Source organism: Bradyrhizobium sp. IAR9 (assembly GCF_013408065.1).
Classification (GTDB): Bacteria; Pseudomonadota; Alphaproteobacteria; order Rhizobiales; family Xanthobacteraceae; genus Bradyrhizobium.
Window position 1 is genome coordinate 1 of record NZ_JACBZW010000026.1, and the last position, 45,082, is coordinate 45,082.

Annotated in this window: 42 protein-coding genes and 1 tRNA gene; 14 read left to right on the plus strand and 29 right to left on the minus strand. The window is 64.3% G+C overall.

Going from position 1 to position 45,082, the window contains the following annotated elements:
* The first annotated feature begins 267 nt into the window (after nucleotides 1–267).
* Complete coding sequence (locus GGD67_RS38475) at nucleotides 268–1,608, plus strand: adenylate/guanylate cyclase domain-containing protein (RefSeq protein WP_179740171.1); 1,341 nt, start codon at nucleotides 268–270, stop codon at nucleotides 1,606–1,608.
* A gap of 353 nt (nucleotides 1,609–1,961) precedes the next feature.
* Here GGD67_RS38475 and GGD67_RS38480 read toward each other — a convergent pair whose 3' ends face one another.
* The 8 genes from GGD67_RS38480 to GGD67_RS38515 form a co-directional block, all read right to left on the minus strand.
* Nucleotides 1,962–2,798 (minus strand): hypothetical protein, encoded by an 837-nt coding sequence (locus tag GGD67_RS38480; protein WP_179740173.1) that lies wholly within the window; start codon nucleotides 2,796–2,798, stop codon nucleotides 1,962–1,964.
* Nucleotides 2,799–3,046: 248 nt separating this feature from the next.
* Nucleotides 3,047–3,124, minus strand: a tRNA-Pro gene (locus GGD67_RS38485).
* 109 nt (nucleotides 3,125–3,233) lie between these two features.
* On the minus strand, nucleotides 3,234–3,818 hold the full coding sequence (locus GGD67_RS38490) for a MerR family transcriptional regulator (RefSeq protein WP_179740174.1): 585 nt from the start codon (nucleotides 3,816–3,818) through the stop codon (nucleotides 3,234–3,236).
* A 24-nt stretch (nucleotides 3,819–3,842) separates the two neighbouring features.
* Complete coding sequence (locus GGD67_RS38495) at nucleotides 3,843–4,184, minus strand: integration host factor subunit alpha (RefSeq protein ID WP_026202294.1); 342 nt, start codon at nucleotides 4,182–4,184, stop codon at nucleotides 3,843–3,845.
* A 134-nt stretch (nucleotides 4,185–4,318) separates the two neighbouring features.
* Nucleotides 4,319–5,299, minus strand: a complete 981-nt coding sequence (locus GGD67_RS38500; protein WP_179740176.1) for a beta-ketoacyl-ACP synthase III — start codon at nucleotides 5,297–5,299, stop codon at nucleotides 4,319–4,321.
* Nucleotides 5,296–6,357 carry a phosphate acyltransferase PlsX gene (plsX, locus tag GGD67_RS38505; RefSeq protein ID WP_018320055.1) on the minus strand — a complete coding sequence of 354 codons (1,062 nt, stop codon included), beginning with the start codon at nucleotides 6,355–6,357 and terminating at the stop codon, nucleotides 5,296–5,298. Before plsX ends, GGD67_RS38500 begins: the two co-directional genes overlap by 4 nt.
* Before the next feature lie 299 nt (nucleotides 6,358–6,656).
* Nucleotides 6,657–7,226, minus strand: a complete 570-nt coding sequence (locus tag GGD67_RS38510; protein ID WP_179740178.1) for a DUF177 domain-containing protein — start codon at nucleotides 7,224–7,226, stop codon at nucleotides 6,657–6,659.
* Nucleotides 7,223–7,786, minus strand: coding sequence for a ubiquinol-cytochrome C chaperone family protein (locus GGD67_RS38515; RefSeq protein ID WP_179740180.1), 564 nt, complete (start codon nucleotides 7,784–7,786; stop codon nucleotides 7,223–7,225). The genes GGD67_RS38510 and GGD67_RS38515 overlap by 4 nt, the downstream gene beginning before the upstream one ends.
* Before the next feature lie 98 nt (nucleotides 7,787–7,884).
* Between GGD67_RS38515 and GGD67_RS38520 the strand changes: the two genes are divergently transcribed.
* Both GGD67_RS38520 and GGD67_RS38525 read left to right on the plus strand, forming a co-directional pair.
* Nucleotides 7,885–8,370: an outer membrane protein assembly factor BamE gene (locus tag GGD67_RS38520; protein WP_177237153.1), complete on the plus strand. Its 486-nt coding sequence runs from the start codon at nucleotides 7,885–7,887 to the stop codon at nucleotides 8,368–8,370.
* 216 nt (nucleotides 8,371–8,586) lie between these two features.
* Nucleotides 8,587–9,585, plus strand: a complete 999-nt coding sequence (locus tag GGD67_RS38525; RefSeq protein WP_018320051.1) for a tripartite tricarboxylate transporter substrate binding protein — start codon at nucleotides 8,587–8,589, stop codon at nucleotides 9,583–9,585.
* 166 nt (nucleotides 9,586–9,751) lie between these two features.
* Here the strand turns inward: GGD67_RS38525 and GGD67_RS38530 are convergent, their stop codons facing one another.
* The 12 genes from GGD67_RS38530 to GGD67_RS38585 all read right to left on the minus strand — a co-directional run bounded on the left by GGD67_RS38530 (nucleotide 9,752) and on the right by GGD67_RS38585 (nucleotide 20,520).
* Nucleotides 9,752–11,872: a sodium-translocating pyrophosphatase gene (locus tag GGD67_RS38530; protein WP_018320050.1), complete on the minus strand. Its 2,121-nt coding sequence runs from the start codon at nucleotides 11,870–11,872 to the stop codon at nucleotides 9,752–9,754.
* 234 nt (nucleotides 11,873–12,106) lie between these two features.
* Complete coding sequence (gene thiL, locus GGD67_RS38535; RefSeq protein WP_312009980.1) at nucleotides 12,107–13,108, minus strand: thiamine-phosphate kinase; 1,002 nt, start codon at nucleotides 13,106–13,108, stop codon at nucleotides 12,107–12,109.
* A 182-nt stretch (nucleotides 13,109–13,290) separates the two neighbouring features.
* On the minus strand, nucleotides 13,291–13,788 hold the full coding sequence (gene nusB, locus GGD67_RS38540) for a transcription antitermination factor NusB (protein ID WP_018320048.1): 498 nt from the start codon (nucleotides 13,786–13,788) through the stop codon (nucleotides 13,291–13,293).
* Nucleotides 13,789–13,791: 3 nt separating this feature from the next.
* On the minus strand, nucleotides 13,792–14,283 hold the full coding sequence (gene ribH / locus GGD67_RS38545) for a 6,7-dimethyl-8-ribityllumazine synthase (RefSeq protein ID WP_092257480.1): 492 nt from the start codon (nucleotides 14,281–14,283) through the stop codon (nucleotides 13,792–13,794).
* A 164-nt stretch (nucleotides 14,284–14,447) separates the two neighbouring features.
* Nucleotides 14,448–15,071 carry a riboflavin synthase gene (locus GGD67_RS38550; protein WP_018320046.1) on the minus strand — a complete coding sequence of 208 codons (624 nt, stop codon included), beginning with the start codon at nucleotides 15,069–15,071 and terminating at the stop codon, nucleotides 14,448–14,450.
* Entirely contained in the window at nucleotides 15,071–16,219 is a 1,149-nt protein-coding gene (gene ribD, locus GGD67_RS38555) for a bifunctional diaminohydroxyphosphoribosylaminopyrimidine deaminase/5-amino-6-(5-phosphoribosylamino)uracil reductase RibD (protein WP_179740184.1), read from the minus strand. The genes GGD67_RS38550 and ribD overlap by 1 nt, the downstream gene beginning before the upstream one ends.
* Entirely contained in the window at nucleotides 16,216–16,698 is a 483-nt protein-coding gene (nrdR, locus tag GGD67_RS38560) for a transcriptional regulator NrdR (protein ID WP_011087793.1), read from the minus strand. The genes ribD and nrdR overlap by 4 nt, the downstream gene beginning before the upstream one ends.
* Before the next feature lie 15 nt (nucleotides 16,699–16,713).
* Nucleotides 16,714–18,012 carry a serine hydroxymethyltransferase gene (glyA, locus tag GGD67_RS38565; protein ID WP_018320044.1) on the minus strand — a complete coding sequence of 433 codons (1,299 nt, stop codon included), beginning with the start codon at nucleotides 18,010–18,012 and terminating at the stop codon, nucleotides 16,714–16,716.
* 261 nt (nucleotides 18,013–18,273) lie between these two features.
* The gene (locus GGD67_RS38570; RefSeq protein ID WP_018320042.1) at nucleotides 18,274–18,495 is read right to left on the minus strand and encodes a hypothetical protein; all 222 of its coding nucleotides are present in this window, start codon (nucleotides 18,493–18,495) and stop codon (nucleotides 18,274–18,276) included.
* Nucleotides 18,496–18,550: 55 nt separating this feature from the next.
* Nucleotides 18,551–18,787: a hypothetical protein gene (locus GGD67_RS38575; protein ID WP_018320041.1), complete on the minus strand. Its 237-nt coding sequence runs from the start codon at nucleotides 18,785–18,787 to the stop codon at nucleotides 18,551–18,553.
* A 198-nt stretch (nucleotides 18,788–18,985) separates the two neighbouring features.
* A complete protein-coding gene (gene ldtR / locus GGD67_RS38580; protein ID WP_179740186.1) occupies nucleotides 18,986–19,504 on the minus strand; it encodes a transcriptional regulator LdtR in 519 nt (172 codons plus the stop codon).
* Nucleotides 19,505–20,019: 515 nt separating this feature from the next.
* Nucleotides 20,020–20,520 (minus strand): DUF6163 family protein, encoded by a 501-nt coding sequence (locus GGD67_RS38585; RefSeq protein WP_018320039.1) that lies wholly within the window; start codon nucleotides 20,518–20,520, stop codon nucleotides 20,020–20,022.
* 151 nt (nucleotides 20,521–20,671) lie between these two features.
* On the opposite strand from GGD67_RS38585, the gene hemB reads away from it, so the two are divergent.
* From hemB to GGD67_RS38600, 3 genes are all read left to right on the plus strand, one after another.
* On the plus strand, nucleotides 20,672–21,733 hold the full coding sequence (gene hemB / locus GGD67_RS38590) for a porphobilinogen synthase (protein WP_179740188.1): 1,062 nt from the start codon (nucleotides 20,672–20,674) through the stop codon (nucleotides 21,731–21,733).
* A gap of 262 nt (nucleotides 21,734–21,995) precedes the next feature.
* The gene (locus tag GGD67_RS38595; protein ID WP_179740190.1) at nucleotides 21,996–22,538 is read left to right on the plus strand and encodes an RDD family protein; all 543 of its coding nucleotides are present in this window, start codon (nucleotides 21,996–21,998) and stop codon (nucleotides 22,536–22,538) included.
* A 122-nt stretch (nucleotides 22,539–22,660) separates the two neighbouring features.
* Nucleotides 22,661–23,437: an arginyltransferase gene (locus GGD67_RS38600; protein WP_018320036.1), complete on the plus strand. Its 777-nt coding sequence runs from the start codon at nucleotides 22,661–22,663 to the stop codon at nucleotides 23,435–23,437.
* 36 nt (nucleotides 23,438–23,473) lie between these two features.
* Here the strand turns inward: GGD67_RS38600 and GGD67_RS38605 are convergent, their stop codons facing one another.
* From GGD67_RS38605 to GGD67_RS38625, 5 genes are all read right to left on the minus strand, one after another.
* Complete coding sequence (locus GGD67_RS38605; protein ID WP_179740192.1) at nucleotides 23,474–24,955, minus strand: Dyp-type peroxidase domain-containing protein; 1,482 nt, start codon at nucleotides 24,953–24,955, stop codon at nucleotides 23,474–23,476.
* Nucleotides 24,952–26,760 carry a hypothetical protein gene (locus GGD67_RS38610; protein ID WP_179740194.1) on the minus strand — a complete coding sequence of 603 codons (1,809 nt, stop codon included), beginning with the start codon at nucleotides 26,758–26,760 and terminating at the stop codon, nucleotides 24,952–24,954. Before GGD67_RS38610 ends, GGD67_RS38605 begins: the two co-directional genes overlap by 4 nt.
* 21 nt (nucleotides 26,761–26,781) lie before the next feature.
* A complete protein-coding gene (locus tag GGD67_RS38615; RefSeq protein ID WP_246784463.1) occupies nucleotides 26,782–27,912 on the minus strand; it encodes a cytochrome P450 in 1,131 nt (376 codons plus the stop codon).
* A gap of 149 nt (nucleotides 27,913–28,061) precedes the next feature.
* Complete coding sequence (locus GGD67_RS38620; RefSeq protein WP_210286791.1) at nucleotides 28,062–31,085, minus strand: adenylate/guanylate cyclase domain-containing protein; 3,024 nt, start codon at nucleotides 31,083–31,085, stop codon at nucleotides 28,062–28,064.
* A gap of 665 nt (nucleotides 31,086–31,750) precedes the next feature.
* The gene (locus GGD67_RS38625) at nucleotides 31,751–33,103 is read right to left on the minus strand and encodes an Nramp family divalent metal transporter (RefSeq protein WP_179740197.1); all 1,353 of its coding nucleotides are present in this window, start codon (nucleotides 33,101–33,103) and stop codon (nucleotides 31,751–31,753) included.
* A gap of 167 nt (nucleotides 33,104–33,270) precedes the next feature.
* Here GGD67_RS38625 and GGD67_RS38630 point away from each other — a divergent pair, with 167 nt between their 5' ends.
* Nucleotides 33,271–34,515, plus strand: coding sequence for an MFS transporter (locus GGD67_RS38630; protein ID WP_179740199.1), 1,245 nt, complete (start codon nucleotides 33,271–33,273; stop codon nucleotides 34,513–34,515).
* Here GGD67_RS38630 and GGD67_RS38635 read toward each other — a convergent pair.
* A complete protein-coding gene (locus GGD67_RS38635; RefSeq protein ID WP_179740201.1) occupies nucleotides 34,512–35,771 on the minus strand; it encodes an adenylate/guanylate cyclase domain-containing protein in 1,260 nt (419 codons plus the stop codon). The genes GGD67_RS38630 and GGD67_RS38635 overlap by 4 nt on opposite strands.
* A gap of 163 nt (nucleotides 35,772–35,934) precedes the next feature.
* Between GGD67_RS38635 and GGD67_RS38640 the strand changes: the two genes are divergently transcribed.
* Complete coding sequence (locus GGD67_RS38640; protein WP_018320028.1) at nucleotides 35,935–37,089, plus strand: MFS transporter; 1,155 nt, start codon at nucleotides 35,935–35,937, stop codon at nucleotides 37,087–37,089.
* 31 nt (nucleotides 37,090–37,120) lie between these two features.
* Nucleotides 37,121–37,312 carry a hypothetical protein gene (locus tag GGD67_RS38645; RefSeq protein ID WP_179740203.1) on the plus strand — a complete coding sequence of 64 codons (192 nt, stop codon included), beginning with the start codon at nucleotides 37,121–37,123 and terminating at the stop codon, nucleotides 37,310–37,312.
* Between the two features lie 6 nt (nucleotides 37,313–37,318).
* Here GGD67_RS38645 and GGD67_RS38650 read toward each other — a convergent pair whose 3' ends face one another.
* Both GGD67_RS38650 and dmeF read right to left on the minus strand, forming a co-directional pair.
* Nucleotides 37,319–38,149 carry an N-acyl homoserine lactonase family protein gene (locus GGD67_RS38650; protein ID WP_179740205.1) on the minus strand — a complete coding sequence of 277 codons (831 nt, stop codon included), beginning with the start codon at nucleotides 38,147–38,149 and terminating at the stop codon, nucleotides 37,319–37,321.
* An 81-nt stretch (nucleotides 38,150–38,230) separates the two neighbouring features.
* A complete protein-coding gene (gene dmeF / locus GGD67_RS38655; protein WP_179740213.1) occupies nucleotides 38,231–39,205 on the minus strand; it encodes a CDF family Co(II)/Ni(II) efflux transporter DmeF in 975 nt (324 codons plus the stop codon).
* Nucleotides 39,206–39,402: 197 nt separating this feature from the next.
* Here dmeF and GGD67_RS38660 point away from each other — a divergent pair, with 197 nt between their 5' ends.
* From GGD67_RS38660 to GGD67_RS38675, 4 genes are all read left to right on the plus strand, one after another.
* Complete coding sequence (locus GGD67_RS38660) at nucleotides 39,403–40,221, plus strand: chromate resistance protein ChrB domain-containing protein (RefSeq protein WP_179740215.1); 819 nt, start codon at nucleotides 39,403–39,405, stop codon at nucleotides 40,219–40,221.
* The gene (chrA, locus tag GGD67_RS38665; protein WP_179740217.1) at nucleotides 40,221–41,606 is read left to right on the plus strand and encodes a chromate efflux transporter; all 1,386 of its coding nucleotides are present in this window, start codon (nucleotides 40,221–40,223) and stop codon (nucleotides 41,604–41,606) included. The genes GGD67_RS38660 and chrA overlap by 1 nt, the downstream gene beginning before the upstream one ends.
* A gap of 489 nt (nucleotides 41,607–42,095) precedes the next feature.
* Nucleotides 42,096–42,473 (plus strand): PRC-barrel domain-containing protein, encoded by a 378-nt coding sequence (locus GGD67_RS38670; RefSeq protein WP_018320022.1) that lies wholly within the window; start codon nucleotides 42,096–42,098, stop codon nucleotides 42,471–42,473.
* A gap of 368 nt (nucleotides 42,474–42,841) precedes the next feature.
* Nucleotides 42,842–43,129 carry a hypothetical protein gene (locus GGD67_RS38675; RefSeq protein ID WP_179740219.1) on the plus strand — a complete coding sequence of 96 codons (288 nt, stop codon included), beginning with the start codon at nucleotides 42,842–42,844 and terminating at the stop codon, nucleotides 43,127–43,129.
* 144 nt (nucleotides 43,130–43,273) lie between these two features.
* Here the strand turns inward: GGD67_RS38675 and GGD67_RS38680 are convergent, their stop codons facing one another.
* Nucleotides 43,274–44,251 (minus strand): ABC transporter substrate-binding protein, encoded by a 978-nt coding sequence (locus GGD67_RS38680; protein WP_092257537.1) that lies wholly within the window; start codon nucleotides 44,249–44,251, stop codon nucleotides 43,274–43,276.
* Between the two features lie 301 nt (nucleotides 44,252–44,552).
* On the opposite strand from GGD67_RS38680, the gene GGD67_RS38685 reads away from it, so the two are divergent.
* Nucleotides 44,553–44,969 (plus strand): RidA family protein, encoded by a 417-nt coding sequence (locus GGD67_RS38685; RefSeq protein WP_179740221.1) that lies wholly within the window; start codon nucleotides 44,553–44,555, stop codon nucleotides 44,967–44,969.
* Nucleotides 44,970–45,082 lie beyond the last annotated feature (113 nt).

The window sequence follows — 45,082 nt, forward strand, 5'->3', positions numbered from 1 at the left end:
CGTGAACCGCGCAAACAGGCCGAACACATGGCCGCTCCGACCAACGCCGCAAAGTGAAGATTCTCCTTGCCAACCAGGAGCCGTCCACACATGGCCCATAGCTGACCAACCTCGGCATGGTGCGTGATGGCAGCTTCTGACCCTAAGCGGCCTTCGCGGCCGTGGCCTACGGGTAGGCGGCAGTCAAGCCCGTCAAAAGTCCCACTAGCCTGACGCGGAATGTGATACGACACTCGCGCAGCGTGGTTTGTCGCGCAGTAGGCCAACATGGCTGACATCCCGACCACTCACTACGTCAAAAGTGATGACGTCCATATTGCCTATCAGGTGATTGGCGACGGTCCACGCGACCTGCTGTTCGTCCCCGGTTTTGTCTCCAATGTTGAAGCGCTTTGGCAATCGCCGGGCCGCGCCTATTTTTTCCGCAGGCTTGCAACGTTTGCGCGAGTCATCATTTTCGACAAGCGCGGCACCGGAATGTCTGATCGCGGTTCCCAGGTCTTCACACTTGAACAGCGGATGCACGATGTGCAGGCGGTGCTGGACCAAGTCGGTTCCCAGCGGGCCACCTTGTTTGGCGTATCCGAGGGCGGTCCGATGTCGCTGCTCTATGCCGCGACGTATCCCGAACGCACGTCCGCTCTGGTTCTTTGTGGCACTTATGCGCGACGCGCGTGGGCTCCTGACTACACATTCGGATGGACTGATGCGCAGTGGAGCACTTTCCTCGATGACATTGAGCACCACTGGGGCACGACAGATGCAATGAGTTTGCTGATGTGGGCGCCCAGCCTTGCGGGCGATACGCAGGCACTTGAGCAAGTCGCCGCCTACTTCAGGGCCTCAGCAAGCCCAGGCGCGGCATCCGCGATCATGCGCATGAACCGGGAGATTGATGTCAGAAATATCCTCCCCGTCACGCGTGTACCGACCTTAATTTTGCATCGCACCGATGAGCGCGTCATCGACGTGAAGCATGCGCGCTACATGGCGCAGATGATTCCTTCCGCCAAACTGATTGAGCTCAGTGGTCAGGACCATGTGGTCTGGGTAGGCAGTCAGGACGCAATCCTTGATGAGGTCGAAGAATTCGTCACTGGGCATCGGCAGGCAGCCCAGCCAGATAGAGTGCTTGCGACTGTGCTGTTTGTCGACATTGCGGGATCGACGGAACGCGCCGCCATGCTCGGCGACGGCGCCTGGCACGTACTGCTCGACGCGTTCTATTCCAAAGCGCGGGGCGTGCTCGGCCAGTATCGCGGGCGCGAAATCAACACCGCCGGCGACGGTTTCCTTGCCACGTTCGACGGACCTGCGCGCGCCGTACGCTGCGCCAGCGCAATCCGCGATGCGGTGCGCTCGCTCGATCTGAAGGTCCGTTGCGGTTTGCATACCGGTGAGTGCGAATTCGTCGCGCACGATATCGTTGGCATTGCCGTGCATATTGGCGCGCGCGTGGCGGCGCTAGCTGCGCCGGGTGAAGTTCTGGTCTCACAGACGGTTCGCGACCTCGTAGCAGGCTCCGGATTGACGTTTGAAGAGCGCGGCCGTCACACTCTCAAAGGCGTGCCTGACGAATGGCGTCTGTTCCGTGCGGTGATTACCTAGCCCGCTTTCACCCCGCCATGTGGTCAGAGCACCGAAGGACCGCTTTTGGCCCTTCAGCGACATTGGAAGATTGCGGCTTCTCCGCCGCTGTTCGGGCTTAAGCGGACATTAGCGGCGGCCAGCCGCTTAATGAGTACACGGACTAGTCATCGAGCTTTTCGGACGTGATCGCGCCGGTCTTGGCGTCGGCGTGAAATTCCATTCTCTGGCAGCAGCAAGCATCCATGAACGCCAAGAACGTGGCATAGTCCCCCCAGTTGCGATTCCATCCCATGCTATCGCTTCGAGTTTTAGTGTCGCAATACACGCTGGAAGAAGTCCCTGATATTCTCTTCCGATTCTTCGCCCGCGAACTATGCCGGAGGTAGCGGCTCGAGCTCTTCCTTGCCGTAATAGCCAATCACGCGGTAGGAGACGACTTTGCCCGATGACCGCGATACAACAACATCCACAAAATAGATTGCTTGATAAGGATTTTCTTCGTCCCCGATCATTTGCATTTTTAGATGGCTCATCTCGTCAGTGAAAAACACTGCATGCGGCTTTTCATCTATTTCCTCTATCAAAGCACGGTCTGGAGTTGTTTTGGCTTCCGACTTCACGGAGTCTCTGTCCAACCTTTTCCAAACCATAGGTACGCGCTGCAAAACCTCCGCCTTCGGATTCTGAAGTAGCGTCTTTTCGAGCGCAGCGGTTTCAATAATCGATGACGCTTCCTGAGCTGTGACAGTCAACAATTGAACGGTAACCGGACCGTTGATCACATTGAATGTCTGCGATCCGCCGTGACTTGCGATCGGTTTCACTATGTTCGTTGCATCGTCGCAGTCTTTAATGGAGATATTGTCGGCTGCTGTCGCCTCTCGCTTCTTAGCAAAAAGGTCGATCAGAGACTTAAGATGCTTGCCGAACTTTTCGATCAGCTCGACCTTGTCGATCAGTGGTGCCAGCAAGGGGCCGGCCATTGCCACGGTTGAGACGAGGTCGGGTACTAAGTTGATGTCGATACTGCCGGGTTTGACAACCGACACCAGAAGGCGCGCCTCTGAGTTCTTAGTGGCTAACTCGTTCTCAACAGCATACGTTTGGTACTGCCGCGCAATTGCAGCCAGCGCCCCCGTGAGCTCAGAAATTTCAATCGGCTCTTCAGGCTCTAAGTAGAACTGAAGGCTCGGCTCGGCGAGCACCATTGACCACCACCCCAACCCTGCTCGGTTATATTGAACCGACGAGTTTGAGCTTTGGCTATCGGATTAGTTGAATTTCTCTAAGTGCGTTGCCCTAATGGGCAAAGGGTTTCTTTAGGACGCGTCCTAAATGCTGCTCCCCTATGCACGACTGAAGAACAGCGCCAGAACGATTATTGTAAACTGCCTGTAAAGCGGCGGCTCTTTGATAACCGGCCGGCCCACGGGACCATTGAAATATTTGAAGAATTTGGTCGGAGCGAGAGGATTTGAACCTCCGACCCCTAGTCTCCCAGACTAGTGCGCTAACCGGGCTGCGCCACGCTCCGAACGTCGTTCCATTAGCTAGGATCGGCGCGATGCGCAAGGCGAGGCCGCAGCATTTTGCCGTCCCGGCCACAGTCCCCGGAACTGGCAGCAAGCCGGCGAAGCCCGCCCCTAGCCGTCCTTCAGTGCCTGATCCAGCATCTCGCGGCAGGCGACGAGGTCGGCGAGGACGCGCCCTAACCGTTCCCGGTCGATGGCGCTGGGGCCGGCCGGGGCCGCGGCAGCCGTGCCGCCCTTGCGGAAGGTGGTGAGGATTTCCTCGTCGTCGACCTCGGTGAAGCGGAAGTCGATGCCCTCCTCCTCATCACCCTGGTAGTCGTCATCGTCGGTGTCGGTGACGCCATTGATGGGCGCCTCCTCGTCGTCGGGCTCCATCAAGCTGGCGCCGATGGCGTCCTCGATGGCGCCGAACGAGACCGCGGCGGCGCTGTCGGCAAGGCCCTGCACCGATTTGACGCCGTGCTCCTTCAGGATCCGCTGCACCCCGCGGATGGTGTAGCCCTCCCCGTAGAGCAGACGGCGGATGCCCTTGAGCAGGTCGACGTCGTCGGGGCGGTAATAGCGGCGGCCGCCGCTGCGCTTCATCGGCTTGATCTGGGAGAATCGGGTCTCCCAGAACCGCAGCACGTGCTGCGGAATGTCGAGCTCCTGCGCTACTTCGCTGATGGTTCGGAACGCATCCGGCGCCTTGTCCAAATGCCAAATCCTTTGCGAGAGGCGTTATGCCTCTTGTGGAGCCTTGCTGGCGTCACCGTTGGCGCGGTGCTGGCCGTTGATCCGCTGCTTCAGGATCGCCGACGGCTTGAACACCATGACGCGGCGCGGCGAGATGGGCACCTCGGTGCCGGTCTTAGGGTTACGGCCGATGCGCTGACCCTTCTTGCGGACCATGAAGGACCCGAACGAGGACAGTTTCACCGTCTCGCCCTTTTCCAGGCAGTCGGTGATCTCTTTCAGCACGAGTTCCACGAAGGCGGACGATTCCGTGCGCGACAGGCCCACCTTCTGGTAGACGGCTTCGCACAGATCGACACGCGTTACGGTTTTACTTTGATCGGTCATCGCCCTGCCCCACATCACGGCGAACAATTGTTGTCTGAAATTATGAGGTTACGATACGGCGGTCAACAGCGCTCATCAATGCACACGCATCGATAATCGGCGCTGATTCCGGCAAAATTTTATCGACTGTGGCCCTACCAGCGCACGAGCGCGGAGCCCCAGGTGAAGCCGCCGCCCATGGCCTCCAGCAGGACCATGTCGCCCTTCTTGATGCGGCCGTCCTTGCGGGCCACCGACAGCGCCAGCGGAATCGAGGCGGCCGAGGTGTTGCCGTGATGGTCCACCGTCAGCACCACCTTCTCCGGCGCGATGTGGAGCTTGTGGGCGGAAGCGTCGATGATTCGCTTGTTGGCCTGGTGCGGCACGAACCAGTCGATGGTCTCGGCATTGAGCCCGGTCGCCTGGAAGGCATCGACGATGACGTCGGTGATCATGCCGACCGCGTGCTTGAAGACCTCGCGGCCCTCCATGCGCAGATGGCCGACGGTCTGGGTCGAGGACGGCCCGCCGTCGACGAACAGCTTTGCCTTGTGGCGGCCGTCGGAGCGCAGATGCGTGGTGACAATGCCGCGGTCGGTCGCGGCCTTGCCCGGCTGCTCCTGCGCCTCCAGCACGACCGCGCCGGCGCCGTCGCCGAACAGCACACAGGTGCCGCGGTCGTTCCAGTCGAGGATGCGCGAGAAGGTCTCGGCGCCGATCACCAGCGCGCGCTTGAAGGCGCCGGTGCGCAGGAAATTGTCGGCGGTGGCGAGCGCGAACACGAAGCCAGAGCATACCGCCTGGAGGTCGAAGGCCGCGCCGTGGGTGATGCCGAGCCCGTGCTGCACGGCAACGGCCGTCGCCGGGAAGGTGTTGTCCGGCGTCGAGGTCGCGAGCACGATCAGGTCGATCGACTGCGCGTCCATGCCGGCATCGGTGAGCGCGGCCTGCGCCGCCTTGATCGCCAAATGCGAGGTGAACTCGCCCTCGGCCGCGATGTGGCGCTCGCGAATGCCGGTGCGCTGCACGATCCACTCGTCGGAGGTGTCGATACGCGCCGCCAATTGGGCGTTGGTCACCACCTGCTCCGGCAGATAGGAGCCGCAGCCCAGCACGACCGAACGAATTTGAGTCACGAAACAGCCTCCTGCGCGGCCTGCACGGAATTGAGTGCACCGCCCTCGCGGTTGAGCATCTGATTGATCTTGTTCAGGAGATCGTAGTGAGCCATCTCATAGCCAACATCGATCGCATAGGCAAAGCCTTCGGCGCTGGTTCCGCCGTGGCTCTTGACCACTAATCCGTTCAAACCCAGGAACACGCCGCCATTGGACTTGTTCGGGTCCATCTTGTCGCGCAGGGCCTGGAAGGCGCTGCGCGCAAAGAGATATCCGAGCTTCGACAACCAGCTCCGCCGCATCTCGTTGCGGAGTAAGTCCGCCATCTGCCGGGCGGTTCCCTCGGCGGCCTTGAGCGCGATGTTGCCGCTGAAACCTTCGGTCACAATGACGTCGGCCAGCCCCTTGCCGATACCGTCGCCCTCGACGAAGCCGATATAGTCGAGCTCCGGCAGGTTCCTCGCACGCAGGATCTCGCTGGCCTCGCGGATCTCCTCGTGCCCCTTGATCTCTTCGGCCCCGATATTGAGCAGCCCGACCGTGGGGCGCTTCTTGTCGAACAGCACGCTCGCCATCGCTGCGCCCATCACCGCGAGCGACACCAGATGGTGCGCGTCACCGCCGATGGTGGCCCCGAGGTCGAGCACGACGGACTCGCCGCGCCTGGTCGGCCATATCCCCGTGATCGCGGGACGGTCGATCCCGGGCAGCGTGCGCAGGTGGAAGCGCGACATCGCCATCAGCGCGCCGGTATTGCCGGCGGAGACCGCGACATCCGCCTCGCCCTTCTTCACGGCGTCGATGGCAAGCCACATCGAGGAGGTCTTGCGGCCGCGCCGCAGCGCCTGGCTCGGCTTGTCCGAGCCGCTGACGGCCACGTCGGTGTGGATGATCTTCGAAGCCGCTTTGAGGGCGGGATGCTTCTCGAGCTCGGGCTCAATCCTGGCGCGGTCCCCGACCAGCAGGAACTCGGTCTCGCGATGCCTCTGAAGCGAGATGGCGGCGCCGGGAATGACCACGGCGGCGCCGGCGTCGCCCCCCATGGCGTCCAGCGCGATGCGAACCTTGCTTGGCATAAAAGTCCTGGAAACCTGGTCTGGTGCGGTCTTGGATCAGCGGGACCGCAAAATGAGTTCGCCACGGACATGGCGGCCGGCCAAGCGCCACGCCGCACCCGGGCCGGGGCGCGACAATAGCGTTTTGTACCCCCGAAACAACCTCTTGCCCCCAGCCTTTTGCATCCGGGGCGATCCGGCCGCTAACTCCTGAATCTGCAAGAAATGCACTGAAATCAGCCAGATAAAGAAGGCTTTGAAACCATCCCGGCAAATGCCTCGCACACCGCCGCAAGACGATCCCTGGGGGAAATGCCCGGCTATTGGCCCTTCTTGTTGTCCTGCAGCGCCTTCAGGGCCGCGAATGGATGGTCCTCCGGATCGGGGGCGGTGACCTCCGGCTCGAACACGACCCCCTCCTTGCGCGGATAGGGATCGATTGCCAGGAACAGGGCGTCGGTGGCGAGCCGGCCAAGGTCAATGATGCCACCCACGATCGCCTCGGGCGGGTCGGCGACCTCAGGCGGCGCGTCCTCGTCCTGCCCCTCCGCGATCAGGTCGGCCAGGCGGCGCGCCTCGGCCTCGGGGGCGAACACCAGGTCCACCTCCTCCTCGATCTCGCTTTCGATCGGATCGAGCGTGACCACGCAGGTCTGGCCGATTCGGGCCCGGACGCTGCCGGTCACCTGGACCCGGCCGCCGCTCCTCGGCACCACGTCGAAGTCGGCCTGGGCGGACAGGACCTCGCGGAGGCCTGCGACCTCCGCCATCGCCTGCCGCTCGGCGACCGAGGCCTCGAGCTTGCGATGCAGACCGGTGTCGGGGATTTGCGCGACGATGACGGGGGCCCGCCAGGGATCGGGCTCGGATCCGGTATTGGGTCGGCTCATGGCGTGTCGCCCTCGAGAAGCGCTGGAGGAAACCTGAAGGAGGCGCGCAGCAGCGCAGCCTCGTCTGCCCGGCCGAGATCGGCCTCGGTGGCCCGGGCATAGGCCGCGAGCCGCCTCGCCTGGTCCGGGCCGGTCCCATTCAAGATATTCTTGCAGATCGCCTCTGCCAGGGCCTCGCCGCCGGCCTCGATGGCCTGGTCATAGGCCTGCACGCGGCCGTAAAACGCCTCGCCGAACGCCCGCATCCGCTTCGGCACGGTCTGGTCGCCGACCCCCATCTCGCGCAGATTGTCGTCCATGTCCTCGCAGAAGCGGTCGAACAGCGCCTGCGACAGCTCCGAGGCTCCTGCGGTGGCGCCCTGGACCGTACGCAGGCGCCGCAGCAGCAGCCACAGATGCAGCAGCAACAGGTCGAAACGCCCGTTAACCGTATCGGGCACGCCCAACTCGCGGTAAAATATGGGTTCTCGCGCCTGCGTCACGATCATGCCATAGATGGCTTCAATGGTGCCCGACGGGGTTAGCCGGGGTTTCCTGAAGTGATTGAACGGCCAAAGCATTGTGGTTTCCGCAAGCGGGCGCGCGCGAGTTGCATTCAGACGCCCAGCCCGGTACTTCAGCGCCTCGCGCGACGCAAGGGGACGGAATCAGTTCCGCTATGACGACAACGAACCAGATCAGCCTGCGCGCGGGTACGCGGCGCGGCCTTCACGCACGCTGGCGCGGCTTGCGCATGCTCGCCGCCGTCGCCCTGGTCGGCGCCGCGCTCACGGGCTGCACCGGCGAGCAATTCCAGAAGGGTTATATCCTGCCGCCCGGTGCGCTGGAGCAGATTCCGATCGGCGCGAGCCAGGACCAGGTGCTGATCGTGATGGGCACGCCCTCCACGGTGGCGACCCTCGACGGCGAAGTGTTCTACTACATCTCCCAGCGCTCGGAGCGCATGGTCGCCTTCATGAACCAGAAGGTGGTCGACCAGCGCGTCATCGCGATCTATTTCGACAAGAACCGGCGCGTGCGGCGCCTCGCGAATTACGGCCTGCAGGACGGCAAGATTTTCGACTTCATCAGCCGCACCACGCCGACGTCGGGCCAGGAGATGAGCTACCTCACGCCGCTGTTCAAGCTGCTCAGCTTTAACTGAGTCCCGGAGCGTTTTCGGGCGAAGCCGGCGACCGGCTCGCTTCAGGAAAACCTTCAAGACAAGCATCCAGAACGCCTTCCAATTCCGCCGGAAGGTATATGCCCTCGCCTGCGGCGTCGTGCCGCCCTCCGCGCGGCACTGACCGCCGCGCGCGACTTGCCGTCGCATCTGCGGTTTCCTACGCTCCCTGCAAAGAAAGAAGCAGGGAGTGGATTCGTGCCTAAGACTTTGTCCCGACGTCGCGTGCTCACCGGTGTGGCCGGCCTTTCGGCCGCAGCGATCCTGCCGCGATCGAGCCTTGCCGACTGGAAGCCGACCGAAAACGTCCGCCTCGTGGTGCCGGCTGCGGCCGGCGGTTCGACCGACGTGTTGGGCCGGCTCCTGGCCGCGCATCTGCAAACCGCCTGGGGTCAGTCGGCCGTCGTGGAAAACCGCTCGGGCGGCGGCGGCACCATCGGCACCGCCGAGGTGGTTCGTGCCAAGCCCGATGGCCACACCATCCTGGTCGGCAATCCCGGTCCGAACGCGATCGCCTATAGCATCTTCAAGAATCTGACCTACAAGCCGGACCAGCTCCAGCCGGTCTCCAACATGATCCGGATCCCGAACATCGTGTCGGCGCATCCGAAGACCGGCATCAAGTCGATCGCCGAGCTGATCGCCTATCTCAAGGCCAATCCGGACAAGCTCAGCTACGCCTCCTCCGGCGTCGGCCAGAGCCCCCACCTCACCGGCGCCTGGTTCCTCCAGCTCACCGGCCTCAAGATGACGCACATCCCGTTCCGTGGCGCCGGACCCGCGCTCCAGGCGGCGCTGGCGGGCGACATCCAGATCCTGTTCGACAACCTCTATCCGAGCCTGCCGCAGGTGCAGAACGGCACGCTCAACGGCCTCTGCGTCACCACCACCGAGCGCAGCGACCTTGCGAAAGACCTGCCGACCATGCGCGAGAGCGCGCCGGAGCTGGCGAATTTCGACGTCTCGTCGTGGTTCTCGGTCTTCCTGCCGAAGGGCGTCTCGCCCGAGGTGCTGAGCGCGCTCAATCTCCAGGTCAAGGCGATGCTGGAGCGCGACGACATCAAGAAGCAGATCGCGGCCATGGGCGCCCGCGCCGACTACGGCACGCCCGAGCAGTTCGCCGCCTTCGTGGATGCCGAGACGAAGAAGTTCGCCGGCATCATCCAGAAGGAAGGGCTGCAGATGGACGTGCAGTGACGCACGGCCGCGATCTGTAGGGCGGATTAGCGAAAGCGTAATCCGCCTTCGATGCGGTTCGGGCGAATTACGCTTCGCTAATCTAATCCGCCCTACGCACTGTCACTACAAACAAAAACCCCGCGGCTCGCGCCGCGGGGTTTTGTCTTGTCTCGTCTCCCGCCGCTCAGTGCGCCAGGATCGCCAGCAGCAGCAGGGCCACGATGTTGGTGATCTTGATCATCGGGTTCACCGCGGGACCCGCCGTGTCCTTGTAGGGATCGCCGACGGTATCGCCGGTCACCGCCGACTTGTGGGCGTCAGAGCCCTTGCCGCCGAAATGACCGTCCTCGATGTACTTCTTGGCGTTGTCCCAGGCACCGCCGCCCGAGGTCATGGAGATCGCGACGAACAAGCCCGTCACGATGACGCCGAGCAGCATGGCACCGACGGCGGAGAACGCCGCCGACTTGCCGGCCACGCCGCCGCCCGCGATCGCGTAGATCAGGAAGTAGACGACGATCGGTGACAGCACCGGAAGCAGCGAGGGGATGATCATCTCCTTGATCGCCGCCCGGGTCAGCAGGTCGACCGCCTTGCCGTAATCCGGCTTGTCGGTGCCCTGCATGATGCCCGGCTTCTCGCGGAACTGACGCCGAACCTCCTCGACGATCGCGCCGGCGGCACGGCCCACCGCGGTCATGCCCATCGCGCCGAACAGATACGGAAGCAGGCCGCCGAACAGCAGGCCCACCACCACATACGGGTTGTTGAGCGAGAAGTCCGGATTGACGCCGGCGAAGTAGGGATGGCGCGCGGAGTCTGCAACGAAGAACTTGAGGTCCTGGTTGTAGGCCGCAAACAGCACGAGCGCACCGAGACCGGCCGAGCCGATCGCGTAGCCCTTGGTGACCGCCTTGGTGGTGTTGCCGACCGCGTCGAGCGCGTCGGTCGACTTGCGCACCTCCTTCGGCAGGCCCGCCATCTCGGCGATGCCGCCCGCGTTGTCGGTGACGGGGCCGAACGCGTCGAGCGCGACGACCATGCCGGCCAGCGCCAGCATGGTGGCAGTCGCGATCGCGATGCCGAACAGGCCGGCGAGGCTATAGGTGACCAGGATGCCGGCGATGATCACGATCGCGGGGAGCGCGGTCGCTTCCATCGAGACGGCAAGGCCCTGGATCACGTTGGTACCGTGGCCGGTCACCGAGGCCTGGGCGATCGACTTCACCGGCCGATAGTCGGTGCCGGTGTAGTATTCGGTGATCCAGATGATCAGCGCGGTGACGACGAGGCCGACCACGCCGCATTGGAACAGCGCCATGCCGGTATAGTCGACGCCATCGAGCTTGCCGAAGCCGATCAGGTAGTAGATCACCAGCGCGATGCCGATCAGCGACAGGACGCCGGTTGCGATCAGGCCCTTGTAGAGCGCACCCATGATCGACTGGCTCGGCCCGAGCTTGACGAAGAAGGTGCCGATGATCGAGGTGATGATGCAGATGCCGCCGATCGCGAGCGGCAGCGTCATCATGTTGGCGAGGATCGGCGTCTTGGCGAAGAAGATCGCGGCGAGCACCATGGTGGCGACCGCGGTCACCGCATAGGTCTCGAACAAATCGGCAGCCATGCCGGCGCAATCGCCGACATTGTCGCCGACGTTGTCGGCGATGGTGGCCGGGTTGCGCGGATCGTCCTCGGGAATGCCGGCCTCGACCTTGCCGACGAGGTCGCCGCCGACGTCCGCACCCTTGGTGAAGATGCCGCCGCCGAGACGGGCGAAGATCGAGATCAGCGAGGCGCCGAAGCCGAGCGCCACCATGGCGTCGATGACGGTACGGCTGTCAGGCGCAAGCTTCAGCGAATGCACCAGGAAGCCGAAATAGAGCGTCACGCCGAGCAATGCCAGACCCGCGACCAGCAAGCCGGTGATCGCGCCGGCCTTGAAGGCCAGCTCGAGCCCGCCGGCGAGCGAGGTGGTCGCGGCTTGCGCGGTGCGCACGTTGGCGCGGACCGAGACGTTCATGCCGATGAAGCCGGCCGCCCCCGACAGGACGGCGCCGATCAGAAAGCCGATGGCGACGTAGATTCCGAGGAAATAGACAAGCAAGAGGAAGATGACCACGCCGACGATGCCGATCGTCGTGTACTGGCGCCGCAGATACGCCTGTGCACCCTCAGCGACCGCTCCCGCGATCTCCTGCATGCGCGGCGACCCCGCATCCGCGCTTAACACCGAAGACGTCGCCCAAATCGCGTAGACGACGGAAAGCACTCCGCAGAGCACTATCAACCATAATGCTGTCATGTGATTTTTGCCTCAGATCCTTGATGTACCCCCGGCGCCTTTTGTTGTCCGTCGAGCGGTGCGGCGCCTTGATTTCGAACAAAGCCGCCCCTTGCCCAAAAGCGGCGGCCTTAGTCGGTAGCAAGCTTGCCAAAATCAAATTGAGGGTGCAACGCCGGATAAGGCCGAAAACGCCGATCTCGGCAGGTATTTAGGCCAAGTGCAGCGAACTAAGATGCCGGTTTGGAGCAATTCCTAGAAGTGGCTGTAGGACAGCCGCTTCAAAAGCAATTCCTGGCCCTGCCCGTCCAGGAAGCGCGGCCCCTGCTTGCCCGCAACGATCGTGCCGATCGCGGTGACGGCAAGGCCGGCCGCCCGCCCCGCGACCATCAGCGCATCGCCCTGCGCCGGCGAGACGGTGCACAGCACCTCGTAGTCGTCGCCCCCCGCAAGCAGCGTCTCGACGCAAACCACGTTGCGGGCAACCAGGCTTGCTGCCGCGGCCGAAAGCGGCACGCTCGTCACGTCGACCGTGGCCGAGACCCCGGACGCCGCGCAGAGTTTGGTCAGATCGCCGGCGAGGCCGTCGGAGACGTCCATCGCTGCGGTCGCATGATCGCGCACGGCCCGTGCCAAGGGGTTGCGCGGCTGCGGCACGCGATAGCGTGAGATCAGGGCTTCCCTTGCAGCGGGATCGGTCGTGAGCGCAGCCGCAGCGGCACCGCCCGTGAGCACGTCGAGGCCGAGCGCAGCGTCGCCGATCGTGCCGGTCACCAGGATGCGATCGCCTGGCCTCGCGCCGGTCCGGCCGACCATCCGCCCCTGCGGCACGCGGCCAAAGGCCGTGATCGAGATCATCTGCGGGCCCGGCGTCGAGACCGTGTCGCCGCCGAGCAGCGGACAAGCGAATTCCTTTGCATCTTCGCCCAGCGCGTCCGCAAAGGGCCGGAGCCAGGCATCCTCCTTGCTCCGCAGCGCCAGTGTCAGCACGAATCCCGCCGGCGTCGCGCCCTTGGCGGCGAGATCGGACAGGTTCACCCGCAGCGCCTTGCGCGCGATGGTGTCAGGGGGATCGGTGGCAAGATAGTGCACGCCTTCGACGACGGCGTCAGTGGTGACGACGATGTCGTCGCCGGACGACGACAGCACCGCCGCGTCATCTACCAGACCGAACGCACCGGGATCAGTCGCCAGCGGCTTGAAATAGCGCGCGATGAGGGAGTCTTCGGGGGAGGGCTGTGTTCGGTCCTGTGTCACGATAGCAGACCCGTCATCCCTGCGCGATGGCGAAGCCATCGTCGATGGAGGTGCGAGCCCTTGCGAGCCTCGAAGGATGGACGGCCGAGGTGCACCTTCAGTGCCACGCCGTCGTCCTTCGAGGCCTCCGCTTCGCTACGGCACCTCAGGATGACGGCTACTGCAGGGGCCATCGACTGTTCCTACCCCCGCCCGAACTCGTCGCCGCGAAACTGGCGGCCGATCTGGTCGAGCACGGCGTTGACCATGCCGGTCTCCTCGCGGTCGACGAAGGCGTTGGCGACGTCGACATATTCGGAGACGACGACCCGGCCCGGCACGTCCTTGCGGTGCTCCAGCTCATAGGCCCCTGCCCGCAGCACCGCGCGCAGGATCGCCTCGATCCGCTTCAAGGGCCAGCCCTTCGACAGCGCCTCGTCGATCAGCGGATCGAGCTTCTTCTGGTCGCGCACGACGCCCGAGACGACGTCGCGGAAGAAAGCCGCTTCGGCCGGCAGGTACGTGTCGCCCTCGACCTCGTTGCCGAGCCAATGGCTTTCGAACTCGGCAAAGATGTCGTTGATGCCGGCGCCGGCGATATCCATCTGGTACAGCGCCTGCACGGCCGCGAGCCGCGCCGCGCCGCGCCGGTTTGCCTTCTTCTCGTTAAGCCCTGCCGGCTTCTTGGTGGGATCAGCCATGGCTCAGGCCCGCGCCATACGGCGTTTGATGCGCAGCATCGCAAGCGCCGCACGCGCGGCATCGCCGCCCTTGTTGAGCTCGCTGGCGCGCGCCCGCGCCCAGGCCTGCGCCTCATTATTGACGGTGAGGATGCCGTTGCCGAGCGGCAGCTTTCGCGCCACGGCAAGATCCATCAGCGCGCGCGAGGATTCCTGCGACACGATCTCGAAGTGAATGGTGTCGCCGCGGATCACGCAGCCGAGCGCGATCACAGCGTCATACGGCTTGCCGTTCGCCGCCGCCGCGTCGATGGCGATGGCCACCGCGGCCGGAATCTCCAGCGCGCCGGGAACCGTGATGACGTCGTGGGTCAGGCCCGCCGCCTTCAGCTCGGCGATCGCGCCGTCCAGAAGCGCGTCCTGGAGATCGTCATAGAACCGCGCCTCGACAATCAGCGCGCGCGCGCCGGAAATGTCAGTCTGGTCCTTCAGGGGTGCGCGCCGCGCGTCTGCCATCGTCTCAATCCGTTTACTGGGGTCGGCGCGTTATGTAGTCGCCGCAGGCACGTAAGCCAAGTTTTAAAGACACTGTCATTCCGGGGCGATGCGAAGCATCGAACCCGGAATCTCGAGATTCCGGGCCTGGTCCTGCGGACCATCCCGGAATGACGGCTCTGCCGTCACTTCATTTCCGTCAACCGCGCCGCATAGCGGGCCATCAAGTCGACCTCGATATTGACCTCGTCCCCCGCCTTCCAGCCACCGATCGTCGTGACCGAGAGCGTGTGCGGGATGATCAGAACCGAAAAAGTCACGTCCTTGACCGTATTGACCGTGAGCGAGACGCCGTCGAGCGTGATCGAGCCCTTGGTCGCGATGAACCGCGCCAGCTCCCGCGTGGTCGAGAGCTCGAACCGCGCCATGTCGGGCAGATCCTCGCGGCTGACGAGGGTCGCGATACCGTCGGCGTGGCCGGCGACGATATGCCCGCCGAGCTCGTCACCGATCTTGAGCGCGCGCTCGAGGTTGAGCCTGGTGCCGACCTTCCAGTGCTTGGCCGTCGTGAGTGCCAGCGTCTCCGCCGCAGCATCGACGTCATACCAGGTCCTTTGCTGGGAGTCCTTGCCGCCTGCGACGCCGGACGCAACCACAGTCAGGCACACGCCGTTGCTGGCGATCGAGGCACCGTCGGCGATGGTGGTCTGATCGTAGCGGCAGGCGATGCGCAGCCGGTGCAGCTGGCCCTGTGCCACGGGCGTGAAGCTGATGATCTCGCCGATATCGGTGACAATGCCGGTGAACATTACGCGCGCTCGTAGATGGTGAGAGTATCCTTGTCGAATGTTTCGCTAGCATGAACCTTGTAGGCCTGCGACTGCGTGATTTTCGACAGGGGCAATGCATCGAGCGCATCGACGCCGCCACTGCCCACCGCTTCCGCGCCGCGGAACAGCCAGATCTCGTCGACGAGGTCGGCGGCGACGAACGAGGACGCCACCCGGCTGCCGCCCTCGACCATCAGGCGGGTGATGCCCTTCCCGGCCAGCGCCTGCAGCACGGCCGGCAAATCGAGCCCGGAGGCGCTTGCCGGCGGGACGCGGATCACTTGCGCGCCGGTCGCGCCGAGACGTGTTGCTGCTGCGGCTTCCGCAAGGTCGCAGCCCATCACCCAGAGCGGCGTCTCGCGCGCGGAGGCCACAAGCTTGCTCGCCCCGGGAATACGCAGGCTCTGGTCGAGCACCACGCGCACCGGCGAGCGCGCCGCCATGCCCGGCAGCCGGCAGGTGAGAAGCGGATCGTCCGCCAGCACCGTGCCGATGCCGACCAGGATGGCATCACTCTGCGCGCGCAGGAGATGCACGCGATTGCGCGCCCCCTCCCCCGTGATCGCGACCGGCTTGCCGCCGGCGGCGCCGATCTTGCCGTCGGGCGAGACCGCGAGCTTCAGGATCACATGCGGACGGTTGTCCCGGATGCGGCGGAAATGCCCGGCATGGTCGAAGGCGGCTTCCGCCGCGCACAGGCCCACGTCCACATTGATGCCGGCGGCGCGCAGCCGCGCATGGCCCTGCCCCGCGACCTCAGGATTGGGATCCTCGATCGCCGCCACCACCCGCTTGATGCCGGCCGCGATCACCGCGTCGGCGCAAGGCGGCGACTTGCCGAAATGCGAGCAAGGTTCGAGCGTGACGTAGAGCGTGGCGCCGCGTGCGGCTTCGCCGGCCCGCTGCAAAGCCTCGGGCTCGCCATGCGGCCGTCCGCCCGGCTGGGTCCAGCCGCGGCCGACGATGACACCGTCCTTGACGATGACGGCGCCGACGGCCGGGTTGGGCCAGGTGCGTCCCTGCCCGCGCCGGCCCAGCGCCAGCGCCAGCTGCATGAAACGAAGGTCGGCGTCCTTGGCCTCGCGGGCTTTCTGCGCGAACTGATCCTCCAGGATGCGGAAGATCATTTGCGGATCGCGGCGAGCCGCGCTTCCTCCTCACCGGAGAGCTCGCCGAGCACGTCGGCGAAATCCTTGGCCTCGCGGAAATTGCGGTAGACCGAGGCGAAGCGCACATAGGCGACGTCGTCGAGCGTGCGCAGATGCTCCATCACGGTCTCGCCGATCACCTCGGAGGAGATCTCGGCCTCGCCTCCGGTCTCGAGCTCGCGCACGATGGTGGAGACCATCTTCTCCACCCGCTCCGGCTCGACCTGCCGCTTGCGCAAAGAGATCTGCACCGAGCGCATCAGCTTGTCGCGGTCGAACGGCACGCGGCGGCCGTTGCGCTTGATCACCGTGAGCTCGCGCAATTGCACGCGCTCGAAGGTGGTGAAGCGGAAATTGCAGGCGACGCACACGCGCCGCCTGCGGATCACGGAAGAGTCCTCGGTCGGACGCGAGTCCTTTACCTGCGTATCGAGACTGTTGCAGTTCGGACAGCGCATCCGCGTGACCCAGCCTTACTGATAGATCGGGAACCGATCGGTGAGCGCCTTGACGCGTTCCTTGATCGCGGCTTCCACCAGCGGCGCCTTGCCGTCGTCCGACTGCGCGATCGCGTTGAGGACCTCGGCGATCATGCCGCCGACCTGCTGGAATTCCGCGACGCCGAAGCCGCGGGTGGTCGCCGCCGGCGTGCCCAGACGAATACCGGAGGTCACAAACGGCGACTCGGGGTCGAACGGAATGCCGTTCTTGTTGCAGGTGATGGCGGCGCGAACCAGCGCCTTCTCCGAGGCGTTGCCCTTCAGGCCCTTCGGCCTGAGATCGACCAGCATCAGATGGTTGTCGGTGCCGCCGGAGACGATGTCGAAGCCGTGGCTCTTCATCGCCTCGGCCAGCGCCTTGGCGTTCTCGACGACGTTCTTGGCGTAGACCTTGAAGTCCGGACGCAGCGCCTCGCCGAAGGCGACCGCCTTGGCCGCGATCACGTGCATCAGGGGGCCGCCCTGCAGCCCCGGGAAGATCGCCGAGTTGAACTTCTTGGTCAGCGTCTCGTCATTCCACAACATCAGGCCGCCGCGCGGACCGCGCAGCGATTTGTGCGTCGTCGTCGTGGTGATGTGGGCGTGCGGCACCGGCGAGGCATGCACGCCGCCGGCGACGAGGCCCGCGAAGTGCGCCATGTCGACCAGGAGGTACGCGCCGACGCTGTCCGCGATCTCGCGGAAGCGCTTGAAGTCCCATGCGCGCGAATAGGCCGAGCCGCCGGCGACGATCAGCTTCGGCTTGACCTGTTCGGCCTGCTTGGCAACCGCATCCATGTCGATGATCTGGTCCTCGCGGCGCACGGTGTAGTGCGCGGCCTTGAACCACTTGCCGCTCATGTTGACGGGCGAGCCGTGGGTGAGATGGCCGCCCGCCGCGAGGTCAAGACCCATAAAGGTGTCGCCGGGCTGCAGCAGCGCCAGGAACACCGCCTGGTTCATCTGGCTGCCGGAGTTCGGCTGCACGTTGGCGAATTTGGCGCCGAACAGCTTCTTGGCGCGGTCGATCGCGAGGTTCTCGGCGACGTCGACCCACTCACAACCGCCATAGTAGCGCGCGCCCGGATAGCCTTCCGCGTATTTGTTGGTCATGACCGAACCCTGCGCTTCCAGCACGGCCCGGCTGACGATGTTCTCGGAGGCGATCAGCTCGACCTCGTGGCGCTGCCGGCCGAGCTCGCCCTTGATGGCGGCGGCGATTTCCGGGTCGGCCTGCTCGAGCGGAGCGGTGAAAAACGAATCGGGCGCGGAGGCGGTTTTGGGTGCGGTCATCTTGCGAATATCTCCACCGCCGCAGCCTTTTGGCGGGCTACGGGCGGTCTGGTGTGGCGATCGGAAGCGGCGAGCGCGATCTACCACATCGCCCGCAACAGGCCAAGCATTTGCGGGTCGGGCCTGATATTTATGCAAGATATGGTGGAGGGTGGCGGTTTTCGGCACTTGGGCCGGCTCTGGGGAGCCGCCCGTCCACCCCCTCCCGAATGGGGCCGCTTTGGGCCCTAACTCCTCATCCGTGGAGCCGCCGGCTGCCTGTCACAGCCCGGTATACCCCGCCTTCACCGGGTCCACGCTGCCGTCGAGCTGGCGCAGATACGTCAGGCCGCAGACCGTCAATCGGTGGGTGTCCTTCTCGCCCGCTTCCATCAGGATGTTGAGATAGTTCGTGACCTTCTCCCTCGCCTCCTCGCTGGCTGCGGCGGTGCGGTTGGCGAGCAGGTCATAGGTCTGCATGATGCGGTCGATGGCGGCTTCCATGGCACCCTCTGGTTCGTGCGATATTCTGGGTTCGTCGGTATTTTGGGACTGTTGATCAGGCAACCGCGCGGGCCTCGGCCTGCGCCTGGAACCGGGCGATCGCCGTGTTGGCGAGCCGGATCTTGTTGAACTCCCCGTTCTGGAGCAGCTTGATGATGATCCCGAGCAGGCGTTCGTCGGTGACGAGCGTATCGGGGATCGCGCCGGAACGGCGAAGGTAGTTCGCGGCAATGGCGTAGGCCTCGCTCACGAGTTCCACGTTCATCGCCTGCAGCCCGCGCTCGACCAGCATCGACCTTTCTCCGATCCGAAGGAGATAAGCGCCAGGCCCGGAACTGGTTCCTCGGGTCGCAAAATTTTCTTCGCAGGTGCAAAATGCAAAACGCACCGGTCCGGGGCAACTCCGGGCCGGCGCGCTGGGGAAGTTGAGGCACGTTCGGGCGGCTTGCCGGTCTTGTTGCGGGCCGGCTTGGCCTTATCCCTTGGAAACTCAGAGCCGATACAGGATCTGGTCGGTCCAGAACCGCTCGAGGCGGTGCAGTGACTTGTTGAGGGTCGAGAATTCCTCGCCCGAGATGCCGCCGACCTGCTCCACCGTCTTGACGTGCTTCTGGTAGAGCGCATCGACGATGCGGCGGACTTCCTGGCCCTGCGGGGTCAGGCGAATGCGCACCGAGCGGCGATCAACGCGCGAGCGCTGATGGTCGAGGAAGCCGAGCTCGACGAGCTTCTTCAGATTGTAGGAGACGTTGGAGCCGAGATAGTAACCGCGCGTGCGCAGCTCGCCCGCGGTCAGCTCCTTGTCGCCGATGTTGTAGAGCAGGAGAGCCTGCACCGAGTTGATGTCCGCGCGGCCGCGGCGATCGAATTCGTCCTTGATCACGTCGAGGAGCCGGCGATGCAGCCGCTCCACCAGAGTCAAAGCTTCCAGATAGAGCGCCTGCACCGAACCCTGCTGGCCGGAGACGCGCTCTGCGGTATCTGCCGCAGTTGCGACGGCTTTCATCATGACACTTCCCCTGTTGTCGTTTTTATCGACACTTATTCGACGAAACTTGTGTCCCGTCTGATAGGTGCAACTTAAGGGGCTCGTTTGAAGATCGGCTTAAATAAGAGAATAAAGAGATCATGAATTTAAGACAGTGAATTGCGGATTAAGCCTGTGCCACAAGCACTTTTCGAAAGCCTCTGTTGACCTTCGCAAGGTCCTGTTCACCCTCCGTCCGCTGCAACTGTCGCATTCCAGAACAGCCCCGCTCCGTTTCGAAACGGGCGCGTAACGGCTGTGGCGGAACCGGCTGGTCAACGAAAACTTACCGCAAATTTTAGGCAACCAACGGTCAACCAATCCGGCACAACTCCGCTAACGCCACTCTCGTGTCCCGGACAAGCGAAGCGCAGATCCGGGACCCAGAGGGCCACAAATGAGATCGCGGAGAGATAGGCCCCGGACGCAACGCATCACGCCGCAAGCGCGGCGCGCTGCGTCGCGTCCGGGGCACGAGAGCGCGCGTTGTCCGCGCGCTACGGCGGCCGTTCGCGCGCGGCCATCCAGGCGAGCGCGAGATATGCGGCGAGCATGAAGGCTTCGACGCCGACGACGATCAGGCTGCCGCCGTAGATGCCCGGGAACATCAGCTCGATCACCGCCATCGACACCACGGTGGTGAGCCACACCACCGCGCCCCACGGCGTTGCCAGCCACAGGCCGACAGCGGCGACGAGTTCGATCACCGCGAAATAGACGGTCGCGGCCTGCCAGGCCATCGACTGGTTCTCGAACGCCTCGTCCTCGCCGCCGACGAAGCCCGTCACCTGCGCCCAGTGATAGAGGCCCTTCAGGATCGAGAGCAGCGCCATCACCCGCAGGAACAGCACGAGGCGGCGCGTCCAGACATTGTCGTCGGACTCCGAGCGCTCCGACGAGATCGCAGCCACCGACATCGCGCTGTCTCTGGCGCTGTCTCTGACGGCGTCCCTGGGGCTGCCGTCACGGGCCGCATCGCGGGTGGAAATCTCGGACATGGCCCCCTTCTGGCTGCTTCGGACTGCAAAATCAATCGGCGCCCAAGCTCGACTGCCAAGGTCAGCTCAATTCTGCCTTGCGGCAGGTCAAGCTGCGGTGGCGGGAACCATGCGAGCTGGTATAAGAATAATTCCAGCCGGAGGAAGAGTGATGGCGATCAAATACGGACGTCCGATCGAATTGCGCGAGGTTTCGCGCCGCGAGGGAGCGGCGGTGCCCCATGCCCTCGATCTGACCGTCCGCCCGCGCCGCAACCGCAAGGCCGAATGGGCCCGGCGGATGGTGCGCGAGAACGTCCTCACCACCGACGATCTGATCTGGCCGCTGTTCCTGATCGACGGCACCAACAAGCGTGAGCAGGTCGCCTCGATGCCCGGCGTCGAGCGCCTCAGCGTCGACCAGGCCGTGCGCGAGGCCGAGCGCGCCATGAAGCTCACCATCCCCTGCCTTGCGCTGTTTCCCTACACCGAGCCGTCCTTGCGCGACGAGGAAGGCTCCGAAGCGACCAACCCGAACAATCTGGTCTGCCAGGCGGTGCGCGCGATCAAGAAGGAGTTTCCGGAGATCGGCATCCTCTGCGACGTCGCGCTCGACCCCTTCACCAGCCACGGCCATGACGGCCTGATCTCGGACGGCAGGATCCTCAACGACGAGACGGTCGCCGTGCTGGTGCGTCAGGCGCTGGTGCAGGCCGAAGCCGGCTGCGACATCATCGCGCCCTCCGACATGATGGACGGCCGCGTCGCCGCGATCCGCGAAGGCCTGGACCGCACCGGCCTGCTTGACGTGCAGATCATGGCCTATGCCGCGAAATACGCCTCCGCCTTTTACGGCCCGTTCCGCGACGCCATCGGTTCGGCCAAGACGCTGACCGGCGACAAGCGCACCTATCAGATGGACAGCGCCAACACCGACGAGGCGCTGCGCGAGGTCGAGCTCGACATCACCGAAGGCGCCGACATGGTGATGGTGAAGCCCGGCATGCCCTATCTCGATGTCGTCCGCCGCGTGAAGGACACGTTTGCGATGCCGACCTTCGCCTACCAGGTCTCGGGCGAATACGCGATGATCGCAGCCGCCGCCAACAACGGCTGGCTCGACGGCGAGCGCGCCATGATGGAAAGCCTGCTCGCCTTCAAGCGCGCCGGCGCCGACGGCGTGCTGAGCTACTTTGCGCCGAAGGCGGCGGAGAAGCTGCGCGCGCAGGGATAAGGTGCCGTAGGGTGGGCAAAGCGAAGCGTGCCCACCAATCCATCCATCGCGCAAGATAGCGGGCAATGGTGGGCACGGCGCTACGCGCCTTTGCCCACCTTCCGGCACCGGTGTCCTGCGCGCGAGCGCCGCGCCCCATCCGCCCCCGAATCGCCGGAATATTTCGGCTTGTTAACGTCCCTGCGCCCTTGGCAGGGGAAGAGCCTGTTCCCATGTCCTGCCTTGAGGGTTTTCCTTCTGTTTCCCTCTGGGAGGACGGATCATGTCGTACGACTCGGGCAATTCGGGCGCCTGGCGCAATGACGGCGGCGCGCAGCCGCACGCCTACGACCCTGACCTGCATCCGGAATTGTTTCGCGGTGTCGCGACGCGGCGAGCGTTCGCCTTCCTGATCGACATGGTCATCGTCTCAGTGCCGGTGATCCTCGGCTATGTCTTCATCTTCGTATTCGGCGTGGTCACCCTCGGCTTTGGCTTTCTCCTGTTCGGGATCGCCTGGCCGGCCTCCGTGGTCTGGGCGATCGTCTATTACGGCGCCTGCATTGGCGGCCCCTCCTCCGCGACGATCGGCATGCGGGTGATGGATCTGGAGCTACGCACCTGGTACGGCGCACCCGGTTACTTCGTGCTCGGCGCCACCCATGCCGTGCTGTTCTATGTGACGGTCTGCTTCCTGACGCCTTTCGTCGTGCTGCTCGGCCTGTTCAACGGCCGCCGGCGCTTACTGCACGATTTCGTGCTGGGAACGGTCGTGATCAACAATTCCGTCCGCGCGCCGGTGCCGCAGGCGGCAAGGACCTGGTGATCAACCGCCTACTAACCGGGATCCACTAAGGTGACTGCTGACCTGACCTGCCGAGCTGACCAATTGACCGGGGGCTTCCGTAGCGCGATGCTGATACTCACTTTGGAGGCCCACGACGTCCCTTGACCCAGCACTCGCGCGATACCCCCCAATTTTACCTTACGGCGCCGTCCCCCTGCCCGTATCTGCCGGGTCGGCATGAGCGCAAGGTGTTCACGCACCTCGTGGGAGAGCGCGCCGGTGACCTCAACGACCTCCTGACCCATGGCGGCTTCCGCCGCAGCCAGTCGATCGCCTACCGCCCGGCCTGCGACCAGTGCCGCGCCTGCGTCTCGGTCCGGGTCATCGCCAACGAGTTCCGCCCCTCCCGCAACTTCCGCAAGGTGATGGCGCGCAACGCGGACATCATCGGCGAGCAGCGCAGCGCGGTGCCGACCTCCGAGCAATATTCGGTGTTCCGTGCCTATCTCGACGCCCGCCACCGCCATGGCGGCATGGCCGACATGACCGTGCTCGACTACGCCATGATGGTCGAGGACAGCCATGTCGAGACCCGCATCATCGAATACCGCAAGCGCGGCCCCGACAGCGGCATCACCGGCCGTGGCGAGGAGCTGATCGCGGTCGCACTCACCGATGTGCTCAGCGACGGCCTGTCGATGGTCTATTCATTCTTCGAGCCGGGCCAGGTCAGCCGCTCGATGGGCACCTTCATGATCCTCGACCACATCGCCCGCGCCCGCCGGCAAGGGTTGCCCTACGTCTATCTCGGCTACTGGATCGAGGGCTCCAAGAAGATGGACTACAAGGCCCGCTTCCTGCCGCAGCAGCGCCTCGCGCCCTCGGGCTGGCTGCGCATCGATGCACAGGGCGATGCGGCGTCCGAGCCGCAGGATTAACCCTCACGGTTGCCCCTTCCGACCTCGCGCCGGCTTTCAACGCGCCAGAGCTACGACTGCCTCCGGGCCGGCCGCTTTGGAAATGCCCTCGCGGCCGAGGATGAATTTGAGCGCAGAGATTCCGGGAAGGAAGAAATAGCCTCCCCCCAGCGTCCGCGTAAAAGCAGCCAGCGACACTTCCTCGCCGCTTGCCAATCCCGGCATGGAGAAGCTCCTGGTGGCAGCGGGCTTGCCGACGAGAGGGTCGTCCTGGTCGTTGAGGCAGACGAACCGGGGATTTCGCAACCAGCGCTGGTAGATGAACTCGAACTGCCGCTCGAGATCGGCGTTGCACGCGATGAAGAAGATGCCCTTGCGCGGCTTATCGTTCGCAACCTCCTCGCGATAGGGCCGACCTCGGCGCAGCAGCCGGTGCAGCTTGACCGACTTGATGCTCGATTGCACGTCGATGCCGAGCGTATCCCTCGGATTGACCCGGCGGATATGGGCTCCCTTCGGACAGCCAAAGCCGTTCGCGTCGTCGACACGAAAGCGAAATGCATCGGCTTTCGAATCCGAAATCGAAACGTCGGGATCGCCCTGCCACGACAATGGCTTTCCATTCTTTCGACGGCCCATCACCTTCTCGCAGACGGCCTGGCCGTAGACCGCTTCAAATTTCGCGAACGCGTCGACATCCTGCTCGATCTGGCGAACCGCGAGATAGGTTCCGTTCAGCGCGAAGCGGCCGCTCGTATACGTGGCATCGCCCGGCCATCGCTTGACGTTGGGGCAATAGGTCAGCTCGTCGTATTCGTTGCGATAGCCCAGAATGAATTCCCCCGGGGCGACGACGCGATCCTCGTACAGGATGCCGGCATCCCGCCTGATCTTCCTGCGCTCGGCGCCGCGCTCTTCCCTGAGCTCGCTGATCACGGGCTGCGCGAGGCCATCGCGAAACCCGAAGGACTCGTACAATCTCTCTTCTTCGTCGCCTGCCTTCTGCTGGAAGGCGCAGGGATCGTTGTCGATCTTGATGACATCGAACACGCTGGGATCAGGATCCAGTTCTGCTGACTTCTCCGGCGCGCTCGCCATCTCGGCAGCGCTCCGTCGCATTCTCCATTCGCCAACCAGGACATGCACGGGGTCGCCGGCACCGCCTTCAACATCGGACCAGCGCCATTCTCGCGGGCTGTCCCTCAACAGCAACGCGCGCAGGTCGCAGCCCATGCCGCTGCTGAACGGGGACGGGAACGGATGCGCAGCAGTCTCGTCGCATCCGAGCTTTGCCAGCCCCAAATAGCTGAAAGCGATCGCGACGGCATCGTCGACGGGGTGGGTCCTCGATTTCCTGACATCGGCGGCACTGACGACCAGCTTCTTGTCGACGAGCCCTGCGAGCCACGCCCGGGCATCGTCCTCGCGGCCCGCCTTGATCGTCAGCAGCCAGAAGCGGCTGGTCTTCAACCAGCCAAAGCCGCTTCCGAGCATTCCCTGAATGTCCTCGAGCTGTTCGGAGAGATGCGAAGCCTTCATGTTTCGATCGCCCTCATGATGAAGTCGTCGTTCCTGTCGTTGCGCTCGCCGAACAGGGCATCACGCAGCCCGGTCGCGAGGTCGATCTCCTCGATCGTCGCTTTGCACGCGTCGAAGCGATACATGTGCGGAAGCATGCTGTCGCGGGCGTAGGACTTGAATTTCAACTCGCACTTCACACCGCGAAAAAGCACGAAACGCGTCGGCGGAAAATCGCGCGGCACCTTGATGTCCGGCTGCCCGACCGCCGCCGATCCCCGCGGCCTCAGCGTCGTCCATCGCCAGGCCAACGTGGTCCCGATCGTCGCGCCGTTGATGAAATCGTCGAGGTAACCGCCGAAATTGCCGTCATAGTTCGAGCAGAATAGAAAGCGCCGGCCGCCCTCGATAATGTGCCAATGGCCGAAATGGATACCCGGTGCATCACCGAGCCGCCCCTCGGTGAAGAATACCCGCCCAAAGAAGGTCACGACACGCAGGGACACACGGATCCACCAGGCACTCCAGCCGTTCGGGCGGCGGATATCAGTCAGGCTGACCATGTGCGCGGTCCCACTGGCCAACAGCGCTTCGCACTGGTCGATTGACGGATGAACCTGCTGGGCCCGGGCAACATCGTCTTCGTAGGGATGGAAGAACCACTTGCTCAAGGCCTCAAACCGGCGATTGATCCAGGAGAAGAAGGTCCCGATGCAGAGCAGCGCCACGATCGCGAGCACGCCGAAGAGGGCGAGCTCCCATCCCGGAACCCGCGCAGTAAAAGCCGTGATCCCTTCCATGATCGGCTTGGGATAGAAGACGAAGACCACCGCGCACACCAAAATGGCAACGAGCAACGGCACGACCACGATCCAGCCGACCACACGGGTGGAGAATGACGACCACGTCTCGGTCGGCCGTTCGAGTTCGCGGCGGACGCTGTCCACCCATCGCCGCCAGGGCGCGAACAGGGCCGGCAGCGCGACCAGGAGCAGCCACCCCAGGAACAGCAGCGCGACAAACGCGAGAAGCGCCCTGACGCTCGCCCACACGATCCACATGCTCACACTGCTGATGACGTCCACCACGGACTGCACGTCGGGCCAGGATGCGCCGACGAACCAGGTGATCGCGCCGAACAATCCTTTCGGCAGCGCACCCACGAGCCAGACCAAGGCCAGCCACAAGCCGAAAACAACGAGCCCATAGCCTACCTTTGCCGAGATGCTCGCACCCTTCCCGCGCCAATAGGACCGCGGTGCAGGCTGCATCGCCCAGTCGAAGCGCGGGTCCTGGAATGCCCGCTGCGCCAGCGCAAGCGCGAACGATGCACGGTCATCGCCGTACATGGCTCTCAACTTGCGTCCCTCGTCCCGGGTCCATATCAGGAGGTCGTGCTCCTTCCTGATCTGGCGGGCCGTTCGGTCGCGAGGACCGACGAAACCGCCATCGGCGAGACTGAGCCACCCGATCAGCTTGTCGAACAATTGTCCGTTGCGCGCGCTCACCAGCGCAGGCCCGCCGCCGGGCCAGTAAGAGCTGAAGAGCGACCACATCGCGCCGCTGGGATGATGGACCAGCCGGTACAGCATGTCCTTGGGATCGATGCCTTCCTCGACGGCAAGCTCGAGCATCAGCAGCGGCGCCTGGTCCTCTGCGTCCGTGCGCGCCGGCAACAGTGCGATGGACGCGAACTGAATGACCGCAACATCGTCAAACAGTGCATTCAGCGCGGACTGCATGTCTCCCGAGTCGGAAAAATCCACCGCGCCGCGCCAGCCTGGCGCAATGATGCAGATCATCTGCTGCCGGACCATTTTGAGCATGGACTGTCCTTCCACGATCCGTCAGACGAAGTTCACGCGCATGCGAGACATCAATGGGCCGTCATAGGCGATGGCCTTGCCCTCGCCCCGCGTCAGTCGCAGCTCGGGCAGGATCAGCAGACCGATCAGCGCGCTGGTCAGGATTTCGACCGCGTAATCCTTGGCAGGACATTGGCGGGTGCCGTACCCGAACATCAGCCAGCGCAAATCCTGATGCGGCCCCCAATTGCGGGCGGGACAGAACTGACGGCTCTTCTTGACCACCCTGGAATCGAACAGGGCGGCAATCGACCAGATCGCCATCTTGCCACCAGCGGAGCACGGCGCGTTGTGCCGCGCCCCGGTCTCGAATTCCGTATCGCGCGGCACGTCGCGCGCGAGCAGCGGAAAGATGGGCCGAAAGCGCATCAGCTCGAGCACGTGCTCGCGCACCAGATCGCGGAACTTGGCGTCTTGCCAAACGCGGGCCGGCCCGAGCCGCTCGGCTTCCGCCCGCAAGGCCCGGTGAACCCCGGAACGCCCGAGCAACTCCTGCACGGCCAGTGCCCCCGACTGCACCGTGACCGGATGCGAAATCCAGGCAAGACCGGCGGCATTCCGCGTGATCTCGCTGGCAGTGCTCTGGACACCCCAAGCCTGTTCGATGTCGCGGCTCACGGCGGCGATACGTGCCCGCAACGCATCCGAGCAAAGTTCTGCCCGACGCTGGACCCTCAGCGTCGCAGTGCTTCCGGCAAGGAGCTGGCCTGCGACATATCTGATTTCCAGGAGATATTGCCGTTGCAGCCCGGGGTCGTTGAAATTGCCATGCGCGCCCGCGACCACCTTGCCCGTTGCCGCCCCGAACAGCGGATCCATCGCTCGAAACACGATCCACATCAGGTAGTCGTCAATGAGGTCGAACGACTTGTTCGTGCCGAGTTGCCCAAGCTGCTCGACGCGTCGCTGAACCTCCTGATCGGCCGCGGCCGGCAAGCTCGCAGCCAGCAAAGCCAACCGGGCATCGAGCAGACGCCGGTCGTCGTGGTAGGTAGGGCCCGGATCCATGCCAATCAGGTAATCGCCGGCGGCCAGATTGGCCGCATGGGCAGAGTTCGAGAAACTCTGCGGCCTGGTCAGGACACCCTTGACCGCACTGGCGCGCGCCGCCATGCCGAACCAGCCGCCCGCAAACGGCCAAAGCCGAAACAGGGCACCGACGGCTCGCAACGCCCTCGGACGGCGATTGGCCCAACAGAAGATCCCATAGGAGAGGCTGCGGAGCCCCGGCGGCATTGCATCAGGAGTGCCAGCTGAGATTTTCATGCTGCGTACCCGTCCTTCCGCCAATCTGCGAGCGCCGCGGCGGCCCGCATCCGGTAGTGAGGCATGCCCAGACGCTCCGCCGCCTCGGCGGTTCGCTTGAAATGCGCTTCGGCCCCGGCCTGATCGCCGGCTTGCCGCAGCGTTTCGGCGAGCTCGTACAGGGCTTCGGTCTGGTGTCCGTATTCCTCGGCGGCCTGCTCGACCGCCTTGCGTCCGACGGCGATCGCATCGTCCAGTCGTCCGAGCTTGCGATAGGCGACACCCAGGCTCACACGCATGAACGTCCTGCCATAGGGGCCGGCCGCCTCGTAGATGCGATCGGCGAACCCCTTCTCCAGCATGGGCACCGCTTCGGCGGCCTTGCCATTGCGCGCCAGCGCGCTGCCGAGAACGCCGGTGCAGACGGACAGCATGGTCGGCACGTTGTGCGTCATGCATTGCTGCACACCCGTGCGCATCAGGGACTCGGCACGGTCGAGCTCCTCGCGTTCGACCCAGATCTGCGATTGGACCGTGTCGATCAACAGACGGGAATATGGGTGATCGATGTTGGATAGAATCTCATAGCTCTTGGCGAAGAAATCGTCCGCCGCGCCGCCATCCCCGAGGCGCCACAGCGTGCTGGCATGAAATGCGTACAGGTTGATGATCGGAATCGCCGCCCAGCCCGGCTGGACATAATGCGCCGACAATTCCGGTTCGTAGTCCGACAGCAGGATCCGGCCCTCGGCCGCCGCGTCCGCGTAACGCCCGAGCGCATGCAGATGCATGAGGCGGGTCTGATGCGCCGCCATCATCATGTGACGACGCTGTGCGAGGCGAGCCGCTTCCAGTCCCTGCGAAGCGTAGCCCAGACCTTGCTCGAAACGTCCGCGCATCCACAGAAACACTGCCGTCTCGGTCGAAACCGCCGCTCGTGCACGCTGATCGTTCAGTTGCACGGCGATGGCTTCAGCCCGCTCCATGTTGTCGAAGATCTCGTCGATCTGCCCGAGAGCCAGCATTGCGCCAATGGCCTCCAGCCGGAGCGCGAGCTCCAGGGTCTGGGCGGTCGTCGCGCCCTCGACGCGCCGTGCCGCCTGGATGCCCTTCTCCAGCAATTGGACGGCCTCCCGATTGGCCGAGCGCGAGATGGCACGCGCCATCGACTTGACGGCGAATCTTGCCGCCTGCTCCCATTCCTCGCCCCCGAAGGCATGATGCGCCAGTGCCGGCGCGGCATCGACATCGGCGGCCCCGGGCTGGGCGTGCAGCGCCAGGAAGGCTTGGCGATGCAGCGCCTTGAGCCTGGCGCGCGTGAGCACCCCGAGCACGACGTCACGGACCAAGGCATGGCGGAACGCGAAGGCGTGCGATCCGTGCGAGCCCCTCGCCTGGTCCGGACTCGTCAGCAATCCGGATGCGACACAAAGGCCTAACAATTCTTCGGCGCGATCGAGGTCCACGGCCTGCATCGCGGCAACCAGATCGCGCGTGATGGGATCACCAAGGATGGCCGCAGCCTCTAGCGCCGACTTTGCGGCTTCGGGCAGCCTGTCGACCCGCGCCCCGATCACCGCCGCGATGGAGCCCGGCACCCGCAGCTCTCCGAGAGGCCTCTGCAAACGGTAGGCGCCGGGGGTGCCTTCCAGCGACCCGTCATCGATCAGCGTGAAAACCAGTTGCTCCAGGAAGAAGGGATTGCCGTCGGCACGCGCGACCAGTTCGGTCATGACGCCAAGCACGGACGGATCATCGCCGAGACAGGCGCGCGCGAGCTGGAGCATTTCTCCGTCGCCCAGCGGCTCGATCACGCGCTCGGAAAACCAGGACGCCCGACGCCATTGATGGTCGAAATCCGGGCGATAGGTGACGCAAATCAGGACCGGCAGCGCCTGAAGTTTTGGAAGCAGGCCCTCGAACAGCCGCCGGCTCTCGCGGTCGGCCAGGAAGACGTCCTCGAGCACGAGCAGGAAAGCGCCGGACCGCACGCGTCTGCGCACGAGCCAGAGCAACGCCTCGCCGATCCGGCGCCGTCGTTGCGCCGGGTTCAGCGCCAGCCAGGCCTCATCCGGCGCCGCAAGTCCCAAGAGATCATTGACCGCCGCCAGATGCTCGGCGCCGTCATCGGGCCATTTCGCAATCAACGCCTGCTTGGCGGAATGCCGAATGTCTGCCGCGCTGGTTTGCGCAAGCCCGACCAAACTTGCGGTCAGATCGGTGGCGGTGCTGTAGGCCCGCGTGCTCGCATACCCTCTCGCCTGCGAAAAGCAGACGTCCACGCCCTCTTGCGCGAGGCTGTCCATCCAGTCGACGATCAGGCGCGACTTGCCGATCCCGGCATCGCCACACAACCCGATGGTCCGCATTCCGGACTTTTGAACGGTCTCCAGGGTCCCTTCCAGGATCCTCAAGGTGTCTTTGCGTCCGATCAGAGGCGCCCAGCGCGGCTTCCGCGTCAATGGCGCGGCCGCCGAACTTTCGGTCTCCACCACGACTTCATGCACTTCGATCGGAACATCCAGTCCGCGCACGATCCGCACGCCCGCCGTACGCGTGTCGATCTGCTGCGCGACCAGCCGCTGCGTCGCGGCGCTGATCAGGATGCCGCCGGGCGGCGCCATCTTCTCAAGTCGCGAAGCGAGATGGATTGTCTTTCCGTCCGCGCCGTAGTGCGACCACCGGTATTGTCCGACGATACCGACCAGCACCTCGCCCGAATTGATACCGATGCGTAGCGTCGGGCTGACAACGCCTCCGATATCTTGGGCTGGAATGGATGCTCTCTGCATCTTGAGAGCGGCAAGGCACGCCCGCAGGGCGTGGTCTTCCTGCGCCACGGGCGCGCCGAACAAGGCGACGAGGCCATCGCCGAGCAACTGGCTCACCGTGCCGCCATAGGTCTCGACCGCGTCAGCCAACCGGTCCAATGCCCTGCCGAGATAGGCGCGGGCTTCCTCGGGGTCGACATGCTGCAAAAGGGAGGTCGAATTGCAGACGTCGACGAACAGCACGCTGACCTGCTTGTTTTCAGTCAACATCTGCGAGCGAACGGGAAGATGATGGTGCAGCTGGACGACGTGCGCATCGCGGTCCGGGGCGCCCGGCTCCTCCGCGTTACGATTGAGACTCGCACCACATTGAGAGCAGAAGCGATGCTCGCGGGAAATACGGGCTGAACAAGCGGGACACCTGGTCACGGCAGCACACACTCATCAATGATTTGTACGAAATTACCAACGCGTTCTGGCTTGAACATCGCCCCTTCGGGGCGTGAACCCGCTCAGCAGAAAAACAAGCTGTCGATCAATCCAAACGATCAAATCAAAAATTTCGTGCGCCAACTCTATTCGCGCACAACCGATAGATGAGTCCGGAGAATTGCAGTGGTCGCTCTTGGTCCGGCGCAGGACCCGCCGATCATCCCGCCGGAAGCAAATCAATGCTAAACAGGGGTTATTATTGTACGCCCGGTCAGCAATTGCAACTAGTATACGCGCGCCGCGCAAATTGAAAAGTGACAGTTTGCCAAATCGAGTTCCGACGCCAGGTTTTGCAACCCCTGCGCGCGAAATCGGAAGCAACTTCGCCAGCCAAGACATCTATCCGGGCAGACGCTCGCTTTCGGGAAGGTCACGCTCGCTGCCTGATCGGGGGCCGTCCGAGCAAGGCCCACTTCAACGAGCCGGATAGATAGCCGCCGCCCTCACCCGAACAGCGTATCCACCAGCAGCTTCACGTTCAAAATCACGATGACACCCGCGACGATCCACGCGATCGTCGCGACATATCCCGGAATCGCGAACTGCCCCATCTTGCGACGGTCGGAGACGAAGCGGACCAGCGGGATCACCGCAAAGGGCAGCTGCATCGACAGCACCACCTGGCTGAACACCAGCAGATCAGCGGTGCCGCGCTCGCCATAGATCGCCGTCACCACGATCACGGGAACGATGGCGATGCCGCGCGTGAGCAGGCGGCGCGCCCAGCTCGGCAGGCGCAGGTCGAGAAAGCCTTCCATCACGATCTGGCCGGCGAGCGTCGCCGTCACCGTCGAGTTCAGGCCGGAGGCGAGCAACGCCACCGCGAACAGCGTCGAGGCGATGCCGAGGCCGAGCAGCGGCGAGAGCAGCTCGAAGGCCTGGCCGATCTCGGCAACGTCGGAATGGCCGCTCTTGTGGAAGGTTGCGGCTGCGACCACCAGGATCGCGGCGTTGATGAACAGCGCCAGCATCAGGGCGATGGTCGAGTCCGTCGTCGCCCATTTGATGGCCTCGCGCCGGCCGGCGTCGTTGCGCTCATAGGCGCGCGTCTGCACGATCGAGGAATGCAAATAGAGATTATGCGGCATCACCGTCGCGCCGATGATCCCGATCGCGATGTAGAGCATTTCAGGGTTGGTGAAGATCTCGCTCTTCGGCATGAAGCCGTGCAGGACCTCCGCCACCGGCGGCGCCGCAGCCACGATCTGGACCGCGAAGCAGACCGCGATCACCGCCAGCAGCGCGATGACGAAGGCCTCGAGGAAACGGAAGCCGCGGTTCATCAGCAGCAGCAGCAGGAAGGCATCGAGGGCCGTGAGCAGCGCGCCGCCGATCAGGGGAATGCCGAACAGCAGCTTCAGCGCGATCGCGGTGCCGATGACCTCGGCGAGATCGCAGGCGATGATCGCCGCCTCGCAGGCGAGCCAGAGCAGGAAATTCACCCCGGGCGAATAGGTGGCGCGGCAGGCCTGCGCGAGGTCACGGTCGGTGACGATGCCGAGCCGTGCCGCCAGCGACTGCAGCAGGATCGCCATCAAATTCGAAAGCAGGATGACCGACAGCAGCGTGTAGCCAAACTTGGAGCCACCGGCGAGGTCGGTCGCCCAATTGCCGGGGTCCATGTAGCCGACCGAGACCAGATAGCCCGGGCCGACAAAGGCGAGCAGCCGGCGCCACCAGCGGCCCGCGGCCGGAATGGCGACCGTGGCGTTGACCTCGGCGAGACTTTTGGTGACGGGCGCATCAGCGCGCCAGCCGGCGGCGTCGGGACTCAAATCAGGCGATCGGGCATCCATGCGGCGAGAATACCGAAATCGAGTCTTATTGCAACTCATTTGCAACTGCATCTAGCGGCATGGGTTCCCGCTCTGGCCGTTATTCGCCGCCGTGTCGGGAAGCGGGTGGGTTTGGCGGCCGTTGGCGCCGGATACTGGCGCCAACCCGACTTTGCAGGAAATGAGCCATGTCAAACCCGCCTCGCCTCCCCGACACCTTTGGCCGCCTCGCCTGGTCCAACCTCGCGGCGCAGTCGGCCGAGCAGATCGCGCTGGCCGCAGCTCCCATCGTCGCCGTGCTCACGCTCGGGGTCGCGGAAGGCCAGACCGGCCTGCTGCAGACCGCACTGACCCTGCCCTTCGTGCTGTTCGCGATTCCGGCCGGCCTGCTCGCCGACCGCATCTCGCGTCGCTCCCTGATGGCCGGGGCCGAGGCGCTGCGGGCGGTGGCCCTCGGGATAATCGTGCTGCTGCTCGCGCTCGGCGCCCTCAATCTTCCGCTGCTGGCGCTGCTCGGCTTCGCAGCCGTGTGCGGCACCGTCGTCTACAGCGTGGCCGCGCCGGCGCTGGTGCCATCGTTGGTGAGCTCCGACCTCCTGCCGGCGGCGAATGCCCGGATCGAGCTGGCGCGCACCGTCGCCTTCGCCAGCGGACCCGCCCTCGGCGGCGCACTGGTGGGATGGTGGGGCGCGAGCCCGGCGTTCGGCTTCGCCGCGGCGCTCTCGGCGATTGCGGTGGTGCTGCTCTCGGGCATCTTCGAACCGGCGCGCGCGCCCGCCCCGCGGCGACATCCGTTCCAGGATATCCGCGAAGGCGCGGCCTTCGTATTCCATCATCCGCTGCTGCGGCCGGTGTTCATCACCCAGTTCATCTTCAACACCGGCTGGTTCCTGCAGATCGCGGTGTTCGTGCCCTATGCCGTGCGCCATCTCGGCCTCACCGCCGCCGGCGTCGGCACGGTGCTGACCATGTACGGCGTCGGCATGGTGATCGGCGCGCTGTTCGCGACGCGCGTGATGCAGCGCGTGGCTTTCGGCACCGTCGTCGGTCTCGGCCCGGTGACGGGCTTCGTTGCAGCTGTGGTGATGGCGCTGACGGTGCTGGTCCCCTCGCCCTGGCTCGCGGCGTTGAGCTTCTTCCTGCTCGGCGTCGGGCCGATCCTCTGGGTGATCTCGACCACGACGCTGCGCCAGTCGGTGACGCCGCCGCGCCTCTTGGGCCGCGTCTCCGCCATCAACATCATGAGCTACGGCGCGCGCCCGCTCGGCTCGGCGCTGGGCGCGGTCGTCGGCGGCCTCTGGAGCGCCGAAGCCTGCCTTTATCTCGCGGCGGCCGTGTTCGGCGCGCAGGCGCTGGTGATCTGGCTGTCGCCCGCGGTGGCACTGGATCGGCAGCCGGACATGGTGGGGGATGAAGTCGCGGCGCGGTGCTAATTCGCCAGATACCGCTCGTAGCTCCCCGTCACCGGCTCGCTGGCGTCGACCTCCGGATCGAGCGTGTAGAGATCCTGCGCACGGCCGATGCCACGCAGCGCGTAGCGGCCGGTGGAGACCAGATAGCGCCGGCCGGCGGCATCCAGGCCCTTGTAGAATTCCGCCGATGCCAACAGCTCGCGGTCGACCGAGCGGCTCATCGAGGCGATGCGGCTGACCTCGTTGACGGTCGGCCCGACCACCGTGAAGTCGAGCCGGTCCTCGCTGCCGATATTGCCATAGAAGACCTCGCCGACATGCAGGCCGATATAGGCCGAGGTGGTCGGACGGCCGTCGGCCTCGCGCCGCTTGTTCAACGCCGCGACGTTCTTGCGGAACAGATGCTCGGCGCGGAGCGCAGCGCGCCGCGCATCCGCCATGTCCTCACCCCAGAACATCGCGAGCACGCCGTCCCCGATCAGCTTGAGCACGTCGCCGCCGGCCTCGTGGATCGCGTCGATCACGGCCTGCGCGTAGTCGTTGAGGAACGGGATGATCTCGTCGGGGCCGATGCTCTCGCTGATTCCGGTCGAGCCGCGCAGATCCGAGTACCAGAGCACGGCGTTGATGCGCTCGGTGACGCCGCGCGAGATGCGGCCGCGCAGCACCTGCTCGGAGGCGTCGCGGCCGAGATAGACGCGCCCGAGCGTGCGGGCGATGTCGACCTGCTGGGCCGATTTGATCGCGAGCCCCAGCACCGGCACGAGATCGCGTAGCGCCTCGAGCTCGCCGCCGGAGAAGCCGCTGTCGCGGCGCGTGGTCCAGCAGGAATAGAGGCAGTCCATCAGGCCGAGCGCGCCGTTCTCGCCGAAGCGATGCACGAAGGCGAGATAGTGCTTGTGGCCTTTTTCGGCGAGCTCGCCGATCTGGGAGAAATCCATCGACGGCGCGTCGGCCAGATCGATCACCATCTCGTCGTGGCCATGCTCCAGCATGTGGAAGAACACCGAGCGGCGCCAGCTTGCGGCGGCGTCGCCCTCGGCGGTCGAGCGGTATTCGAACGCGTCGCTCTCGTTGCTGGGACGATCGCTCCAGCGGAAGCCGCGGCCCTCATAGATCGGATGCAGCGTGTCGATCACGACCAGCGCACGCGACAGCTCCAGCCCCTCGGCGCGGCAGCGCTCGCAGAAGCCGCGGAGCAGTTCGTTTTCGGGAAGGCCCGTGAGCCCCTGGCCGGTCAGCCAGTTCATCAGCGCAAGGCGCGAGGTCAATTGCATGCGCCATTATGGCGTGCATTCGTGACGGGCGAAAGGCCGCGCGCGAACGTGCGCAACGAGGCTCCCGCCCGCAGCAGGTCGAATATGCCACAGGCGCGGTTGACGCGCTGTCGTGCCGGCTGCAAATGGAACCGATGTCACTGCCGACCAGAAATACGGGAATATGAGCCAGCGCCAGCTTCCGATCATCCTGGCGCTCGGCACCACGCAGACCCTGGCCTGGGCGTCCAGCTATTATCTGCCGGCGCTAATCGCCGATCCCATGGCGCGTGACCTCGGCGTCTCCTCCAACTGGATCTTTGGCGCGTTCTCGGCCTCGCTGGTGATCTCGGCGATGCTCGGCCCGCGCATCGGCCGTCAGATCGATCTCGTCGGCGGCCGGCAGGTGCTGTCGGCTTCGAACCTGACCATTGCCGCCGGCCTCGCGCTGCTTGGCTTCGCACATTCCGTCCCGGTGATGGTGTTCGCCTGGCTCGTGCTCGGCATCGGCATGGCGATGGGGCTCTACGACGCCGCCTTCGCCGCGCTGGGGCGCATCTACGGCACCGAGGCGCGCAGGCCCATCACCGGCATCACGCTGATGGCGGGCTTCGCCTCCACCGTCGGCTGGCCGCTCACGGCCTGGGGCCTGTCCCATATCGGCTGGCGCGAGACCTGCTTTGCCTGGGCCGCTGCCAACATCCTGATCGGCCTGCCGCTCAACTTCTTCATGCTGCCGACGATCAAGGGCGCCAGGCAGGCGGCGGCGGCCGAGAAGCCGCATCTGCCGCTCGACCGCACCATGGTCCTGCTCGCCTTCATCTTCGCGGCGGTGTGGACCGTCACCGGCGCCATGGCCGCGCATTTCCCGCGCATCCTCGAGACGACAGGCGCAACCCCGGTCGAGGCGATCGCCGCCGGCGCGCTGATCGGCCCGGCCCAGGTCGGCGCGCGCATCCTGGAAGCCGGCTTCCTCAGCCGCTTCCATCCGCTGTGGTCGACCCGGCTTGCCTGCCTCACCCACCCGATCGGCGCGGTGATCGTGGCGATCTTCGGCGGCGCGGCGGCGAGCGCGTTCGCGCTGTTCCACGGCTCGGGCAACGGCATTCTGACGATCGCGCGCGGCACGCTGCCGCTGTCGATCTTCGGCCCGAAGGATTTCGGCTATCGCCTCGGCATCATCGGCGCCCCGGCACGCATGGCGCAGGCGGTGGCGCCGCTGACCTTCGGCCTGCTGATCGACCTCATGGGCGCCAAGGTGCTGATCGTCTCGTCCGCGCTCAGCCTCTCGGCGCTGGCGGCGTTGTTCCTGATCCGCACCAAGCCGCGGCCGGATTGACCATGCCCGAGGTTTCGCGCACAAGCGGGCCATGACCGAGGACGCTGGCCCGCCCCGCACATTCAAAAGCCTCCTGCGCTGGGCCACCACCCCGCCGCAGGCCTGGGGTGTCTACCTCCTCGCCGTTCTCTTGATCTGGCTGGTCTCATTCTACGCCGGCACCCTCAAGCCGAAGAAGACGCCGGACGCGAGCCCGCCCATAGTGACGGCACCGAAAGGCTGATCCGCCTTAGTCGTAAAACTCCGGCGCCAGCTTCTGGCTGTCGCGCTGGGCCTTGTCGTGGTTGATCCAGAGCTGCGCCTTCTCCTTGGCCAGCGTGTCGGCGATCTTCTGCATCGAGGCCGCGGTCTGGTCCTTGTCGACGTTCATGCTGGGCACGCGGCGGTTGTCCCAATTATCCCTAAAATGGACGGCGTCGCCCGACAGCACCACCGCGCCGGTCTTCGGCAGTTTCACCAGCAGCGACTGGTGCCCGGGCGTGTGGCCGGGCGTCGACAGGATGGTCACGCTGCCATCGCCGAACACGTCCTTGTCGCCGTTGAGCAGCTCGACCGGGTGCGATGGCTTGAAGCGCGGCTCGTTGTTGGCGCCGGGCCAATCATATTCGGCCTTCTGCACGTAGAGCGTGGCCTGCGGGAACAGCTCGACATTGCCGGTGTGGTCGGGATGCGTGTGCGAGACCGCCATCGCCTTGACGTCATCGGGCTTCAGCCCAAGCTGTTCGAGCTGGGCGGCAAGCGTCTTCGGCCGGCGCCAGGTGGTAGCCTTGGGATCGGCGGGCACGAGACCATTCGGCATGCTCGCGACGGAATCGGCGATGCCGGTGTCCCACAGGAACCAGCCCTTGCTGTGCTTGACGAGGTAGCAGGTGTCGACGAAGTCCATCGACTTGCCTTCGTTCAGGCCGGGCGTCCAGCGCGAGATATCACCTGCGGTGCCCTCGCCGCAGTTGAGCACATAGAGCTTCTCGACGCCGGCCTTTTCCGATTGCGCCAGCGCCGCGGGGCCGGACAGAGCGAGCGCAGCGAGGGCGACGGCGAACGTGATCCTGGGCATCATTGTTCCTCCGATACAGCCATGCGGGCTGCGACCGAGGATCAACCCCGGCCGCATCGCAGAATTCCGCTCGCGTGGTTCACGTCAATGCAGGCAGGTCTCGACCTCCACCGTGACGTGACTGAGGCCCTTCAGCCCGGCGAGCCGCCGCTTGTAGACGGCCGGCTGCTTCGGCTTGTCGGACACCACCGAGAGCAGCACGGCGCAATGGCCGGGACCGACCTGCCACAGATGCAGATCAGTGACGCGGTCGTCGCCGACCTCCATGCGCGCCCGGATCACCCGCTCCAGCTTCTCATCGGCGCGTACGTCGAGCAGCACCGCGCCTGACGACTTGATCAGGCCGAACGCCCAGGCCGCGATCACCACGCTGCCGATCAGGCCGACCGCCGGATCGGCCCAGACCCAGCCCGAATACATGGCGACGGCAAGAGCTGCGATCGCCAGCACCGAGGTCGCGGCATCGGCCATGACATGGACGTAGGCCGCGCGAAGGTTGTTGTCGTGATGGTGGTGATGGCCGTGATGATCATGGTCGTGATCCCCGTCGGCATCATGCGCATGGCTGTGGCCGTGATCATGGCCGCGATGGTGATGATCGTGGCTGCCCTGCAGCAGCCACGCGCTGCCGAGGTTGACGCAAAGTCCGAGGACGGCCACCGCGATCGCCTCGCCATACACGATCGGCACCGGATTGATCAGCCGCAGCACGCTCTCATAGGCGATCTCGACCGCGATCAATCCCAAAATGATCGCGCTGGCGAAGGCGGCGAGATCGCCGAACTTGCCGGTGCCGAAGGTGAAATGCGCATTGCCCAGATGCCGCCGCGCGAAACGATAGGCGAAGGCGGCGATGCCGAGCGCGGCCGCATGCGTGCCCATGTGCCAGCCGTCGGCGAGCAGCGCCATCGAACCGAACAGCGAGCCGGCGACAATCTCACCGACCATCATGACCAGCGTCAGGACGACCACGAACCAGGTGCGCCGCTCGTTCTCGTCGTGCTTCTGGCCGAGAAAGGCGTGGTCATGGGTCCATTGTTCGATGGAATGGGAATGCATCGAATTCTCCAGGGGATTCAGGTCTGCTGGGGTTCAGTATAGACCGGCGGGCAGCACTTTTCGAAGGTCCAATCGTCCTGCGGATTGACAGTGCTTCTTAGTTTCGATGTAATCTGCGCCATGGGGATTTGAGCGATCTCCCCACGAGGCGACACGCCCAAGCATCGCGTCCCGTTCGGTTCTTGCGAGGACGCATCATGTCTACATTCACGACCATATCGTCTGACAAATTGGCACGGTTGATCGGCACGGCGAACATGCCTGTCCTGATCGACGTGCGGACTGAAGAGGATTTTGCCGCCGACCGGCGGCTGATCCCCGGCTCTATCAAGCTCAGCCACGAGAATGTGACCGACTGGGGCGGCGACTTCGCCGGCCGCCGGGCTGTCGTCTCGTGCTTCCGCGGCGAGAAGCTCGCGCAGGGCACGGCGGCCTGGCTCCGCCAGCTCGGCGTGGAGGCCGAGACTCTCGAGGGCGGCTTCGAGGGCTGGAAGGCGGCCAAGCTGCCGCTGGTCGACGCCCGCAAGCTGCCGCCGCGCGATGCCAAGGGCCGCACCGTCTGGGTCACGCGGGCGCGGCCGAAGGTCGACCGCATCGCCTGCCCCTGGCTGATCCGCCGCTTCGTCGATCCCAATGCGGTGTTCCTTTATGTGGCGCCGTCCGAGGTGGTCGCGGTCGGCGAGCGGTTCAATGCTGCCCCCTTCGACATCGAGAACGTGTTCTGGAGCCACCGCGGCGAGCTCTGCACCTTCGACGTGATGGTCGAGGAGTTCGGCATTGCGACGCCGCCTTTGCTACGGCTGGCCACGCTGGTGCGCGGCGCCGACACCGCGCGGCCCGACCTCGCCCCGGAGGCGCCCGGCCTGCTCGCGGCCTCGCTCGGGCTGTCGCGGATGTATGACGACGACCTCGCGCAGCTCGAGGCCGGCATGACGCTCTACGATGCCTTCTACCGCTGGTGCCGCGACGCCACCACCGAGACCCACAACTGGCCGACCAACAAGGTGAAGGCGTAATGGACACGCGGAATGTTCAAGCAGGAGCTGATGCCGGTCACGGCATCAGCTTCAGCGAAGCGTTCCGCGTCTGGCTTCGCGTCGCCTGCCTGAGCTTCGGCGGGCCCGCGGGCCAGATCGCGGTGATGCACCGCATCCTGGTCGAGGAGAAGAAATGGATCTCCGAAGGCCGTTTCCTGCATGCGCTGAATTACTGCATGCTGTTGCCGGGACCGGAGGCGCAGCAGCTCGCCACCTATGTCGGCTGGCTGATGCATCGCACTGCCGGCGGGCTGATGGCGGGGGGGCTGTTCATCCTGCCCGGCATCATCGCCATCATGGGCCTCAGCTACATCTACGCGGCTTTCGGCAACGTCAGCTTCGTCGAGGCGCTGTTCTTCGGGCTCAAGGCCGCCGTGCTCGCCATCGTCATCGAGGCCGTGGTACGCGTCGGCAAGCGCGCGCTGAAGAACCGCATCATGATCGCACTCGCCGCTGCGGCCTTCGTCGCGATCTTCTTCTTCGCAGTGCCCTTCCCGATCATCATCATCGCGGCAGGCCTTATCGGTTATGCCGGCGCGCGAAGCGGCCGCGCCGAATTCGCGCCGGCCGGTCACGGCCATGGCGCTAGCGGCGCCGCGATCGACAGCATGCTCGGCGAAGCCGTGCCCGACCACGTCAAACCCAACATCGCGCGCGCGATCCGCGTCGGCGCACTGTGGCTGGCGCTCTGGCTGGTGCCTGTCATCGCACTGCTCCTGGTGCTCGGGCAAGGCAACGTCTTCAGCCAGATCGCGCTGTTCTTCTCGAAGATGTCGCTGGTCACCTTCGGCGGCGCCTATGCGGTGCTGGCCTATGTCGCCCAGCAGGCCGTCGAGCACTATCACTGGCTGAAGCCGCACGAGATGCTGGACGGTCTCGGCATGGCCGAGACCACGCCGGGCCCGCTGATCATGGTGCTGCAGTTCGTCGGCTTCATGGCGGCCTATCGCGACCCCAGCGGGCTGTCGCCGATGCTGGCGGCGACGCTCGGCGGATTGCTCGCGACCTGGGTCACCTTCACGCCGTGCTTCCTCTGGATCTTCGTCGGCGCGCCCTATATCGAGCGCCTGCGCGGCAACACCGGCCTCGCCGGCGCGCTCAGTGCGATCACCGCCGCCGTCGTCGGCGTGATCCTCAACCTCTCGATCTGGTTCGCGCTCCACACGCTGTTCCGCGAGACCGTGCCGGTGCATGCGTTTCCGCTGAACTTCGATATGCCGGTGCTGAGAAGCGTCGATGTGCCGGCGCTGCTGCTGGCGATCGCAGCAGCAACGGCGATCTTCCGGCTCAAGCTGGGCATGCTGACGGTGCTGGCGTGCAGCTGCACGGCGGGCGTGGCGCTAAGGCTGGCGGGGGTGATTTGAGGCACGTACTCGTCGGTTCGTTGGTCCGGTTTGCTGTTGGAAGGCGACATCGAAGCCGACGCGGCTGCATGGCGGCTTTGGGCCAACAAGAGACTCGTGCATCGCACTCGGCCGTGGTCGCCTGAACTATCGGTAGAGCCACGCCGAGGTTGCGCGCCGTATTGGGCACCTCATCGGCTACCAACAGCTTATGCATCGGGTTGTCGGGATTGACCAGGATCGCGATTTGCGAGGCCCCGGGCACCAATTCCCGGAGGATTTCTATTCGCTTTGCTACGAAATATTGCGTCGCGAAGCGGCGCGAAGCGACCCGGCCGGTCGTCGCCAGATCTGCGCCTCATCGTCGTCCCTCTGTTTGAGCTCTTAAAGTCCATGTCAGCGTCGCTAGGCTGGTCATCGGCGCTACGACCGTTACGCCTAACGCAGGAACACCCTCGGAGCGGCAGAGTTAAGCCGACAAACCACCTACCCCATGAAGGAGAAAAAGTCATGGCCCGCGCAACAGCCCATCCGGATCATCACTGCATCTCAAGCGAAGACATTCAAGGAACCGAGGTGTATGGAGCAGATGGAAAGAATATCGGTGAGATTGATCACCTAATTATCGACAAGGTGTCAGGTCGCGTGGCTTATGCCGTTATGAGCTTCGGCGGATTTGTCGGCTTGGGTCACAGCCATTACCCCATTCCCTGGGGCGCTCTGACGTATGATACGTCACTTGAAGGCTTCCGAACCAATATCACGGAGCAACAGCTGAGGGACGCGCCTGAGTTTAGCGATGACTCCTGGGAAGATCGAAATTGGGAAACCCGAACCCACCGGTATTACGGGACGCCCACCTACTGGGAAGGGCGAGGTGGCCTATAACGCCGACTAGATCAGCGAAATCCGATCGTGAGTGCCAGCTGAACTGATCGGCCGGCCCCCACGCGGTCGGATCAGATCTGGCAGGTTTTGATTTCGTCCCAAGGTTAGGAACCCCAATCCGGTCGCCAATGGCGGCGAGGTCTCAAGCTTGGATGACGTTCGCTGCCGCATTGTCGAGCGAAGCTCTGGCCTGTTCCTGATCCATTGGCGCTGCCTTGCCAGCCGCACTGTGGGCCCCCCGATGTCCCGTTCGGGCCACGAGTGCCATTTGGAATGGTAGGCTGGTTGCTTTCGGTCTCCCCAATGAGCCTCCTAGCTTTCGCCCTACCGACTCGGCGCGAGAGCGTACGTACGCCTAAGGACGAGGGATGACTGTTTCAGAGGAAGTCCGAGTTTGGCGGTTACGAGCGCGAGTCTTTGCGGTTTCTGGAGCCCTATGTCTCGCCTTGATTTTCTTGCTGAAGATTCTCGATCCAACCGAGTTCGCGAAAGGCTTGATTGGTCCGCTTGTTCTGGTGCTCGTTTTCCTTTGGCTGTACGGGCTGTTTTGCACCTATCGGTATTGGAAAGATTTTAGAGAAGATGAAGTACGGCGCGGCGGATCAGCGGAAACCGCGCGTGAAAAATGGCATAAACTGCACCCGCCCGCAGGCTAGATGCTGGTGGGACGCAACGGGCCAAAAGCAGCAATAAACGCCATCCTGGATTGCTGTCGGGATTGCCTCTGAAAGCCGAACTGACACGGGTTCGAGCCATCAGCTGCTAAGGGCCATATCCGGACTCATGCAGCGCAGCAAACTCTATTCAATCACTTCATCCGCGCGAAGGAGCAACGAGGTCGGCACGGTGACGCCGAGCGCTTTGGCAGTCTTCATGTTGATCACTAGCTGGAATTTGGTCGGCTGCTCGACCGGCAGATCGGAAGGCTTCGTGCCTTTGAGGATCTTATTGACGTAACCGCCTGCACGGCGGAACAGATCGGCTATATCGGGGCCATAAACGACCAATCCGCCATTCGCGAATTCTCGTGAGAGATGAATAGCGGGCAAACGATGTTTCGCCGCGAGCGCAACAATTCGGGGGCCCTGGACTACAGTCAGAGGGTCGCCAAGAACGATCATTGCATCGGGGCGCTGGGCGGCGGCCGAGGCAAAGGCGGTATCGAGCTGCTCAGCCGAGGTCGCCTCCACTATCGGCAGAGCCACGCCCAGGTTCCGGGCTGTGGGAGGAACCTCCTCGACTAATATCAGCCTGTGCATTGGATTGCCCGGATTGACTAAGAGCGCGATTTTCGAAGCGCCGGGCACTAGTTCGCGGAGGATCTCGATTTGCTTTCCGATTGTTACCCCTGCGGAGGTCGCGAGACCCGTTATATTGCCGCCTGGACGCGATAGGCTTTGCACGAGGCCAAGCCCCACGGGATCGAACACTGCCACGAATACGATTGGGATGGTGGCAGTTGCGGATTTCAGGGCTGTGGTTGCCCGCGGCGCCGCAGCGACGAGCACATCGGGACTGAGAGCAATCAGGTCGGCAACTGAAGCTGGCAGTCGGTCTGGGGGTTGGGAAAAACGATACTCGACAATCAGGTTTCTTCCATCGATCCAGCCGTGCTTTTGCAGCCCATCAAATAACGCAAGCTCGGCTTGATTGAGGGCCCGCCCGCTCCCATCACCTATAGCAAGGAAGCCAAGTCGATGGTGTCTACCCTGCGCCCACGAACGTCTCGGCGAAACGAGCAGCGCCGCAGTACCCGCTATGAACTCCCGCCGCTTCATTCGATCCTCATCGCAGCTTGAGGACGAGGTGACGCAGCGTATCACGCATCGATGGTCGTCGCACCTGCTGAGGCGGCAATTGCTGCGTCGCAATTGCGGGGCATCGTGCAAGACGGCTACGGGTCAAAGGCCGAAAGTCTCGCTGAGAGCAAATCTGGTCTGAACTACCACGGATGGCAGACATCGATTCGGCCGTGAGGATTTCTCAGTCGAGCCAGGAGCCGAAGTGTCGCTTGTCGCCTTCGTATGTTCTATTCGTCGTAGTTGCGCCGTTGACCGCGGCAAAAAACAAGGAGCCCCAATGACCCGATCCGTCCATGTTGCTGCGGGACTCTTTGATAGCCGGCCGTATGGTTTTGCTCAGGTTACAGTCATTCGGACGCCGTTCGGTGACGTGGTAAATGTGTCCGGCCAGGTCGCTTGGGATGCCGATCGAAACATCGTCGGTGCCGGTGACATCGGGCGTCAACTTGAAAAGAGCCTAGAAAACCTGGCTGTCGCATTGGCATCGGTTGGCGCGACGCTCGATGACGTCGGCTCACTCCGACTCTACATCAAGCTAAGTCACATGCATGAAAGTGGAGCGATCACCACCGCTCTCAGGGCGGCGTTCGGCGAGAACCCGCCCTGCGCAACCTGGATCGGGGTGCCGAGCCTCGCCAACGACGCTTTCCTGATCGAGGTCGAACCCTCTAACGTTTTTCTTGCGCGCAAGTAGATGGCTGACGGCAGCAATGGGTCTTGGTCGTGTAAAAACAGCCTTACAGGACCGCGAGTCTTGAAGCCAAAACTGGGCCGGCCTCAGGCCGCGATCGCGGCGATCAGCGGCCT

What these genes read in the sequence shown, in the direction of transcription:
- GGD67_RS38475 (WP_179740171.1), top strand. Translation starts at nt 268, where the DNA reads ATGGCTGACATCCCGACCACTCACTACGTCAAAAGTGATGACGTCCAT.
- GGD67_RS38480 (WP_179740173.1), bottom strand. Translation starts at nt 2,798, where the DNA reads ATGGTGCTCGCCGAGCCGAGCCTTCAGTTCTACTTAGAGCCTGAAGAG.
- GGD67_RS38495 (WP_026202294.1), bottom strand. Translation starts at nt 4,184, where the DNA reads ATGACCGATCAAAGTAAAACCGTAACGCGTGTCGATCTGTGCGAAGCC.
- plsX (WP_018320055.1), bottom strand. Translation starts at nt 6,357, where the DNA reads ATGCCAAGCAAGGTTCGCATCGCGCTGGACGCCATGGGGGGCGACGCC.
- GGD67_RS38510 (WP_179740178.1), bottom strand. Translation starts at nt 7,226, where the DNA reads ATGAGCCGACCCAATACCGGATCCGAGCCCGATCCCTGGCGGGCCCCC.
- GGD67_RS38515 (WP_179740180.1), bottom strand. Translation starts at nt 7,786, where the DNA reads ATGCTTTGGCCGTTCAATCACTTCAGGAAACCCCGGCTAACCCCGTCG.
- GGD67_RS38520 (WP_177237153.1), top strand. Translation starts at nt 7,885, where the DNA reads ATGACGACAACGAACCAGATCAGCCTGCGCGCGGGTACGCGGCGCGGC.
- GGD67_RS38530 (WP_018320050.1), bottom strand. Translation starts at nt 11,872, where the DNA reads ATGACAGCATTATGGTTGATAGTGCTCTGCGGAGTGCTTTCCGTCGTC.
- nusB (WP_018320048.1), bottom strand. Translation starts at nt 13,788, where the DNA reads ATGGCTGATCCCACCAAGAAGCCGGCAGGGCTTAACGAGAAGAAGGCA.
- ribH (WP_092257480.1), bottom strand. Translation starts at nt 14,283, where the DNA reads ATGGCAGACGCGCGGCGCGCACCCCTGAAGGACCAGACTGACATTTCC.
- GGD67_RS38550 (WP_018320046.1), bottom strand. Translation starts at nt 15,071, where the DNA reads ATGTTCACCGGCATTGTCACCGATATCGGCGAGATCATCAGCTTCACG.
- ribD (WP_179740184.1), bottom strand. Translation starts at nt 16,219, where the DNA reads ATGATCTTCCGCATCCTGGAGGATCAGTTCGCGCAGAAAGCCCGCGAG.
- nrdR (WP_011087793.1), bottom strand. Translation starts at nt 16,698, where the DNA reads ATGCGCTGTCCGAACTGCAACAGTCTCGATACGCAGGTAAAGGACTCG.
- glyA (WP_018320044.1), bottom strand. Translation starts at nt 18,012, where the DNA reads ATGACCGCACCCAAAACCGCCTCCGCGCCCGATTCGTTTTTCACCGCT.
- GGD67_RS38570 (WP_018320042.1), bottom strand. Translation starts at nt 18,495, where the DNA reads ATGGAAGCCGCCATCGACCGCATCATGCAGACCTATGACCTGCTCGCC.
- GGD67_RS38575 (WP_018320041.1), bottom strand. Translation starts at nt 18,787, where the DNA reads ATGCTGGTCGAGCGCGGGCTGCAGGCGATGAACGTGGAACTCGTGAGC.
- ldtR (WP_179740186.1), bottom strand. Translation starts at nt 19,504, where the DNA reads ATGATGAAAGCCGTCGCAACTGCGGCAGATACCGCAGAGCGCGTCTCC.
- GGD67_RS38585 (WP_018320039.1), bottom strand. Translation starts at nt 20,520, where the DNA reads ATGTCCGAGATTTCCACCCGCGATGCGGCCCGTGACGGCAGCCCCAGG.
- hemB (WP_179740188.1), top strand. Translation starts at nt 20,672, where the DNA reads ATGGCGATCAAATACGGACGTCCGATCGAATTGCGCGAGGTTTCGCGC.
- GGD67_RS38595 (WP_179740190.1), top strand. Translation starts at nt 21,996, where the DNA reads ATGTCGTACGACTCGGGCAATTCGGGCGCCTGGCGCAATGACGGCGGC.
- GGD67_RS38605 (WP_179740192.1), bottom strand. Translation starts at nt 24,955, where the DNA reads ATGAAGGCTTCGCATCTCTCCGAACAGCTCGAGGACATTCAGGGAATG.
- GGD67_RS38610 (WP_179740194.1), bottom strand. Translation starts at nt 26,760, where the DNA reads ATGCTCAAAATGGTCCGGCAGCAGATGATCTGCATCATTGCGCCAGGC.
- GGD67_RS38615 (WP_246784463.1), bottom strand. Translation starts at nt 27,912, where the DNA reads ATGGCGGCGCGCGCCAGTGCGGTCAAGGGTGTCCTGACCAGGCCGCAG.
- GGD67_RS38620 (WP_210286791.1), bottom strand. Translation starts at nt 31,085, where the DNA reads ATGTTGACTGAAAACAAGCAGGTCAGCGTGCTGTTCGTCGACGTCTGC.
- GGD67_RS38625 (WP_179740197.1), bottom strand. Translation starts at nt 33,103, where the DNA reads ATGGATGCCCGATCGCCTGATTTGAGTCCCGACGCCGCCGGCTGGCGC.
- GGD67_RS38630 (WP_179740199.1), top strand. Translation starts at nt 33,271, where the DNA reads ATGTCAAACCCGCCTCGCCTCCCCGACACCTTTGGCCGCCTCGCCTGG.
- GGD67_RS38635 (WP_179740201.1), bottom strand. Translation starts at nt 35,771, where the DNA reads ATGCAATTGACCTCGCGCCTTGCGCTGATGAACTGGCTGACCGGCCAG.
- GGD67_RS38640 (WP_018320028.1), top strand. Translation starts at nt 35,935, where the DNA reads ATGAGCCAGCGCCAGCTTCCGATCATCCTGGCGCTCGGCACCACGCAG.
- GGD67_RS38645 (WP_179740203.1), top strand. Translation starts at nt 37,121, where the DNA reads ATGACCGAGGACGCTGGCCCGCCCCGCACATTCAAAAGCCTCCTGCGC.
- GGD67_RS38650 (WP_179740205.1), bottom strand. Translation starts at nt 38,149, where the DNA reads ATGATGCCCAGGATCACGTTCGCCGTCGCCCTCGCTGCGCTCGCTCTG.
- dmeF (WP_179740213.1), bottom strand. Translation starts at nt 39,205, where the DNA reads ATGCATTCCCATTCCATCGAACAATGGACCCATGACCACGCCTTTCTC.
- GGD67_RS38660 (WP_179740215.1), top strand. Translation starts at nt 39,403, where the DNA reads ATGTCTACATTCACGACCATATCGTCTGACAAATTGGCACGGTTGATC.
- chrA (WP_179740217.1), top strand. Translation starts at nt 40,221, where the DNA reads ATGGACACGCGGAATGTTCAAGCAGGAGCTGATGCCGGTCACGGCATC.
- GGD67_RS38670 (WP_018320022.1), top strand. Translation starts at nt 42,096, where the DNA reads ATGGCCCGCGCAACAGCCCATCCGGATCATCACTGCATCTCAAGCGAA.
- GGD67_RS38675 (WP_179740219.1), top strand. Translation starts at nt 42,842, where the DNA reads ATGACTGTTTCAGAGGAAGTCCGAGTTTGGCGGTTACGAGCGCGAGTC.
- GGD67_RS38680 (WP_092257537.1), bottom strand. Translation starts at nt 44,251, where the DNA reads ATGAAGCGGCGGGAGTTCATAGCGGGTACTGCGGCGCTGCTCGTTTCG.
- GGD67_RS38685 (WP_179740221.1), top strand. Translation starts at nt 44,553, where the DNA reads ATGACCCGATCCGTCCATGTTGCTGCGGGACTCTTTGATAGCCGGCCG.